Source organism: Methylosinus sp., assembly GCF_036560965.1.
In the GTDB taxonomy this organism is placed as follows: Bacteria; Pseudomonadota; Alphaproteobacteria; order Rhizobiales; family Beijerinckiaceae; genus Methylosinus.
The window spans coordinates 1-56,411 of record NZ_DATBQF010000068.1 but is presented as its reverse complement, the minus strand read 5'-3'; the positions used below and the strand labels follow the sequence as shown (position 1 = coordinate 56,411).

General features: G+C 65.5%; 51 protein-coding genes, 1 tRNA gene and 2 pseudogenes (1 of these 54 running past the window's edge). 33 read left to right on the top strand and 21 right to left on the bottom strand.

Annotation, left to right across the window (positions count from 1 at the left end; all coding sequences use genetic code 11):
• A protein-coding gene (locus VIF40_RS17410; RefSeq protein WP_331938776.1) for a GlxA family transcriptional regulator crosses the window boundary here: on the bottom strand, positions 1 to 760 show its 5' portion. The gene continues 227 nt to the left of window position 1, outside the view; the window shows 760 of its 987 coding nt (coding positions 1-760); it begins with the start codon at positions 758 to 760; its stop codon lies off the left edge, out of view.
• A 166-nt stretch (positions 761 to 926) separates the two neighbouring features.
• On the opposite strand from VIF40_RS17410, the gene amoC reads away from it, so the two are divergent.
• Positions 927 to 1,697, top strand: coding sequence for a bacterial ammonia monooxygenase, subunit AmoC (gene amoC, locus VIF40_RS17405; protein ID WP_331938775.1), 771 nt, complete (start codon positions 927 to 929; stop codon positions 1,695 to 1,697).
• A 112-nt stretch (positions 1,698 to 1,809) separates the two neighbouring features.
• Here the strand turns inward: amoC and VIF40_RS17400 are convergent, their stop codons facing one another.
• Positions 1,810 to 2,634 carry a folate-binding protein gene (locus VIF40_RS17400; protein WP_331938774.1) on the bottom strand — a complete coding sequence of 275 codons (825 nt, stop codon included), beginning with the start codon at positions 2,632 to 2,634 and terminating at the stop codon, positions 1,810 to 1,812.
• Between the two features lie 122 nt (positions 2,635 to 2,756).
• Between VIF40_RS17400 and VIF40_RS17395 the strand changes: the two genes are divergently transcribed.
• The 14 genes from VIF40_RS17395 (at position 2,757) to phoB (ending at position 16,121) form a co-directional block, all read left to right on the top strand.
• Entirely contained in the window at positions 2,757 to 4,082 is a 1,326-nt protein-coding gene (locus tag VIF40_RS17395; protein ID WP_331938773.1) for a dihydroorotase, read from the top strand.
• A 211-nt stretch (positions 4,083 to 4,293) separates the two neighbouring features.
• Positions 4,294 to 4,860 (top strand): helix-turn-helix domain-containing protein, encoded by a 567-nt coding sequence (locus VIF40_RS17390; protein ID WP_331938772.1) that lies wholly within the window; start codon positions 4,294 to 4,296, stop codon positions 4,858 to 4,860.
• A gap of 173 nt (positions 4,861 to 5,033) precedes the next feature.
• Positions 5,034 to 5,426: a PadR family transcriptional regulator gene (locus VIF40_RS21545; RefSeq protein WP_414684829.1), complete on the top strand. Its 393-nt coding sequence runs from the start codon at positions 5,034 to 5,036 to the stop codon at positions 5,424 to 5,426.
• On the top strand, positions 5,398 to 5,664 hold the full coding sequence (locus tag VIF40_RS17385) for a hypothetical protein (protein ID WP_331938771.1): 267 nt from the start codon (positions 5,398 to 5,400) through the stop codon (positions 5,662 to 5,664). The genes VIF40_RS21545 and VIF40_RS17385 overlap by 29 nt, the downstream gene beginning before the upstream one ends.
• 268 nt (positions 5,665 to 5,932) lie before the next feature.
• Positions 5,933 to 6,787 (top strand): hypothetical protein, encoded by an 855-nt coding sequence (locus VIF40_RS17380; protein ID WP_331938770.1) that lies wholly within the window; start codon positions 5,933 to 5,935, stop codon positions 6,785 to 6,787.
• On the top strand, positions 6,714 to 8,240 hold the full coding sequence (locus VIF40_RS17375; protein ID WP_331938769.1) for a DNA polymerase Y family protein: 1,527 nt from the start codon (positions 6,714 to 6,716) through the stop codon (positions 8,238 to 8,240). Before VIF40_RS17380 ends, VIF40_RS17375 begins: the two co-directional genes overlap by 74 nt.
• Before the next feature lie 134 nt (positions 8,241 to 8,374).
• Positions 8,375 to 9,439 (top strand): lysylphosphatidylglycerol synthase domain-containing protein, encoded by a 1,065-nt coding sequence (locus VIF40_RS17370; protein ID WP_331938768.1) that lies wholly within the window; start codon positions 8,375 to 8,377, stop codon positions 9,437 to 9,439.
• 23 nt (positions 9,440 to 9,462) lie between these two features.
• The gene (locus VIF40_RS17365; protein ID WP_331938767.1) at positions 9,463 to 10,527 is read left to right on the top strand and encodes an ATP-binding protein; all 1,065 of its coding nucleotides are present in this window, start codon (positions 9,463 to 9,465) and stop codon (positions 10,525 to 10,527) included.
• A gap of 158 nt (positions 10,528 to 10,685) precedes the next feature.
• Positions 10,686 to 11,753 (top strand): phosphate ABC transporter substrate-binding protein PstS, encoded by a 1,068-nt coding sequence (pstS, locus tag VIF40_RS17360; protein WP_331938766.1) that lies wholly within the window; start codon positions 10,686 to 10,688, stop codon positions 11,751 to 11,753.
• A gap of 216 nt (positions 11,754 to 11,969) precedes the next feature.
• Positions 11,970 to 13,001 (top strand): phosphate ABC transporter permease subunit PstC, encoded by a 1,032-nt coding sequence (pstC, locus tag VIF40_RS17355; RefSeq protein ID WP_414684828.1) that lies wholly within the window; start codon positions 11,970 to 11,972, stop codon positions 12,999 to 13,001.
• A 3-nt stretch (positions 13,002 to 13,004) separates the two neighbouring features.
• Positions 13,005 to 13,844: a phosphate ABC transporter permease PstA gene (gene pstA, locus VIF40_RS17350; protein WP_331938765.1), complete on the top strand. Its 840-nt coding sequence runs from the start codon at positions 13,005 to 13,007 to the stop codon at positions 13,842 to 13,844.
• Positions 13,841 to 14,626 carry a phosphate ABC transporter ATP-binding protein PstB gene (gene pstB, locus VIF40_RS17345; RefSeq protein ID WP_331938764.1) on the top strand — a complete coding sequence of 262 codons (786 nt, stop codon included), beginning with the start codon at positions 13,841 to 13,843 and terminating at the stop codon, positions 14,624 to 14,626. Before pstA ends, pstB begins: the two co-directional genes overlap by 4 nt.
• Positions 14,627 to 14,655: 29 nt before the next feature.
• The gene (gene phoU / locus VIF40_RS17340; protein WP_331938763.1) at positions 14,656 to 15,381 is read left to right on the top strand and encodes a phosphate signaling complex protein PhoU; all 726 of its coding nucleotides are present in this window, start codon (positions 14,656 to 14,658) and stop codon (positions 15,379 to 15,381) included.
• On the top strand, positions 15,378 to 16,121 hold the full coding sequence (gene phoB, locus VIF40_RS17335) for a phosphate regulon transcriptional regulator PhoB (protein ID WP_331938762.1): 744 nt from the start codon (positions 15,378 to 15,380) through the stop codon (positions 16,119 to 16,121). The genes phoU and phoB overlap by 4 nt, the downstream gene beginning before the upstream one ends.
• Positions 16,122 to 16,316: 195 nt before the next feature.
• Here phoB and VIF40_RS17330 read toward each other — a convergent pair whose 3' ends face one another.
• Positions 16,317 to 17,372: a hypothetical protein gene (locus VIF40_RS17330; RefSeq protein WP_331938761.1), complete on the bottom strand. Its 1,056-nt coding sequence runs from the start codon at positions 17,370 to 17,372 to the stop codon at positions 16,317 to 16,319.
• Between the two features lie 138 nt (positions 17,373 to 17,510).
• Between VIF40_RS17330 and VIF40_RS17325 the strand changes: the two genes are divergently transcribed.
• Complete coding sequence (locus VIF40_RS17325) at positions 17,511 to 17,750, top strand: hypothetical protein (protein ID WP_331938760.1); 240 nt, start codon at positions 17,511 to 17,513, stop codon at positions 17,748 to 17,750.
• 27 nt (positions 17,751 to 17,777) lie between these two features.
• Here VIF40_RS17325 and VIF40_RS17320 read toward each other — a convergent pair whose 3' ends face one another.
• The 3 genes from VIF40_RS17320 to VIF40_RS17310 are packed head-to-tail and all read right to left on the bottom strand — an operon-like array spanning position 17,778 to position 22,179.
• Entirely contained in the window at positions 17,778 to 18,290 is a 513-nt protein-coding gene (locus VIF40_RS17320; protein ID WP_331938759.1) for a CAP domain-containing protein, read from the bottom strand.
• Positions 18,291 to 18,340: 50 nt separating this feature from the next.
• Positions 18,341 to 20,992 (bottom strand): DUF3772 domain-containing protein, encoded by a 2,652-nt coding sequence (locus VIF40_RS17315; protein WP_331938758.1) that lies wholly within the window; start codon positions 20,990 to 20,992, stop codon positions 18,341 to 18,343.
• A 26-nt stretch (positions 20,993 to 21,018) separates the two neighbouring features.
• Positions 21,019 to 22,179: a lysine-2,3-aminomutase-like protein gene (locus VIF40_RS17310; RefSeq protein WP_331938757.1), complete on the bottom strand. Its 1,161-nt coding sequence runs from the start codon at positions 22,177 to 22,179 to the stop codon at positions 21,019 to 21,021.
• A gap of 50 nt (positions 22,180 to 22,229) precedes the next feature.
• Here VIF40_RS17310 and VIF40_RS17305 point away from each other — a divergent pair.
• Positions 22,230 to 23,153 (top strand): annotated as a pseudogene (locus VIF40_RS17305) (acyltransferase family protein); the annotation flags it as partial.
• A gap of 71 nt (positions 23,154 to 23,224) precedes the next feature.
• Here the strand turns inward: VIF40_RS17305 and epmA are convergent.
• Positions 23,225 to 24,262 (bottom strand): EF-P lysine aminoacylase EpmA, encoded by a 1,038-nt coding sequence (gene epmA / locus VIF40_RS17300; protein ID WP_331938756.1) that lies wholly within the window; start codon positions 24,260 to 24,262, stop codon positions 23,225 to 23,227.
• A 187-nt stretch (positions 24,263 to 24,449) separates the two neighbouring features.
• Between epmA and efp the strand changes: the two genes are divergently transcribed.
• Positions 24,450 to 25,022: an elongation factor P gene (efp, locus tag VIF40_RS17295; protein WP_331938787.1), complete on the top strand. Its 573-nt coding sequence runs from the start codon at positions 24,450 to 24,452 to the stop codon at positions 25,020 to 25,022.
• A gap of 34 nt (positions 25,023 to 25,056) precedes the next feature.
• Here the strand turns inward: efp and VIF40_RS17290 are convergent, their stop codons facing one another.
• The 3 genes from VIF40_RS17290 to thrS form a co-directional block, all read right to left on the bottom strand.
• Positions 25,057 to 25,479 (bottom strand): very short patch repair endonuclease, encoded by a 423-nt coding sequence (locus VIF40_RS17290; protein WP_331938755.1) that lies wholly within the window; start codon positions 25,477 to 25,479, stop codon positions 25,057 to 25,059.
• A 5-nt stretch (positions 25,480 to 25,484) separates the two neighbouring features.
• Complete coding sequence (locus VIF40_RS17285; RefSeq protein ID WP_331938754.1) at positions 25,485 to 26,636, bottom strand: DNA cytosine methyltransferase; 1,152 nt, start codon at positions 26,634 to 26,636, stop codon at positions 25,485 to 25,487.
• 71 nt (positions 26,637 to 26,707) lie between these two features.
• The gene (gene thrS / locus VIF40_RS17280) at positions 26,708 to 28,642 is read right to left on the bottom strand and encodes a threonine--tRNA ligase (RefSeq protein ID WP_331938753.1); all 1,935 of its coding nucleotides are present in this window, start codon (positions 28,640 to 28,642) and stop codon (positions 26,708 to 26,710) included.
• 447 nt (positions 28,643 to 29,089) lie between these two features.
• On the opposite strand from thrS, the gene rpiA reads away from it, so the two are divergent.
• The 3 genes from rpiA (at position 29,090) to gor (ending at position 31,849) form a co-directional block, all read left to right on the top strand.
• Complete coding sequence (gene rpiA / locus VIF40_RS17275) at positions 29,090 to 29,812, top strand: ribose-5-phosphate isomerase RpiA (RefSeq protein WP_331938752.1); 723 nt, start codon at positions 29,090 to 29,092, stop codon at positions 29,810 to 29,812.
• 29 nt (positions 29,813 to 29,841) lie between these two features.
• The gene (locus VIF40_RS17270) at positions 29,842 to 30,393 is read left to right on the top strand and encodes a DUF2059 domain-containing protein (protein WP_331938751.1); all 552 of its coding nucleotides are present in this window, start codon (positions 29,842 to 29,844) and stop codon (positions 30,391 to 30,393) included.
• Between the two features lie 88 nt (positions 30,394 to 30,481).
• Positions 30,482 to 31,849: a glutathione-disulfide reductase gene (gor, locus tag VIF40_RS17265; RefSeq protein WP_331938750.1), complete on the top strand. Its 1,368-nt coding sequence runs from the start codon at positions 30,482 to 30,484 to the stop codon at positions 31,847 to 31,849.
• Between the two features lie 76 nt (positions 31,850 to 31,925).
• Here the strand turns inward: gor and VIF40_RS17260 are convergent, their stop codons facing one another.
• Together VIF40_RS17260 and VIF40_RS17255 are read right to left on the bottom strand one after the other, a co-directional pair.
• Positions 31,926 to 34,433 carry a TonB-dependent receptor gene (locus tag VIF40_RS17260; protein WP_331938749.1) on the bottom strand — a complete coding sequence of 836 codons (2,508 nt, stop codon included), beginning with the start codon at positions 34,431 to 34,433 and terminating at the stop codon, positions 31,926 to 31,928.
• Positions 34,434 to 34,515: 82 nt separating this feature from the next.
• Positions 34,516 to 34,899, bottom strand: coding sequence for a DUF2946 family protein (locus VIF40_RS17255; RefSeq protein WP_331938748.1), 384 nt, complete (start codon positions 34,897 to 34,899; stop codon positions 34,516 to 34,518).
• Positions 34,900 to 35,008: 109 nt separating this feature from the next.
• On the opposite strand from VIF40_RS17255, the gene VIF40_RS17250 reads away from it, so the two are divergent.
• From VIF40_RS17250 to VIF40_RS17210, 9 genes are all read left to right on the top strand, one after another.
• Positions 35,009 to 35,428: a DUF2946 family protein gene (locus VIF40_RS17250; protein WP_331938747.1), complete on the top strand. Its 420-nt coding sequence runs from the start codon at positions 35,009 to 35,011 to the stop codon at positions 35,426 to 35,428.
• Positions 35,429 to 35,600: 172 nt separating this feature from the next.
• Complete coding sequence (locus VIF40_RS17245; protein WP_331938746.1) at positions 35,601 to 36,242, top strand: MotA/TolQ/ExbB proton channel family protein; 642 nt, start codon at positions 35,601 to 35,603, stop codon at positions 36,240 to 36,242.
• Positions 36,242 to 36,760 (top strand): biopolymer transporter ExbD, encoded by a 519-nt coding sequence (locus VIF40_RS17240; RefSeq protein WP_331938745.1) that lies wholly within the window; start codon positions 36,242 to 36,244, stop codon positions 36,758 to 36,760. The genes VIF40_RS17245 and VIF40_RS17240 overlap by 1 nt, the downstream gene beginning before the upstream one ends.
• The gene (locus tag VIF40_RS17235) at positions 36,757 to 37,473 is read left to right on the top strand and encodes a hypothetical protein (RefSeq protein ID WP_331938744.1); all 717 of its coding nucleotides are present in this window, start codon (positions 36,757 to 36,759) and stop codon (positions 37,471 to 37,473) included. Before VIF40_RS17240 ends, VIF40_RS17235 begins: the two co-directional genes overlap by 4 nt.
• 21 nt (positions 37,474 to 37,494) lie before the next feature.
• Positions 37,495 to 37,857, top strand: a complete 363-nt coding sequence (locus tag VIF40_RS17230) for an energy transducer TonB (RefSeq protein ID WP_331938743.1) — start codon at positions 37,495 to 37,497, stop codon at positions 37,855 to 37,857.
• 31 nt (positions 37,858 to 37,888) lie between these two features.
• A complete protein-coding gene (locus tag VIF40_RS17225) occupies positions 37,889 to 38,419 on the top strand; it encodes an energy transducer TonB (protein WP_331938742.1) in 531 nt (176 codons plus the stop codon).
• Positions 38,420 to 38,434: 15 nt separating this feature from the next.
• Complete coding sequence (locus VIF40_RS17220; RefSeq protein WP_331938741.1) at positions 38,435 to 38,767, top strand: hypothetical protein; 333 nt, start codon at positions 38,435 to 38,437, stop codon at positions 38,765 to 38,767.
• On the top strand, positions 38,764 to 39,123 hold the full coding sequence (locus tag VIF40_RS17215) for an energy transducer TonB (RefSeq protein ID WP_331938740.1): 360 nt from the start codon (positions 38,764 to 38,766) through the stop codon (positions 39,121 to 39,123). Before VIF40_RS17220 ends, VIF40_RS17215 begins: the two co-directional genes overlap by 4 nt.
• Positions 39,124 to 39,140: 17 nt before the next feature.
• Positions 39,141 to 40,430, top strand: coding sequence for a sialidase family protein (locus VIF40_RS17210; protein WP_331938739.1), 1,290 nt, complete (start codon positions 39,141 to 39,143; stop codon positions 40,428 to 40,430).
• Between the two features lie 48 nt (positions 40,431 to 40,478).
• On the opposite strand, the gene nusG is transcribed toward VIF40_RS17210, so the two are convergent.
• Together nusG and VIF40_RS17200 are read right to left on the bottom strand one after the other, a co-directional pair.
• Entirely contained in the window at positions 40,479 to 40,952 is a 474-nt protein-coding gene (nusG, locus tag VIF40_RS17205) for a transcription termination/antitermination protein NusG (RefSeq protein WP_331938738.1), read from the bottom strand.
• Between the two features lie 417 nt (positions 40,953 to 41,369).
• The gene (locus VIF40_RS17200) at positions 41,370 to 43,778 is read right to left on the bottom strand and encodes an ATP-dependent helicase (RefSeq protein WP_414684827.1); all 2,409 of its coding nucleotides are present in this window, start codon (positions 43,776 to 43,778) and stop codon (positions 41,370 to 41,372) included.
• 128 nt (positions 43,779 to 43,906) lie between these two features.
• Here VIF40_RS17200 and VIF40_RS17195 point away from each other — a divergent pair, with 128 nt between their 5' ends.
• Positions 43,907 to 44,371: a hypothetical protein gene (locus VIF40_RS17195; protein WP_331938736.1), complete on the top strand. Its 465-nt coding sequence runs from the start codon at positions 43,907 to 43,909 to the stop codon at positions 44,369 to 44,371.
• Positions 44,372 to 44,699: 328 nt separating this feature from the next.
• Here VIF40_RS17195 and VIF40_RS17190 read toward each other — a convergent pair whose 3' ends face one another.
• From VIF40_RS17190 to VIF40_RS17175, 4 genes are all read right to left on the bottom strand, one after another.
• Positions 44,700 to 46,511 carry an ABC transporter ATP-binding protein gene (locus VIF40_RS17190; protein ID WP_331938735.1) on the bottom strand — a complete coding sequence of 604 codons (1,812 nt, stop codon included), beginning with the start codon at positions 46,509 to 46,511 and terminating at the stop codon, positions 44,700 to 44,702.
• A 45-nt stretch (positions 46,512 to 46,556) separates the two neighbouring features.
• On the bottom strand, positions 46,557 to 47,666 hold the full coding sequence (locus tag VIF40_RS17185) for an ATP-binding protein (RefSeq protein WP_331938734.1): 1,110 nt from the start codon (positions 47,664 to 47,666) through the stop codon (positions 46,557 to 46,559).
• The gene (locus VIF40_RS17180) at positions 47,663 to 48,349 is read right to left on the bottom strand and encodes a response regulator (RefSeq protein ID WP_331938733.1); all 687 of its coding nucleotides are present in this window, start codon (positions 48,347 to 48,349) and stop codon (positions 47,663 to 47,665) included. The genes VIF40_RS17185 and VIF40_RS17180 overlap by 4 nt, the downstream gene beginning before the upstream one ends.
• Positions 48,350 to 48,438: 89 nt before the next feature.
• Positions 48,439 to 49,452, bottom strand: coding sequence for a DUF535 family protein (locus VIF40_RS17175; protein WP_331938732.1), 1,014 nt, complete (start codon positions 49,450 to 49,452; stop codon positions 48,439 to 48,441).
• A 274-nt stretch (positions 49,453 to 49,726) separates the two neighbouring features.
• On the opposite strand from VIF40_RS17175, the gene VIF40_RS17170 reads away from it, so the two are divergent.
• Complete coding sequence (locus VIF40_RS17170) at positions 49,727 to 50,920, top strand: efflux RND transporter periplasmic adaptor subunit (RefSeq protein ID WP_331938731.1); 1,194 nt, start codon at positions 49,727 to 49,729, stop codon at positions 50,918 to 50,920.
• A gap of 8 nt (positions 50,921 to 50,928) precedes the next feature.
• The gene (locus VIF40_RS17165) at positions 50,929 to 54,039 is read left to right on the top strand and encodes an efflux RND transporter permease subunit (protein WP_331938786.1); all 3,111 of its coding nucleotides are present in this window, start codon (positions 50,929 to 50,931) and stop codon (positions 54,037 to 54,039) included.
• A 755-nt stretch (positions 54,040 to 54,794) separates the two neighbouring features.
• Here VIF40_RS17165 and VIF40_RS21385 read toward each other — a convergent pair.
• The 3 genes and pseudogenes from VIF40_RS21385 to VIF40_RS17145 form a co-directional block, all read right to left on the bottom strand.
• Positions 54,795 to 55,502 carry an SH3 domain-containing protein gene (locus VIF40_RS21385; protein ID WP_349257418.1) on the bottom strand — a complete coding sequence of 236 codons (708 nt, stop codon included), beginning with the start codon at positions 55,500 to 55,502 and terminating at the stop codon, positions 54,795 to 54,797.
• 60 nt (positions 55,503 to 55,562) lie between these two features.
• Positions 55,563 to 55,733, bottom strand: a pseudogene (locus VIF40_RS17150) (efflux RND transporter periplasmic adaptor subunit); the annotation flags it as partial.
• A 538-nt stretch (positions 55,734 to 56,271) separates the two neighbouring features.
• Positions 56,272 to 56,346, bottom strand: a tRNA-Gly gene (locus tag VIF40_RS17145).
• Between the last annotated feature and the right edge of the window lie 65 nt (positions 56,347 to 56,411).

The window sequence follows — 56,411 nt, the reverse complement described above, 5'->3', positions numbered from 1 at the left end:
GACGATGAAGCGTGCGGTCCGAGACGCCGAGCGCTTGCGCCAATTGCACGGAGGTCAGCGGCGCGTCGCCCGCCTGCCGCACGATGTGTTCGGCTTGGAGCAGGAAAGGGTTCGAGGCCGAAAGATGGCCCGGCGGAATGTATATCGTCTGAGTCGACGGCGCCGAGTCGACAACGGTGAAATCCGCAGCCTTTTTCGCGGCCTCGTCGCCGAGAAGCGCGCGAATGACATGAAGCGAAAGATCGATCCACGATAGGGGGCCGCCGGCTGTGACCACGCGCCGGTCATCGATGAGCGAGGCGCCCCAGGCGGCGTCGGCGCGCGGATAGCGCGCTCTCAGCTGATCGTGGCGCCACCATGTCGTCGTGCAGCGCCGGCCGTCCAGAAGCCCGGCCTCTCCGAGCAGGAAGACGCCGTTGCAAGACCCCGCGACGATCGCGCCGACCGCATGCTGGCGCCTGAGCCAGCCCGCCGCCGCGTTGACGGCCGGGGCGCTCGGCACGAGATTGTCGCAATCGCAAAGGAAGGGCGGGACGATTACCGCAGCGCAGGCGTCGAGCGACGCGAAAGAGGCGTCGACGGCATGGATGCGGCCGAAGCCGTCACGGATCGGCGCGCCATCGTGGCTTACTGTCACCACGCGATAGGGGTTTGGCCGCTCCTTCGTTTTCAGCATGCGGCGGCTCATCGCGAGGAGGTCGGCTGCGCCGATGAAGCCCTGCCCCAAACAATCGTCGTAACCGAGAATGGCGATATCCACTGCTGCTGCTCCGCTTTTGGCGGAAATTGCCTGTTTATTGGCAAATTCGCTGTCAGACTTTGCAAGAGTAATGGCAAACCTGCCATGCTGGCAAGCGCAAGACGCTCTTTATCCTCTTCATCACCGGAAACGCCGGTCGTTTCCCGGTTGAAATGGAGAAAGAGAAATGAGCGCAACGACACAGACAACGGCAGGCGCCGCCACAGCCGAAAAGCCGATCGTCGATCTGAGAGGCTTGTGGATCGGATTGGGGCTGCTCAACAGCTTCTATCTGATCGTTCGTATTTACGAGCAGATCTACGGCTGGCGCGCCGGCCTCGATTCATTCGCGCCGGAGTTTCAGACTTACTGGATGTCGATCCTCTGGTCGGAAATTCCATTGGAGCTCATCTCGGGCCTCGCGCTCGCAGGCTACCTCTGGAAAACGCGCGTGCGCGACATGTCGGCGGTGACGCCCCGTCAGGAGATGCGCGCGATCGCCGATAATGTGAAATGGCTCGTCGTTTATGCGGCGGCGATCTATTGGGGCGCCTCCTTCTTCACGGAGCAGGACGGCACCTGGCACATGACCGTGATCCGCGACACGGACTTCACGCCGTCGCATATCATCGAGTTCTACATGAGCTACCCGATCTATTCGATCCTGGCGGTCGGCTGCTTCTTCCACGCGAAGACGCGCATTCCCTACTTTTCCAAGGGCTATTCGCTCGCCTATCTGATCGTCTCGATCGGCCCCTTCATGATCATCCCGAATGTCGGCTTAAACGAGTGGGGCCACACCTTCTGGTTCATGGAAGAGCTGTTCGTCGCGCCGCTGCATTGGGGCTTCGTGTTCTTCGGCTGGATGGCGCTCGGCGTCTTTGGCGTCGTGCTCCAGCTCCTGCTGAACATCCATCGCCTGATCGGCAAGGAAGGCGTCGCGCTTCTCACCGAGTGAGAGAAGCGTAAGGGGCGCGCGCCGCGCCAGAGGCGGCGCTCCTGAGTAATGCTGTTGTCGAGCTAGGGTCGCCTTTCGACGCCCAGGGTCGGAAGGCGACCAAATCGTCCCGTCAGTCTCTCTCTGCGAACTCCAGCTTCACGCCGCCGGCCATGGGAGTGTGGCCTTTTTCCTCGGCGTCGGCGAGGCGGTCGAGGCGGATGAGGGCGAGACCTTCTTCGCCGATCGCGGAGCCTGTCACGCCGATCTCGACATCGCCTGCGCGGATCGACTCGCCGGGCCTGGGCGCGCCGCCGGGGGCGCGATATCGCGTGACCCGCTTGCGCACGAGATTGCGGTGCTTCATGCGCGAGACGACCTCCTGGCCGACATAGCAGCCCTTCTTGAAATCGAGCCCGGCGAGGAGGTCCATGTTCGTCTCATGCGGGAAGGCGTCGCTATAGGCGAAGTCGACGCCGCCCAGCGGCACGCCGGCGCGGATGCGGCGCGTTTCATATTCCGCGAGCGGGCCAGCGGCGGCGATCTTGCCTTTCTCGGCGAGCGCCCGCCAGCCCAGCGCCTCGCTGCGCGGGTCGGGCGCAAGCGCAATCGCCTCTACTTTTGGGCGCTCCGGCGCGTCCGGAAAGGCGACGGCCTCGAGCCTGTCGCTGAGATTCGCCACGGCGACCTTGGCGCGCAGCTTGTACATGTTCAGCCGCTTCTCGAGGTCGGGAGCGAACGGAAGCGGACAATCGAGCAGGAAACGCCCCTCTCCCGGAGAGAAAACGACAAAATCGAACAAGATTTTTCCTTGTGGCGTCAGCAAAGCGGCAAAGCGGGCTTCGCCGTTCCCGAGCGACGTAATGTCGTTGGTGACGAGATTATGGAGGAATTTAGCCGCGTCCTCGCCGCTAACCTCGACAACGCCGCGGTCCGCGAGCAGAATCGCCTTGGTCATTTTTCTTTCCTGTTGCTGGAGCATGCGCGACGATCGACACGCTCGACTTTCTGCGCACTGGCTTGGCGCATCGGCGACTTGTGCTTATCTAGGGCGTTATCGTTGCAAACGGGGCGCCATTCATGCCGCAGACATTCGACGTCATCCTCTCCGGGGGCACGCTCGTCAACCAGGACGGCGAGGGGTTGCGCGACGTGGGCGTCCGCGACGGCAAAATCGCCGAGATCGGCGATCTCTCCCGCGCCTCCGCCGGCGAGACGATCGACTGCAAGGGTCTCCACATCCTCCCCGGCGTCGTCGATTCGCAGGTCCATTTTCGCGAACCTGGCCTTTCCCACAAGGAAGACCTCGAGTCGGGCTCTCGCAGCGCCGTCCTCGGGGGCGTGACCGGCGTTTTCGAAATGCCCAACACCAGCCCGCTCACCACGGGCGAGGCCGAGCTTGCCGACAAGGTCGCGCGGGCGACGGACCGCATGCATTGCGATTTCGCCTTCTGGGTCGGCGGCACGCATGAGAACGCCAAGCATGCGGCCGAGCTCGAGCGCCTGCCGGGCGCCGCCGGCATAAAGGTTTTCATGGGCTCCTCGACGGGTTCGCTCCTCCTCGCCGACGACGAGGGCATCGCCGAAGTGCTCTCGCATACGCGCCGGCGCGCGGCCTTTCACAGCGAGGACGAGCAACGGCTGAACGAACGCAAGGATTTGCGCGTCGAAGGCGACCCGCGCTCGCATCCCGTCTGGCGCGACGTGGAGACAGCGCTGCGCGCGACGCAGCGGCTCGTAAAGATCGCGCGCGAGAAACGCGCGCTGATCCATGTGCTGCACGTCACGACGGCGGAGGAGATCGCGCTTCTCTCGCATCACAAGGATCTCGCGAGCGTCGAGGTCACGCCAAATCATCTGACGTTGGAGTCGAGCGCCTATGAGCGTATCGGGACGCTGGCGCAGATGAACCCGCCCGTGCGCGAGGCCCGCCATCGCGACGCGCTGTGGGAAGGGCTGCGGCAGGGCGTCGTCGATGTCATCGGATCGGACCATGCCCCACACACGCTGGAAGAAAAGGCGCAGCCTTATCCGAAAAGTCCTTCCGGCATGACGGGCGTGCAGACGCTCGTGCCGCTACTGCTCGACGCCGTGAACTGCGGCAGGCTGACGCTGGCGCGCTTCGTCGATCTGACGAGCGCCGGGCCGCTGCGCATCTTCGGCATGGCGGGCAAGGGCCGCATCGCCCGGGGCTATGACGCGGATTTCACCATCGTCGACATGAAGCGCCGCGAGATCATCCGCAACGAATGGATCGCCTCGCGCGTCGGCTGGACGCCTTTCCATGGCGTGGAAGTTGCCGGCTGGCCGGTCGGGACCTTTGTCCGCGGCGCGCGGGTGATGTGGGAAGGCGAGCTGACGACGCCGTCGACGGGGAGGCCGATACGGTTTCAGCAGGGGTTGTGAGGGTTTGGGAGGCGAGCCTGAGGTGCGCCGCTGGCTGCGCGCCGGCATCAGTCCGTGCCGCGCTTACCGGAACTTGCAAAAACATGCCCGTCAGTTATGACAGACATAGGCCTGTCATTTTTGACCCGACTATGGGCGTCAGGAGTGGCGGCCGATGAAGACGTATCTTCGGATAGCACGCATCGTGGACAGCACGTAGCATCACGTAGGGATGCCCGTCAGAAATGGCGGCCCCCACGGGGCTTTGGCTGTCTTGTGCCCAAAGGCGAATCATCGGCATATCATCACCCATGACGACAGCGCCAAAGCCCACAGCATCTGTTGTGAAGATGCCAACGCCTCCCTCCTCGAAGGAGAAGGAGAAGCGGAAACTCGAAGATCGTTTCAGCCGACAGGTTGTGGGCTCCTACGGCTTCACCCAGCTACCGAACCTGCTGCTTTACGCACAGGCCCGGTTGAAGATCTCGCCAACGCAATTCAACGTGTTATTGCTCTCGTCCAGCATTGGTGGGATGCAGACAAGGCCCCTCATCCCAAAATTGAGACAATTGCGCGGCGTATGGGCAAGAGCGAGCGCATGGTTTTGCGTTATCTAGACGGCCTCGAAAAGGCCGGTCTCATCAAGCGAGAGCACCGATTTCGCGGCAAGCAAAAGCAGATTTCTAGCGCCTATCGGCTTGAGGGCCTGCGGGAGCGCCTCATCGAGCTCGAACCAGAGTTCCGAAAAGCCAAGGAATTTCGAGACAAGCGGCAAAAGGCTGCCGAGACAGCCGCTTAAGGTTTCACGACGCACTCCCTACCTGTTGCGTCAAGTGCAGCCGCTAGGGCCTCGTCCACGCCACCAAGATTACGTTGACGGCGCTAACGTTATCGACTAGAACATTATGGCTAGCGCCCCTCGGAGTGGTCCGGGCAGCGTCTGGCGAGACCTAATAACCTAGAGGAGAAGTGATGCATGCATATACAGCTGAGAGCATCGTAAACAATAAAGAGACAGACAGAATCAAGCTTCTGCAACATTTTGAATATGAAGTACTTCTGACTGTCTCACAGCTTGGGAATGATGCATATCCTGCGGAGATAAGCCGACGTCTAACAAAACGACTTGATCGGCAGGTCTCAATTGCACAAGTTTTCGGGACGTTAGAGAGACTCGAAGACAAGGGATATGTCAACTCTCAAGAAAGCAAACCAGAGCCTGTCCGTGGTGGTCGTCGCCGACGCATCTTCAACATCCAAGCGTCCGGCACACAGGCTTTGAAAGTAACGGCGGCGACCTTTAGCCGGATGTCTTCGGCAACGAGGATATTCGAGAATGAGTATGAAGAACCGTCACCCGCGTAAGTGGATGACAATTTTATATGACATGCTGGCCGGCGGTCGTTATGCTGCCTACTGGCTCCCGGAATTCTTGGTTTGCTACCAAGAGATCCTTGAGAAGGATGGCGAAGGAGCCGCCGTCCAATGGGCGATCAAGGAACTGGCCACGTCATTGCGGCCTTCTCTTTCGATAAGAGCCTATCAGGTCTTTCGCGTCATTTACTGGGGCTGGCGGCTTTACGAACGGTTGGCGCGCTACTGAAATCAAGCAGGCGGCGATCGGCGTAGCAGGTTTTGGGACTGGCTTCGGCCAGTCCCTTTTTCTGTCGAATAATCCGCCATTATGGAACGCCCACCCGGACGTCTGATAATGGTGGCATCCTGCCATTTGCCGAGCGCAAAAATTGACCCGCGCCCGAAATTCAAACTGAGACCCGACCGGGAGGGCAGCCCTTGACTCTTTCCTGCGCGAGAACAAATATCGAACGCGCGCTCAGGGGCGCTCTCTCCAGATCAGGGCTTTTGGACCGATGTCGCAGGGCGGCGTTTCGGAACGCATTCTCTTTTTGCGCCGCCGCATCGCCGCCATAGAGGCGCGCGGCGGGGCGGCGCGCGAGTCCCTACTGGATTGCCCCCGTCATTGCGAAGAGCGCGAGGATTTCCTCGATCCGCTTTTCGCCGCCGGGCGCGGGAGCTTGAGCGAGGTTTTCCCGGCCCGCCCGCCGGACGCGCCTGCGGCGGCGGCCTTCGCCCTCGCCATGGCGTTGCGGGCACGGGCGGCGCGCGCGGGCGGCGCGCTGGTCTTGATCGTCGAGGATATGAGCGCGCGCGAATTCGGCCTGCCCTATGGGCGCGGCCTCGCAGGGGCGGGCGTCGATCTGTCCCGCTTCGCGCTGGTTCGGGTCCGGCGGCCGCGCGAGGCGCTCTGGGCCATGGAGGAGGCCTTGAAAAGCCCGGCTTGCGCGGCGGTCGTCGCCGAGACTTTCCTCGCGCCCCGCCTTTATGACCTCGCCGCCTCGCGCCGCCTGCTGCTCGCCGCGCGGCGCGGCGGCGCGCTGGGCGTTCTCGCAGCGCAGGGGGCGGAAGCCGCGCGTTTTTCCAGCGCCGCCGAATTGCGCGTCGAGATCGCCGCCAGACCAGCCCCTTCGCCGGCGCTCCCCTCGGCGCGCCCGCCGCTCTCCTCCATGGCGCCCTTCCTGTGGCGGCTGCGGGTCCTGAAGGCTCGCGCGGGCCTTCTCGGCGCCTTGGGCGCGTTCGATCCCGCGCAATGGCGCGACATCGCATTCGATCCTGACAGAGTAGCGTTCCGTCATGCGTTTCCTGAGCGTCTTCCTGCCGAGGCTCCCGACCGACCGCTTATTGCGCCGTCGCGGCGGCAAGCCTGAAGCCTTCGCCCTCTACGCCCGCGTCAAGGGCGCGGAGCGCCTGACCGCCGTCGACGCGGGGGCGCAGAAACGCGGCCTTGCGCCCGGCATGGCGGTCGCGGACGCCCGCGCGCGCTTCCCCGCCCTGGCGCTTGCCGAGGCCGACCCCAGAGCCGACGCCGCGCTCGTCGAAGGGCTCGCCGACTGGAGCCGCCGCTTCACGCCGCTCGCCGCCCCCGATCCGCCCGACGGCGTGCTGCTCGACGTCACCGGCGCGGCGCATCTTTTCGGCGGCGAGGCGGCGCTTCTCGACGACATCGAAAACCGCCTGCGGCGCTTAGGCTTTTCCGCCCGCGCGGCGATCGCGCCGGGGCCCGCGCTCGCCCGGGCGCTCGCGCGCTTTTCCAATATCCGCAACGTCGCTTCGGAAGCCGGGCAGGAAGAACTCGACTGCCTCGTCGCCGCTTTCCCCATAGAGGCGCTGGAATTGGAAGGGGAAGCCCTCGCCGGCATGCGGCGCGCCGGCCTTCGCCGCCTCGGCGATCTTCTCGCGCGCCCGCGCGGCCCGCTCGCCGCCCGCTTTGGAAAGGAGGCGCTGACGCGGCTCGACGCGCTGACCTGCCGCACCCGCGACCCCATTACCCCCCGCTTCGAGGCGCCCGCCTTCATCGCCGAGCGGCGCTTTCCCGACGGGCTGACGCGGCAGGCCGATCTGGAGACGACGCTAGAGCGCCTTTGCGCCGATCTCTGCCCCATGCTCGAACGCGCCGGCGTCGGCGCGCGGCGGCTTGAAGCCGTCTTCTACCGGGTCGACGGCGCGGTGAAACGCATTGCGGCTGGAACGAGCCGGCCGCTGCGCGAGCCCGCCCGCCTCGCCGCGCTCCTCGTCGAGCGGCTTTCGGCGGTCGCGGAGGAAGGACTCGATACGGGCTATGGCTTCGACGTGCTGCGGCTCTCGGCGACCGAAGTCGAAAGCGCCGGAGCTGCCCAGACGAATCTTGCTCCGCCGCCGCGCGGCGCCCATGACGACGCGGACCTCGGCGACCTTCTCGACCGGCTCGGCGCGCGGCTCGGCCTGCGTCGCGTCTTGCGGCTCCATCCAGAGGCCGCGCATCTGCCGGAATTCGCCGTGGCCGCCATTCCCGCCGCATTTGGGCCGCCGGCGCCTTTCCCGGCGCAGGAAGCGATGCGCCCCCTGAGGCTTTTCGAGCGCCCCGAGCCGATCGAGGCCATCGCGCTTTTTCCCGACGGTCCGCCGCTCAAATTCCGCTGGCGGCGCGTTCTGCGCGAGATCGTTGCTTTCGAAGGGCCTGAGCGCATCGCGCCCCCTTGGTGGGGCGACGCGCCGGACGGCCTCACGCGGGATTATTTTCACGCCCAGGACAGGGACGGACAATTGTTCTGGCTCTTCCGCGAAGGTCTTTACGGGCGGGAGACCGACCGTCCCCGCTGGTTCGTGCATGGCCTGTCGTAAGGGCCCTTGACTTCGCCGGCGCCGCGCCCAAGCTAAAAGGCGGTCGTCCGTCATTCTGGCGTCATCTTTTGGAGGACGAAGTCACTGGGCTGCGATCCGGTTGCAAACCGGCCGCCACTCCCAACGAGCGTTAGATGCAACAAGACGAGGACCTCGCCATTTCGTCACAATCGGGCCTGCCGGCCGTCGTCCGGCGCAAGACCTTTCTGGAAACGCTTCAGGATCGACTCCCCCACGGCGCGACCCACATTCTCGGCGCTCTCGCCAGCCTCGCGCTCTTCGGGGTCGCCGCCTATATCCTCGCCAATGTGCTCTCGCATGTCAGCTTCGGGGATGTCGTCGGAGCGCTGAAGGCGACGAGCGGCGGCCAGATATTGGCGGCGCTTTTCTTTACGGTTCTCTCTTATTTTGCGCTCACCGGCTATGACGTCTCGGCCCTTCGCCAGATTCGCCATTACTCTCCCTATCGCGTCACGGCGCTCGCCTCCTTCGCGAGCTACGCCATCTCCTTCAATCTGGGCTTTCCGATCGTCACCGGCGCGGCTGTTCGCTACTGGATCTATTCGCGCGTCGGCATGAGTGCGCTGCAGGTCGCCAATCTCACGGTGATCACCGGCGTCACCTTCTGGCTCGGAATGACGACCGTTGTCGGCTTCGCCCTGATGAAAGCGGCGGAAACGCTCGCCGCGTTGGATCATCTGCCCATCGCGCTGCATGTCGCGCTCGGCGTTCTTATTCTCGCGACGGTCGCTGGCTATGGCGCGTGGGTCGCGCTCGAGCCGCGGCGCATACGCCTGCGAGGCCATGTCCTGCAACTGCCCGGCGTCCTTGCGACGGTCGAGCAGCTCATCGTCGGCGCCGCCGATCTGTGCGCCGCTTCGGCCGTGCTTTACATGCTGCTGCCGCAAAGCATCCAGCTCGACTATACGGCGTTCCTCGCGATTTACGTCTTCGCCTGCATTCTGGGCGTTGTCAGCCACGCCCCCGGCGGCCTCGGCGTCTTCGAGGCGACAATGCTCCACGCGATGCCAGGCGGATCGCAGGAAAGCGTTCTCGCCTCGCTGTTATTGTTCCGCCTCATCTATTACTTCCTTCCCTTTATCGTCGCTCTGGCCATGCTCGGCGCCGACGAGGGCGCACGCCGCTGGGGCGCATTGCGCGAGGCGGTCGCGCGCATTATCGAGGAAAGAACGCCCTGACGTTGGGCTGAGGGCACGCCTCCATGACGCACCCCAGATGGCCCGCGGAAGATATGCTCGGCCCGGTGATCGACGCGCTGCCCGAGCCTGTCTTCATCATCGATGCGGAGACTCATGCGCTTGCCTTCAACAGCGCGGCGCGCATCCTCGCGCCGACATTGCGCATTGGCGAGCCTTTGTCTCGGAGCCTGCGGTCGCCCGATATGCTCGACGCCGCCATGCGCGTGCTCGCCGGCGGAAACGCGGAAAAGGCCTCGTGGGTGGAGCGCCTTCCGCTCGAGCGCTGGTTCGAGGCGCATATCGCGCCCATCCGTTTTCCGGGCTACGAGACCGCCGCGATGATCAGCCTGCGCGACTTGACCGAAGCGCACCGCGTCGAACGCATGCGCGTCGATTTCGTCGCCAACGCCAGCCATGAGCTGCGCACGCCGCTCGCCTCTCTCCTGGGCTTTGTGGAGACGCTGCAGGGTCCGGCCAAAAACGATCCGGCCGCTCGCGACAAATTCCTGGGGATCATGCGCGAGCAGGCCCAGCGCATGGCGCGTCTCGTCGACGACCTTCTCTCCCTCTCGCGCATCGAGCAGCATATGCATGTGCGGCCGGCGGAGGCGGTCGACCTGACCATGCTGCTCGCGCATATCGTCGACACGCTCACGCCCATGGCGGAAGAAAACGATATTCCTCTGGCGCTCGATCTCGAGCCCAACGTCATCGTTCCGGGCGACAGGGACGAGCTGGCCCGCATTCCTGAGAATCTTATCGAAAACGCCCTGAAATACGGCCGCAGCGAAGACGGCCCGAAGGCGGTTGAAATCTCCCTCGTTCGTAAAGGAGCCACCGCCGTTCTTTCCGTTCGCGACCACGGGCCGGGCGTTGCGCAAGAGCATATTCCACGCTTGACCGAGCGCTTCTATCGCGTCGACGCCGGCAAGAGCCGCGCGAAAGGGGGTACAGGGCTCGGCCTCGCTATCGTCAAGCACATTGTGCTGCGCCATCGGGGCCGGCTGGGCATCGAGTCCGCGCTCGGGGAGGGCTCGCTGTTTCGAGTGATTTTGCCCGCCATCGACGCGGGCGCCCAAAAGACATGACGTTAGTCATTTGATAACACAGGCAAAAATCAAGGCTATCTTATGTCATAATATCGTAATTTTGATGTCACAAAACTCTATTGCCCCATCGTTAGAAACTGGGCTGTGACAGGCGCCCGGCGCCCTTCTATTGTTCTCGAGCTGAAAGCGATCCACAAATGATCTCCAACCTTTTGAAACGCGTCGCCGTCGCGACGGCGGCCTTCGCCGCCGTGGCCGGCGCGGCGGTGACGAGCCCGGCGCTGGCGCTGGACATTTCCGGCGCGGGCGCGACCTTCCCTTATCCGATCTACGCCAAATGGGCGGAGACCTATAAAGCCGAGACCGGCAACGGCCTCAACTATCAGTCGATCGGCTCCGGCGGCGGCATCAAGCAGATCAAGGCCCGCACCGTGACGTTCGGCGCAACCGACAAGCCGCTGACTGGGCAAGAGCTCGACGCCGACAAGCTGATCCAGTGGCCGCAGGTCATCGGCGGCATCGTGCCGGTCATCAATCTCGACGGCGTCAAGCCGGGAGACCTGGTCCTCGACGGCCCGACCGTCGCCAAGATCTTCCTCGGCCAGATCACGAGCTGGGACGACGCCGCCATCAAGAAGCTGAATCCGAAGGCCAAGCTCGCCGCGACGCCGATCGTCGTCGTTCATCGTTCGGACGGATCGGGCACCACCTTCAACTTCACCAACTATCTCTCGAAGGTCTCCGAGGACTGGAAGAGCAAGGTCGGCGAGAATACGGCGGTCGAGTGGCCGGCCGGCATCGGCGCCAAGGGCAATGAAGGCGTGGCCAACAACGTCGCCAACACCAAGGGCGCGATCGGCTATGTCGAATACGCCTACGCCAAGCAGAACAAGCTGACCTTCACCAAGCTCGTCAACAAGGACGGCAAGACCGTCGCCCCGACGACGCCGACCTTCCAGGCCGCGGCCTCCAACGCCGATTGGGCCAACGCTCCGGGCTTCTACCAGATCCTCACCGACCAGCCGGGCGCGCAGTCCTGGCCGATCACCGCCGCCACCTTCATCCTGCTGCCCAAGGCGCCGCAGGACACGGCCGCGGCCGGCGAGGCGCTGAAATTCTTCGGCTGGGCCTTCGCCAAGGGCGGCAAGGCGGCCGAGGAGCTCGACTATATCCCGCTGCCCGCCAATGTGGTGGCTATGATCAAGAAGAGCTGGACCGCCAATGTGAAGGATGCGAGCGGCAAGCCGCTGGCCTCGAACAACTGATCCATCGACGCGCGCCGGCGAAATGTCCTTGCGGATATTCCGCCGGCGCCCCTCGACGCGAGACGCACGAGACACAGGCAGCGGAATGGCGCGCAACGAACCAACCGAGGACGAGCTCCGCCCGCTTCCTTTCGACGCGGCGCCTCCAGGCGTAGTGAGCTCACCCACGACCTGCGCTATGACCTCACATGAAAATTCCGCCTTCGGGAGCGCGCGATGGACGCCGGCTTCAACCGCCAAACGAGAGACAATAGCGTGTCGGACCTAGCAATCGTAGAAGCGCCGCCCCGCGCCGCCGAAGTCGACCGCGGGAAAGTTCTCGGCCGCATGGCCCTGTTCGACTTCTTCTTCCACAATCTGACCCGCGCCGCCGCCGTCCTCGTCCTGTTGATCCTCGGCGGCGTGATCTTCTCGCTGATCTATGGCTCTCTGCCCGCCATACAGGCTTTCGGCTTCGGCTTTCTGACGACCGAGTCCTGGAATCCGGTCACCGAGAAATTCGGCGCCGTCGCGCCCATCTACGGGACTCTGGTGACCTCGGCGATCGCCATGGCCATCGCCGTGCCGCTGGGGCTCGGCATCGCCATCTTCCTCACCGAGCTCTGTCCCCATGCGCTGCGCCGCCCGATCGGCGTCGCCATCGAGCTGCTCGCCGGCATTCCGTCGATCATCTACGGCATTTGGGGCTTGTTCGTGCTCGCCCCCTTCCTGCAGCAGCATGTGCAGCCGGCGCTGATCTCCCTCACCGGCGACATTCCCGTGCTGTCGAGCCTGTTCGCGGGCCCGCCCTATGGCATCGGCATGCTGACGGCGGGATTCATCCTCGCCATCATGGTGCTGCCCTTCATCACCTCCATCTCGCGGGACGTGTTCGACACCGTGCCGCCGATGCTGAAGGAGGCGGCCTCGGGCATCGGCTGCACGACCTGGGAAGTCATGCGCTACGTCGTGATTCCCTATACGCGCGTCGGCGTCATCGGCGGCGTGATGCTCGGCCTCGGCCGCGCGCTCGGCGAGACGATGGCCGTCACCTTCGTCATCGGCAACGCGCATCGGGTGTCGAGCTCGCTGCTCGCGCCCGGCACGACGATCTCCGCGACGATCGCCAATGAATTCACCGAGGCGGTCGGCGATCTCTACACCTCCGCGCTGATCGAGCTCGGCCTCATCCTCTTCGTCATCACCTTCTTCGTGCTGGCGGCGGCGCGCTTCATGCTGATGCGCATCGAGCAGAAATCGGGAGCCTGACCCTTGTCCATCTCCGCCTCCCGCCGCCGCACCAACGCTCTCGCCACGACGCTGTGCTGGGCCGGCACCGTCTTCGGCCTCGCCTGGCTGGTGCTGATCCTCGGCGCGCTGATCTATGAGGGCGCGCGCGGCCTCACGCCGGCCGTCTTCACCGAGATGACGCCGCCGCCGGGCTCCACCGGCGGCCTGCTCAACGCCATCGCCGGATCGCTGGTGATGACGACGATCGGCGTGCTGCTCGGCACGCCGCTCGGAATGCTCGCCGGCACCTATATGGCCGAATATGGCCGCTATTCGAAGCTCAGCATGGTCGTGCGCTTCATCAACGACATTCTGCTCAGCGCGCCGTCCATCGTCATCGGACTGTTCGTCTATACGGTGGTGGTGGCGCAGGTCGGGCATTTCTCCGGCATCGCCGGCGCTCTGGCGCTCGCCGTGCTGGTGGTGCCCGTGGTGGTGCGCACCACGGAGGACATGCTGCTGCTGGTGCCGAGCCCGCTGCGCGAGGCGGCGGCGGCGCTCGGCCTGCCGCGCTCGCATATGCTGCTGCGCGTCGCCTATCGTGCGGCGAAATCGGGCATCGTCACCGGCGTGCTGCTGGCCATAGCGCGCGTCTCCGGCGAGACGGCGCCATTGCTCTTCACCTCGCTGAACAATCAGTTCTGGAGCACGGATCTCAACGCGCCGGTCTCCAGCCTGCCCGTCGTCATCTTCCAATTCGCGCTCTCGCCCTACAAGGATTGGCAGCAGCTCGCCTGGACCGGCGCTCTGCTCGTCACCATCGCCGTCCTTCTGCTCTCCATCACCGCGCGTGCGCTCAGCAGCCAGGGAAAACACCAATGACCGCCATGCCGGTTGTCGAAGCCACTATTCCAACCAAGGTCTCGGTTCGCGATCTGGACTTTTATTACGGCCAGTCGCGCGCGCTGAAATCGATCTCGCTGCCGCTCTACACCAATAAGGTGACCGCCTTCATCGGCCCGTCGGGCTGCGGCAAATCGACTCTGCTGCGCATCTTGAACCGCATGTACGACCTCTATCCGCGGCAGCGCGCCGAGGGCGAGGTGCTGCTCGACGGCGAGAACATCCTCGACCCGCGCATAGACCTCAACCTGCTGCGCTCGCGCGTCGGCATGGTGTTTCAGAAGCCGACGCCCTTCCCGATGTCGATCTACGACAATATCGCCTTCGGCATTCGCCTCTACGAGAAGCTCTCGCGCAGCGAGCTGGACGGGCGCGTCGAGGCGGCGCTGCGCGGCGCCGCGCTGTGGGACGAGGTGCGCGACAAGCTGAATTCGAGCGGCCTCGGCCTCTCGGGCGGCCAGCAGCAGCGCCTGTGCATCGCCCGCACCGTCGCCATTCAACCGGAGGTGATTCTGTTCGACGAGCCCTGCTCGGCGCTGGACCCCATCTCGACGGCGAAGATCGAGGAGCTCATCGACGAATTGTCGGAGCGCTACACGATCGCCATCGTCACGCACAACATGCAGCAGGCGGCGCGCGTCTCCGATTTCACCGCCTTCATGTATCTCGGCGATCTCGTCGAATTCGGCGAGACGAACAATCTGTTCACCGCGCCGCAGAACAAAAAGACGCAGGATTATATCACCGGCCGCTTCGGCTGAGCGCGACACGCGCACGAGGAATATGAGACATGAGCGAACATATCGTCAGCTCCTATGACCGCGACCTCGAAGTGCTCGGCCGCCGAATCGCCGAGATGGGAGGCATCGCCGAAAAAATGCTCGCCGAAGCCATGGATGCGCTCGCCAATTTCGACATAGAGCTCGCCCATCGCGTCGTCGCCACCGACCAGCGCCTCGACGCGCTGCAGCGGGAGATCGAGGAAAACGCCATCCTCACCATCGCGCGGCGCCAGCCGCTCGCCATCGATCTGCGCGAATGCATCGCCGCGATGCGCATCGCCGCCGATCTCGAGCGCGTCGGCGATCTCGCCAAGAGCATCGCCAAGCGCACGGTGAAAATCCTCTCCGAGGCGCGTGTGCCGCGCGCCGTCATCGGGCTGAAGACCATGGCGGAAGTCGCCGCCATGCAATTGAAGGACGTGCTCGACGCCTACGCCCAGCGCGATGTCGAGCGCGCCCGCGCCGTCTGGACCAATGACAGCGAGCTCGATGCGCTGGAAGATTCGGTGTTCCGCGACCTCCTGACCTTCATGATGGAAGACCCGCGCAACATCTCCTTCTGCACGCATCTCCTGTTCTGCTCGAAGAACATAGAGCGCATCGGCGATCACACCACCAATGTCGCCGAGACGATCGTCTATCTCGTCACTGGCGAGGCGATGCCGACCGACCGACCGAAGGGACGGTCGCCGAGCCTCCCCGCCAGCACGGAAACGGATGAGCCCACGCAATGAACGAGATTCGCGTCGCAACGCCGCGCGATGCGCCGCACGACCGCGCGCCGCGCATTCTCGTCGTCGAGGACGAGGCGGCGCTCGCTCTGCTGCTCGCCTATAATCTCGAATCCGAGGGCTTCCAGGTCGAGCATGTCGAGCGCGGCGACGAGGCGGAAATCCGCCTCGCCGAATCCGTTCCCGATCTCGTCATTCTCGACTGGATGCTGCCCGGCGTGTCCGGGTTGGAGATTTGCCGCCGCCTGCGCGCTCGCGACGACACGCGGACCATGCCGATCATCATGCTCACCGCGCGCGGCGACGAGAACGAGCGCGTGCGCGGCCTCTCCGTCGGCGCCGACGATTATGTGGTGAAGCCCTTCTCGACGCCGGAGCTGATGGCGCGCGTTCATGCGCTGCTGCGCCGCGCGCGGCCGGAGCGCGTGGCGACGCGCCTCGTCGCCGGCGACATCGACCTCGACCGCGAGACCCGCCGGGTGAAGCGCGGCGGGCGCGAGATACATCTCGGGCCGACGGAATTCCGCCTGCTCGAATATCTGATGGAGAAGCCCGGCCGCGTCTTCTCGCGCGCGCAATTGCTCGACAGCGTGTGGGGGCTCTCGGCCGAGATCGACGAGCGCACCGTCGACGTGCATGTCGGGCGCCTGCGCAAGGCGATCATCCGCGGCCGCGAGAAGGACCCGATCCGCACCGTGCGCGGCACCGGCTATTCCTTCGACGAGACCTTCGGACGCAATTGACGCCTGCGACTCGCTGTTCGTCACAGCGAGCGCAGCGAAACGATCTCATGATCGGCTTCGACGAGTCCCGAGCGCGGCGCCCTCCCTCACCCTCCCCGGCTCCACGCACGTCGTGAGGGAGGGCGCCGCGCGAATGGGCCAGACCCTGGGCCAGACCCTGGACCGCGAGCCTTTCGAGCGGCGTCACACCTCCTGCTACGCCTTGGCCTTGGCGGCCTGGCTCTTGGGCTTGCGCCTGCGCTTCTGCTCGGCGGCGCCGGGACGCGCGGCGGCGGCCGCGGCGCGCTCCTTCTCCTGACGCAACGATCCGGTCATCGCGGCGACGAGCCGCTGCGCAGCGCGCGGCGGCGACGAGCGCATCAGCGCGACCAGCGAGCGAATGCGCTCCACATCCGGCGCGTCGCGTTCGGCGCCCAGGAAAATACGGATCGCAGTGTCCTCGCCGACGGCGAGCGCGACCAGGGCGAGCGCCAGCGCCTCCCCGCCACGGTCCATGAGAATGGCGCGCGCGCGCGATTTGCGGCAGTCGAGCGCTTCGGCGAGCGCCTCGGCCAGCCCCTCGAGATCGCGGGCGATGGCGCAGGCGTCGATCTCTTCGGCGAGCGCCGGAGACGGCCGCGCGACATGCTCCGGCCCATTGGCGACCAGCGCCCGCGTCGCCGCCTCCAGCAGAATGCGCGAGCGCTCGCCCGCATCGGCGGCGAGGAACAGCGCCTCCGGGTCGAACGCAAGATCGACGCGGTCCAGCAATATGCGGGCGAGCCGCTGATCGTCGCGCGCCGCCTGCAGCAGCGAGCGCCGCGCCGCCTGATCGATATGGAGCCGCCGATTGGCCGCGAGCGCGCAGAGCACCTCGCTCTCGCCGCGCGAGGCGAGGCTCCCGACGATCTTGCGGTCGAGCGAGGCGCGGCGGGCGATGGCGACGGCGAGCTCGGCCGGCCCGTGCTCGGCGAGCGCGCGGGCGAGCCCGGCGTGAATCGCCGGCGCAAACTCGAAGGCGATGCGCGAGGCGCGCCCACCCTTGTCCAGCAGCTGCGCGACGACGCCGGGCGGCGTGTCGGGATGGCGGCACAATTCGATCGCCCGCTCGGCGACGACATCGGCGTCGAGCATCTCGATGAAGCCGCTGGCGAGCGTCTCGAACTGCTCGACATCGGCCGCCGGATGCAGCGGACGCGCGACGAACTGGTCGACGATCTCGCGGAACAGAACCGCCTCGGCCTTTCGCCGTTCGCTTTCGACTCGTGGCATTTACGCACCAATCGCAACTTTAATACTCGATCAGCGATTTTAGCGCGCGGACATTGACGCAACATTAACCCTCGGCGGCCCCTAATCGCCGCATCGACCAATCGCGCGAATTACGTGCTTCATTGCGGGGGCGATGAAATGGGCGAAATCATAGCCTTCTCCTCGAAGGCGAGACCAGCGGCCGCAGCGCCGCCCCTCGTCGGCGGAGCGCAGATCCTTTTCTTTCTCGGCGTGCGTTACGTGAGGCAGGAGGACGCAGCGGACGCGGCGAAGGAGAGCGCGGCGGCGAAGGACGCGGCGACCAAAGCGCCGAGCGGCCGGGGCGACCAGCGGCGGCCGCGCGTGACGCGGCCTCGGCATGATCGGCTCACGCGCTGAAGGCGAAGCGCGCGGGAACGCGCGTGGTCAGTCCGCCAGAATCAGCGCCCAATAGACCTTGTATTTCGTATTGGGCGCATAGGCCGTCGCGAGCCCCATGCGCCTCGCTTTCTTCATCAGCAAATTCTTATTGTGCGGCGGCGACTGCCGCCATCCCGAAAACGCCTCGGCGAGCGTGTGATAGCCGGCCGAGACATTCTCCGCCGCGCTGACGCTGCGCATTCCGCGCGCGGTGAGGCGCATGTCCAGCGTTCCGCGCACCTCGTGACTCAGCGAATTGGCGGACGCCATCGCATTGGCCTGCGCTTGCGCGGCCTCGCGCAGCGATTCGTCCAGCGCCAGCGCCGAAAGGCCGTTATTGCCGCGATAGAGCGAGATCATATCGCGCGCCGCCTCCGCGTCGACGCGCGCGCCGGGCGCGGCGAGCGAGCGATAGAAGCTCGGCTGCTCCGGCTCCTTCGGCAGGCGGCCGCCGTCGGAGCAGGAAAAGAGCGCGAGCAGCGCCGCGGCCGGCGCGACGATACGAAGGAAAGGAGACATGCGCCGTCGCCATTGAGCCGAGTGAAGCGGTTTGCGCGCGCCTTCTACACTCATTCGCCGGCGACCGCATAGTCCCGCTCGCGCCCGGGCTCGACGATGCGGGGCGACGACGGGGCCACCGGCTCGAGGCCCATGATCTGCACCACGGCGGGCGCCGGCGCCGGCGGCGAAATTTTGAGGCCGGCCTCGGCGAAGCGGCGAAAAATGTCGAAATGCAGATCGCTCTTCACCCGCGTGGCCTGCTCGACATCGTCGACGAAGCACCAGAGCTCGAAGCGAAACGCCGTCTGCTCCATCGAGAGGAACATCACTTGCGGCGCCGGAATGCGCAGCAGCCCGTCCTGCGCCTTGGCGGCGGCGAGGAGAATCGCGCGGATCTCCTCCGGATCGACGCCCGCATGCGGCGCTATGGCGATCTTGATGCGGCCGACGCGATCATTGCGCAACCAATTCTTCACCACGCCGGAAACGAGATTGGAATTGGGCACGATCATCGTCGCGCGGTCGAAGGTCTCGATCTCCGTGGAGCGCACATTGATGCGCTTCACATAGCCCTGCTCCTCGCCCAGCACGACCCAGTCGCCGACCCGGATCGCCCGCTCCCACAGCAGGATGAGGCCGGAGACGAAATTATTGACGATCGACTGCAGGCCGAAGCCGATGCCGACAGAAAGCGCGCCGGCGACGATGGCCAGCCGCTCGAGGCTGAGGCCGAGCTCGGCCAGCGCCACCGAGACGGCGAGCAGGAATCCCGCATAGCCGAGACTGGCGCCGATGGAGTGGCGCAGCCCCATGTCGAGCCGCGTCAGCGGCAGCAGCCGCTGATCGAGCCAGCGCCGCAGCGCCTTGGCCGCCCCGTAGGTGAGCGCGAAGAGCGCCAGCGCCGTCGCCATGCCGGCCGGCGAGATGGACACTTCGCCGATCTTGAAGCCGGCGAAGGCGGTCTGGAGATTGCCGAAGAAATCGCCGGACTGGAAGCCATAAGGGACCAGCGCGACGAAGAGAGCGAAGGCGTAGAGGCCGAGCGTCGCGACGCCGGTCAGCAGCACGGCGAATTGGCCGAGCGATTCGGCTTGCGCGCCGAAGCCGGCGATCATCGCGCGGCCGAGCGGCGTCTGCGGCTGGAAGGCGCGCGCGAGGCCGGTCTCGACGAAGGCGAGCAGCAGATAGAGCGCCGCGCCGACGGCCGCGAGCCAGGCGATCTGCAACACCAGGAAATTGGCGAAAGCCACATAGCCCGCCGCCAGCGCGCCCCCTATGACCACGATCTCCGCCCAGGCGAGAAGACGCAGCGCATAGATCCAGTCGCGTCCCTCGAGATCGGCGCCGGGGTCGTCCTCCCGCCGCTCATGGCGCGTGGCGACCACGACGACGAGAAAGACGAGGGCGATGAACAAAGCGCCGGCGCCGCGCGTCAGCACGATGACCGGCAGGCCGGCCTGCACGAATTCGGCGATCTGCTCCAGCACGCGCGTCGCCGCGGCGACGAAGCCGACGACCACGGCGAGATAGAGGAGCCGCCTCGCGAGGCGGTCGCCGAAGCCGATCAGCCGCCATTGCGGCAGGCCCGGCGCCAGCAGGCCGCGCGCCAGCCCGAAGGAGACGGCGACGAAGGTCACGGATTCCGAGAGCCGCCGGCCGAGCGGCGCGAGAAAGGCGTCCTCGAGCTGGAAGGCCTCCAGGGCGAGCGCTATGGCCCCGACGAGCACGACCGGCAGCGCCGCCGTCACCACTGTCGTCGTCACCGCCGCCGCCGCCTTGCGGAATCGGTCCGGCGCCTCGACCGCGGCTTCGCGGGTCGCGAAACGGCGGATGAGAAAGGTCGCCGGCGCCGCCAGCAGCAGCACGCCGAAGATGGTCGCCAGAAAGCTCGCGAGCTGGCCGTCGCGCAGCCGCGGCGCGATCGCAGCGCCACGCTGCTCGAGCATCAGGCCGAAGACTTTCGCGTCATAGGGCAATTCTTGCAGCGCGGCGCTCCACAGCGTGGGGGAGAACAGCCCGCTCGTGCGCAGGAACAGCGTCTTGGCGAAGAGCGCCCGCTGCCGTCCCCGGATCACCAGGGCGATCTGCCGCGTCTCGATCGACAGCGCCCGCGCCCGTTTCAGAGTCGCGTCCACCTCGTCGTAGAATTTTTTCTGCTCCGACCATTCGGCGTTGACGCTCGCCGTCGCCAGCGAGCCGCCCTCGGCCGGCGGGGCGGTCACGGGGGCCGGAGCCGGAGCCGGGCTCGCCGGCCGCGACTCGGCGGAGACTTTGGCGATGATCGCCCCCCTGGCATTGGTCGGAGCGCGCGCGCCCTTTCCGGGAGCGGCGTCGTCCTTCTTGGGCGGCGCGTCGGCCGGGGCCGGGACGGCGGGCGCGTCTTTCGTCTCGCTCGCGGGCTTGGCCGGTCCGGCGAGCTCGTCGAGTCGCGCCTGCAATGCGGCGAGGCGCGGCGTCAGCCGGTCGATGACGTCCTGGAGCTCCGCCGGCAGCGCATCGACCCGATCGCGCAGGCTCTTGAGCGTGGCGTCGTTGAGCGAGGGATCGACGAGCGTCTTCTCCACATCCTCGAGCGTCGCGCGCGCGGCGTCGAGCCGCGCGTTGAACAGATCGAGCGAGGAGGACGGCTCCGCGGCGATGGCCGCGCTGGCGAAGAGGAGGACGAAGCAAAGAGTGATAAAGCGGCGCAAGGCGAAGCTTTCGTTGATGAGACGAGCCATAGACGCGCAATGAGACGAACAATCCGTCAATCTTGCGGCGACGCCCGACTTTGCTCCCGCTCGCCCGCCGGATAGGGATGCCGCCGTCCGGCGCGATCATGGACGATCCAGCCGTTTTTCTCGTCGCCCTCGAGATGCGATCGCTGAAGCGGAACCTTACCGAAGCCGCCCGGAATGTCGAGAACGTAAGAGGGCAGCGCAATGCCCGAGAGCCGCCGCGCCAGCGCGCCATAGAGCGCCCGCCCGCGCTCGAGCGAGAGGCGGAAATGGCCGGTGCCGGGGGCGAGATCGGGATGATGCAGGTAATAGGGCTTGATCTGCGCCGTCACGAGCGCGCGCATCAGCTGTTCTAGCGTGTCGACGTCGTCATTGACGCCGGCGAGCAGCACCGTCTGCGCCAGCGTCGAAATCCCCGCCGTCTGGATGAGGGCGACGGCCTCCCGCGCCGGAGCGGAGAGCTCGCGCGCATGATTGACATGCAGCACCATGTAGACGGCCTTGCCGCTGGCCCTCAGCGCCGCGAGCCGTTCCGCCGTGACGAGGCGCGGGGCGGCGGTCGGCGCGCGCGTATGGATGCGCAGCACGGCGACATGCGGAATGGCCGCGAGCCGCTCGGCCACCGCGCGCAGCCGTCTTGCGGACAGCGCCAGCGGATCGCCGCCGGTGAGGATGACCTCGAAAATCTCCGGCCGCGCGGCGACATAGGCCAGCGCCTTATCGATCGCCTCGTCGGAGAGCGAGGCGCCCTTGCCGAGGCCGACGCTCTCGCGCCGAAAGCAGAAGCGGCAATAGACCGGGCACACAGAGAGCAGCTTCAACAGCACGCGGTCCGCGTAGCGATGCACGAGGCCTTCCGTCGGGCTGAAGGCGTCGTCGCCGATCGGATCGGCGCGCTCCTCCGGGCGTGTCTCCAGCTCGCGCAAATCCGGCAGAAATTGCCGGGCGATCGGGTCGGCGGGATCGGCGGGGTCGATCAATGCGGCGACCTCCGGCGTGACCGCGACGCTGTAGCGCGCCTCGACGGCGCGGAGAGCCTGCGCCCGCGCCGGGTCCAGCAGGCCGGCGGCGGCGAGCTCGGCGACGGATTTCGACGTCGCGTCATTGCGCGTGGGGGGCGGCGATCCAGAAACGTCGGGCGGCCCCTGGATCGCCTCGCCCCACGCGCGATGACAGCTGTCTTCGTTCATGACGCCGCTTATAGTGGCATAACCACCCCGCCGCCACGCGCAGGACCGATATGCCCGCCTCCACCAAACGCGCGCCTTGGGAGATTTTGGCTGTCCTGCGGCTCTTTCTGGCGTGGGTCGTGCTGTCCGGCCATTTGACCTGGTATCCGGACGCCCCCGGCGGCTGGGTCGAGACATTCGATGATTTCAGCGGCAAAGCCGCGGTCATCGGCTTTCTGCTGGTCTCGGGATTTTCCATGTCCGCCTCGCTCGAGCGAGACGAAAAGGGGTTCTATCTCAGACGCTTCCTGCGGATTTATCCGCTCTATCTCGGCGCCGTGCTCATGTCCCTGCTGATCGAGGCCGCGACCCGCGGGCATGTCCAGATCGGCGCATTCTCCATCGACGGCGAGACATCATCGGCGGCGCTCGCCCATCTGTTTTTCCTGCAGGGGTTTTTGGTGAAGCCGCTGCAATTCGACGGACCGCTCTGGTCGCTGGCGATCGAGGTCTTCTATTACGCGCTCGCGCCGTTTTTCCGGCGCGCCGAGCCGCGGCTGCTGCTCGCGCTCATGTCGCTGTCGCTGCTGTGCTATCTGCTGCCGCGGCAGGGCGATTCAGGGCTCCTCTACCACGCCCTCGTCAAATCCAATGCGCTGGATTATCTCTGGTGCTGGCTGCTCGGCTTCCGCTTATGGCGGGATCGGACGCTTCCCATGCTCGCCTTCGCCGGCCTCGGCGCGGCCGCGGCGCGTTTCGGTCCCTATACGCCGGAGCCTTTCGCCGTCGTGACCTATCTGCTGACGCTCGCCGCGCTTCTCCTGGGCGATCGGATCGCGTTTCCGCATCGGCTACGGCGGCTCGCGACCAGTCTGGGCGCGTTTTCCTATCCGCTCTATCTCTTTCATTTCCCGGCGATGATCATGGGCTACGCGATTTTCGGCCTCGAAACGCCGGAGGCGCTGCTGGCGGTCGCTCTGGCGACGACTGTCCTGGCGTTTGCTTTCGACCGCGCTTTGGAACGCTGCCGTCGTCTGCTGCTCGCCGGCTCCGCCCCGGGCGCGCGCTATGTCCCCGTCTCCGCCACAGGCGTCCACAGCACCTGCTCGATCCGCTCCGCCCCGCTCGCCAGCATGACGAGCCGATCGAAGCCGAGCGCCACCCCGCTCGCCGGCGGCATATGGGCGAGCGCCGCCAGAAAATCCTCGTCGATCGGATAGCGGTCGCCGTAGATGCGGGCGCGCTTTTCCATCTGCTCCTCGAAGCGGCAGCGCTGCTCGACGGGATCGGTCAGCTCGCCGAAGCCATTGGCGAGCTCCACGCCGCAGGCGAAAAGCTCGAAACGCTCGGCGAAACGGGGGTCCTCGGCCTTGGGCCGCGCCAGCGCCGCCTCGCTCGCCGGATAGTCGCAGAGCAGCGTCGGCCGCGCCCGGCCGAGCTGCGGCTCCACTTTCTCGCAGAGAATCTTGCTGAACAGGTCGGACCAGTCATCATCCGCCACGACCCTGATCCCGTCCCGCTCGGCGGCGCGGGCGAGGCCGTCGCGATCGCCGATCAGCGCGGCGAGGTCTATGCCCGCATAGCGGTCGAAGGCCTCACGGCAGGAGATCGCCTCCGGCTCCTCATAAGGATCGACGCTCGCGCCGCGATAGGCGAATCGCTCCACGCCCAGCGCCTCGGCGACGACGGCGAGCAGGCCGGCGCAATCCTCCATCAGCCGCTCGGGCGGCTCATTGGCCCGATACCACTCCAGCATGGTGAATTCCGGATGGTGGAGGGCGCTGCGCTCGCGGTTGCGGAACGCGCGGGCGAAGGTGAAGATGCGCTCCTCCCCCGCCGCCAGCAGCTTTTTGCAGGAAAACTCAGGCGATGTATGGAGATAGAGCCGGCTCGCCGCGCCCGCGGCCGAGACCAGATCGACGCCGAAGGCCGAGATATGGGTCTCATTGCCGGGCGAGAGCTGGAGCGCCGCCGTCTCGACCTCGGCGAAGCCTTGATGGACGAAAAACTGCCGCAGGGCGGCGGCGATTTTCGCGCGAGCCTTGAGAAATGGCTTGCGATCGGCGTAAACATCCCGGGCCCACCAGGGCGACACTCGCGTCATTCGTCGAGCCGTTCAAAGGTTCGAGGGCGGCGGCAGGGTTCCGTGCGAGACGCGCGGATCGAGCCTTCAAGAGCGATCAGGTTTCGCTCCAATGCAAATTAGACCCTTTTCCGATCCTTTTCGGATCGGAAAAGGGTCTAAGGCGTTCATAGACCCGCCGCGCGCGGCCAGCAATCGAGGATAAAAAATCGTGAAAGTCATCGCCAGTTCGATCCGAAAGGGCAATATCATCGAGAAGGAAAACGGCCAGCTCTATGTCGTTCTGAAAGCCGAGAGCTTCTTCCCCGGCAAGGGCACGCCGACGACGCAGATCGACATGCGCCGCCTCGCCGACGGGGTGAAGATCGCCGACCGCTACAAGACCACGGAGCAGGTCGAGCGCGCCTTCGTCGAGGATCAGGATTTCAGCTATCTCTTCGGCGACGACGATGGCTTCACCTTCATGAACACCACATCCTATGACCAGGTCCTCGTGCCCAAGGATGTGCTCGGCGATCAGGCGCAATGGCTGCAGGAGGGCATGGTCTGCATCCTCTCGCTGTTCAACGGCGCGGCGGTCGGCATTCAGCTCCCGGCGCGCGTCACGCTCGAGATCACCGAGACCGAGCCGGCGATGAAGGGCCAGACGGCCTCTTCCTCCTATAAGCCGGCGATCGCCTCCAATGGCGCGCGCGTGATGGTGCCGCCGCATATTCAGGCCGGCACGCGCATCGTCATCCAGACGGAGGACGGCTCCTACGTCGAGCGCGCCAAGGATTGATGGCGGCGAGCGGCGAATAGCGAGTAGAGGCTTTCTATTCGCTATTCGCCAAAAACTCTCTGAGCTTCGCTTCCACCGCCGCGCGATCCTTCAGCTCGCATTCCCATACGACGAGCGCGCGCCAGCCGAGCGCGGCGAGGCGCTCCTGATGCGTCAGATCGCGCGCGCGATTGCGGGCGATCTTGGCGCGCCAATAATCGGCGTTGGTTTTCGGCATTCGCGCGCCGCGCGCGCAATCATGCCCGTGCCAGAAACAGCCATGCACGAAGATGGCGCGTTTTCTCCCCACATAGGCGATGTCGGGATTGCCGGGCACATCCTTGCGATGCAGCCGATAATGCGGCGCGAAGCCACGCAGCAGCGCGCGCACGGCGATTTCGGGCGAGGTGCCGCGCGATTTCACCGCGCGCATTATGGCGGAGCGGCGGGCCGGGTCTTCGGGAGAGTCTTCGGCCATCGCCGTCAGGCGGCGGCTCTGGCGAAGCGGCGCGACGATCGGAGCAATGGCTCGAGGATATGCGCCGCGAGATGGCGCGCCGCCGGCACGACGACGCCATCGCCGGTCAGATGATAGGCCTCGTTATAATTGCGCGGCAGAATGTAATCCTCCGGCAGGCCCATCAGCCGCGCTGTCTCGCGCGCCGAGATCAACCGCGAGCGCACGCGCCCCGTCTCGACGATCAGCACGAATTGCCGGCTGGAGCCGCCGGCCGGCGTGCGCAGGCAGCCGGCGAGATCGTCGAAGCGCGCTTCGGCGCGCTGGATTTTCTCGCCGTCGGCGCCGTAGCGCGTGCGCCGATAGAGCGCTCCCACCATGCGCCGCCCTGCGGCCTTCGCCGCCTCCACCTTGGCGCGATTGACGTCGCTCATTTTGTCGAGCAGCGCCTGCGTCTCCTCGCGACTGCGCCAGGCGACGCCCTGCGGCTGCTCGTCGATGATGTCCGCGAGCGAAATGTTGCGCGCGGCGGGCGCGGCGAGGCGCCACCAGATCCATTTTTCGCGCAAGCCGCGCGGCAGGCGCTCATGCGCGGCGATCAAGGCGCGCGAATGCCAGAGCGGCGAGGGCTCCGTCATCGTCAATTCCGGCGATGGCGCGCGATCGCCATGCAGCGCGACGATGAACAGACGCGGCCGCGATTGCGGCACGAATAGCGCGGCGTCTATGACCAGCGCGCCGAATCGATATCCTTCGCCGGCGAGCGCGCCGCAGAGCGATTCGAAATCTTTGCCCCCATGCGAGGTCAGCGCGCCGCAGACATTCTCCAGCACCAGCAGCGGCGGATGGCGCCCCTCGGCGCGCAACGCTTTGACGATCTCGAAAAACGGCCAGAAGCTTCCCGAGCGCTCGCCCTTCAGCCCCGCGCCGGCGCCGGCGAGCGAGAGGTCCTGGCAGGGGAAGGAGGCCCAGACGAGATCGGCCCGGCCGGGGAGATCGGCGGTCGTCACCTTGCGCACATCGCCGGGGAAGAGCGTCTCGCCGCCCCAATTGGCGCGATAGGTCTCGCATTTCTTGAGATCGAAATCATTGGCGAACAGGCATCGCCAGCCCGCGCCGAGCCCGGCGCGGGCCATGCCGCCGCCGGCGAAGAATTCATAATAGCCCGGTTGCTCCATGCGCCCATGCTACCGCGATTCGAGAGGCGAAAGCGATCCAGAGCGGAGCCCGTTCTGGATCGCTGACGCGCTCACGCGTCCTTCACATCCGGCGGCGTCGCCTCGGCGGCGAGCGCGGCCAGCGCTTCGGCGAGGCTCGCCGAGCTCTGCGCCTGCGAGCCGAGGCGGCGGATCGAGACCGTGCGCTCGGCCGCCTCCTTCTTGCCGACGACGAGCAGCGCGGGAACCTTGGCCAGCGAATGCTCGCGCACCTTATAGGTGATCTTCTCGTTGCGCAGATCGAGATCGACGGCGAGGTCGAGCTTGCGCGCCTCCGCCGCCACCTCCATCGCGTAATCGTCGGCGTCCTGCGTGATGGTGCAGACGACGATCTGCAGCGGCGACAGCCACAGCGGCAGATGGCCGGCGTAATGCTCGATCAATATGCCGGTGAAGCGCTCCAGCGAGCCGAACATGGCGCGGTGGATCATCACCGGCGTCTTCTTCTCGCTGTCCGCGCCGATATAGAAGGCGCCGAAACGCCCCGGCAGATTGAAGTCCACCTGCGTCGTGCCGCATTGCCACTCGCGGCCGATGGCGTCGCGCAGCGTATATTCGAGCTTGGGCCCATAGAAGGCGCCCTCGCCCGGATTGACGCCGGTCTTCAGGCCCCGCGAGGCCAGCTCCTCCAGCACCTTGTGGAGCGCGGCCTCGGCCTTGGCCCAGGCCTCGTCCGAGCCGACATGCTTCTCCGGCCGCGTGGAGAGCTTCACCACCACATCGTCGAAGCCGAAGTCCTTGTAGATCGTCAGGATGAGGTCGTTGATCTTCAACGCCTCCTCCATGATCTGGTCCTCGTTGCAGAAAATATGCGCGTCGTCCTGCGTGAAGGCGCGCACGCGCATCATGCCATGCAGCGCGCCGGACGGCTCATAGCGATGCACGATGCCGAATTCGGCGATCTTCACCGGCAGGTCGCGATAGGACTTCAGTCCGTTCTTGAAGATTTGCACATGGCCGGGGCAGTTCATCGGCTTCAGCGCGAAAATGCGCTCGTCCTCGGTCTTGGTGAGGAACATATTCTCGCGATAGGTCTGCCAATGGCCGGAGGTCTCCCACAAAGCGCGATCGAGCACCTGCGGCGTGTTCACCTCTTTGTAGCCCACGGCCTTCTGGCGCCGGCGCATATAGGAGACGAGGGTCTGGAACAGGGACCAGCCCTTCTCGTGCCAGAAGATCGTCCCCGGCCCTTCCTCCTGGAAATGGAAGAGGTCCATCTCGCGCCCCAAACGCCGATGGTCGCGGCGCTCGGCCTCCTCGAGGCGATGCAGATAGGCGTCGAGGTCCTCCTGTTTCGCGAAGGCGGTTCCATAGATGCGCGAGAGCATCGGGTTGTTGTGATCGCCGCGCCAATAGGCGCCCGCCACCTTCATCAGCTTGAAGGCGGTGCCGACCTTGCCGATCGACGGCAGATGCGGGCCACGGCAGAGGTCGAGCCAATGGCCCTGGCGATAGATTTTCAGATCCTCGCCGCCGGGAATGCTCTCGATCAGCTCACGCTTGAAGGCCTCGCCCTTCGCCGTAAAGTAGGTCTTGGCCTGATCGCGGCTCCAGACTTCCTTGGTGATGGCGGCGTCGCGCCCGACGATCTCGCGCATCTTTTTCTCGATGGCGGGAAGATCGTCCGGCGTGAACGGCTCGGAGCGATAGAAGTCGTAATAGAAGCCGTTCTCGATCACCGGGCCGATGGTGACCTGCGTGCCGGGAAACAGCTCCTGCACGGCTTCCGCCAGAAGATGCGCGCAATCGTGACGGATCAGCTCCAGCGCGCGCGGGTCCTCGCGGCCGACGAACTCGATTTTGGCGTCGCGGTCGATCGTGTCGACGAGGTCGCGCAGCTCTCCATCGAGAGCCATGGCCACGGTTCGCTTGGCGAGTGAGGGGGAAATGCTCTTGGCGATATCGAGGCCGGAGACGCCGGGCTCGAATTGACGGGACGCCCCGTCGGGGAAGGTGACGGCGATCATATGCTCTCCTTTGCGCCCACTCGCCGATACAAGTCGGCGTAAGTCGCGTGTCGCCCGAATTGGACTGGGCGCATTGATAAGGCAAGCCTGTCGCGCTTGGCAATCGGCCCCCGAATCGAGAAGCGACCCGAATGAATCGATTTCTACCCCCCGCGCAACACCCCTATACTCACCTGCGATAACCCTGACCTGGAGGGGGCAGGACCCTGACCTGGAGGGGGCAGGTCGAGCGCCGCAGGCGATCGGGAGGGGCGTTTCCGCCGAGTCTCTCGCGTGGAGCCCCGCCCCGGACGGCTTCGCCTTCGGTCCCTCGCCCTAACGGGGAGGGGGAACACGCCCGGTCCTGCGTTCGCCCGGTCGCCCGGTCGCACGCCGCCCCGCCGTTGATTTCGCCCCGCGAACCGACTATCCGCCTCTTTCCCCTTCGCCCGACCGAGGACGCCGCCCATGCAAGCCCCCTCCGCCGACGAGCTGAAACGACAGGCCGCGGCCGTGGCCCTCGAGGCGGTCGCGCCGGGAATGCGGCTCGGCCTCGGCACAGGCTCGACGGCCGCGCATTTCGTCGATCTGCTCGGGGCGAAGGTGAAGGCGGGACTCGACGTGCTCTGCGTGCCGACCTCCGAGCGCACGCGCGCGCAGGCGCAGGCGCTGGGCGTCCCGCTGGCGACGCTGGAGGAGGCGCCGGAGCTGGATCTCTCCGTCGACGGCGCCGATGAGTTCGACGCGCGGCTGCGCCTGATAAAAGGCGGCGGCGGCGCGCTATTGCGCGAAAAAATCGTCGCCGCGGCGTCCCGGCGCTTCATCGTCATCACCGACGAATCGAAGAAGGTCGCGACGCTCGGCGCCTTTCCGCTGCCCGTCGAGATCGACCGCTTCGGCGCGAAGTCGACGCGTCTGCATGTGGAGCGCGCGGCGCAAGATCTCGGCCTGCCGGGGACGATCGCCCCACGGCTGAAGCCGGACGGCCATGTTTTTGTCACCGACGGCGGCCATTTGATCCTCGATTGCGCATTCGGCGCGATTTCCGATCCCGAGGCGCTGGCCGGCCGCCTCTCCGCCATTCCCGGCGTCGTCGAGCACGGATTATTCATCGGCCTCGCGACGGCCGTCGTCGTCGCGGGCCGCGCCGGCGTCGAGACGCTCGGCCGGCTCGAGCGGACGACGCGCTGAAAAATCCTTTTCCGAGGAGAAAGCCCGAAGTGTTTTTTCGTCCGACGATCTGTCTCGCCGCCATCATTCTGGCGACCGCCGCCTTTGCCGGCGAGCAACGGACCGGCGCCGCTCCAGCCGCCGCCGTGGCGCCGCCCATCGCCTCCGTCCCGCCCCTCGTCGCCTCGCCGGCGCAGCTGGCGCTGGCGCGCGCCGTCCTCGTCGATTCCGGCGTCGCCTCGTCTTTCCGGCTGATCATTCCGCAATATCTCGAGCAGATCGCCCTTTCGGTGACGCGCACGCGGCCCGATATGGTTCCCGACCTCAATCTCGTGCTCGCCGCCGTGCGGCCGGAATTCGACAAGAAGGTCGACGAGATGATCGACAGCGCCGCGCAGCTCTACACGCAGCGCTTCTCGCCAAAGGAGCTCGAGGACGTCGCCGCCTTCTTCAAAAGCCCATCGGGCCGCAAATATGTCGGCATGCTGCCCGTGCTGATGAGCGACATGTTCGTCGCCATGCAGGCGTGGTCGCAGAAGATTTCCGTCGACATGATGTCGCGCGTGCGCGAAGAGATGCGCCAGAAAGGCCACGAGCTCTAGCCGCCCCAACGGAGAACTCTGGAGCGGGAGAACTCTGGCGGGACCCGGGCGGGCCTTCGCCCCCGGGTCGGAAACTCCGGGGTTCTGAATGACGCAATATGATTATGATCTCGTCGTCCTCGGCGCCGGCTCGGGCGGCGTGCGGGCGGCGCGCATCGCGGCCGGCCATGGCGCCAAGGTCGCGATCTGCGAGGAGTTTCGCATCGGCGGCACCTGCGTGATTCGCGGCTGCGTGCCCAAGAAGCTCTATGTGATGGCGAGCCGCTTCCGCGATGATTTCGAGGACGCCGCCGGCTTCGGCTGGCGCGTCGGCCCGGCGGAATTCGATTGGAAGGCGCTGGTCGCCGCCAAAGAGGCGGAGATCACCCGCCTCTCCGGCCTCTATGCGCAAAACCTCGATCGATCGAGCGTCGAGATCATCCGCGAGCGCGGCGTCATCGCCGGCCCCAATGACGTCGCCTTCGCCGGCGGAAGGCGCGTCTCGACGCGCTATATTCTCGTCGCCACGGGCGGCGCGCCGGTGCTGCGGCCCAAGATTCCGGGCCTGGAGCTCGCCATCTCCTCGAACGAGATTTTCGATCTGCCCGAATTGCCGAAGAGCCTGCTGGTCGTCGGCGGCGGCTATATAGCCGTGGAATTCGCCAGCGTCTTCGCGCGATTGGGCTCCAAGGTGCATCTGTCGCTGCGCGCCGATCTGCCGCTGCGCGGCTTCGACGAAGAGCTGCGCCGCCGGCTCGACGAGGGCCTGACTTCCGCCGGCATAGAGATCCACCGCGGCGCTCTGCCGACCAAGCTCGAGAAGACCGCCGGCGGACTCGTCGCCACATTGGAGAATGGCGCGTGGCTCGACATAGACGCCGCTCTGCTGGCGACCGGGCGCGCGCCGCTGACGCAGGGGCTCGGGCTCGAGGCGGCGGGCGTCGCGATGAAGGAGAGCGGCGCGATCATCGTCGACGATTATTCGCGCACCAATGTTCCGTCCATCTACGCTGTCGGCGACGTGACGGACCGCCTCAATCTGACGCCCGTCGCCATTCGCGAGGGCCATGCCTTCGCCGATACGGTGTTCGGCGGACAAGATGTGAAAGTCGATCACGCGCTGACGCCGACGGCGGTGTTCACCACGCCGGAGATCGGAACGGTGGGTCTCGGCGAGGCCGAGGCCCATGCGAAGCACGGCCGCCTCCTCGTCTTCGAGACCAGCTTCCGCCCGATGCGCGCGACGCTGTCGAAGCGCGCCGAAAAAGTCTTCATGAAGATATTGGTCGACGCCGCCAGCGACGTCGTCGTCGGCGTGCATATTCTGGGACCGGAGGCGGGCGAGATGACGCAGCTTCTCGCCATCGCGCTGCGGCTCGGCGCGCGCAAGGCGGATTTCGACGCCACGATGGCGCTGCATCCGACGCTCGCGGAAGAGCTGGTGACGATGCGCGCGCCGAGCCGCATCGTCGAATAGAGACCAGACGACGCGGCCGAATGCTCGCATTCGAGAGGCGATCCGGGACGGCCCCGGATCGCCTCGCCGCTTCACTTCACTTCACGAAGGACACGTCGAACAGCGCCGGCTCGCCGCCCTCGAAGAAGATCCCGCGCTCGCCCTTGGTGCGCCCGAACTCATATTTGGCCGAGGCCGTGAACGTGCGCTGCGGGAAGGGGTGGAACAGGAAATATTTGTAGTTGCCGATATTGTCGACGCCGAAGTCGAAGGAGACGTGACTGTTCCACTTGTAATGGATCTTCGTGTCGACGACGAAGAAGCGGTCGAAGCTCTGATAGACGCCATGGGCGATGTCGTTGTTGGCGAGCGTCGTCCACATCTGGCCCTGATAGCGGGCGGCGACCGTGAAGGCCCAATGATCGTCGGGCCGATAGGTCGCTTCCATCGTCGCGCGCCAATCGGGCACATTGGGCACGCGCTTGCCGGCCACCGAGAGCGCCCAATTGTCGTAATTCGTGCCGCCGGAGGGCGACCATTTGCTGTCGGAGATGACGCGGGCGTTGAGATAGGTCGCGCTGCCGATGAGCTCGAGACCCTCGACCAAGACATTGTTCTTGCGCGCCGCAAGCTCGACGCCGCTGTTGCGGACGCGATCGACATTGGTCGTCTGCGAGGCGGTGAAGTTCTGCGCGGTGACGAAAGCGCTCTGCGAGATGATCGCGTCGCGCACCTCCTCGTCGAACAGCGACACGCGCACCGAGCCGTCCTCGCCGATCTTGCGCTCGACCGCGAGCTCCTTGCTGAGCGCCACTTCCGGCCGCAGATTGGGATTGGGATTGACCACGGTTCCGGTCGCGCCGGGGATGGTCGTCAGATTATAGAGCTCCTTGGCGGTGGGAAAGCGATTGGCGAGGCCGATCGAGCCGGTGACCGTCCAATCCTCGTCCGGCGTCCATTGCAGCGAGCCCTTGGGCGAGAAGCGCGTGTGATAGAGATGGGGCTGATAGAGCGGCGCCATGCTGGCGGCCGAGGCCGTCGAGCCGAGGCCATTGGCGGTGATGCCGCCGAGCGACTGATTATAGCCGTCCGTCGCCTCCCAATGCTCCCAGCGCCCGCCGACCGTGAATTTGAACTCTTTCGAGATCCTCCACGCGTCCTGCGCCCAGAGCGCCTGGGTGCGCGTCGTGCCATTGCCGATCGAGGCCACGACGCCATAGGACGAGGCCATGCCGCTCGTCCAATTGGTGGTGAGCCAGGTGGGATTGTTCAGATGGAACTGATCCCCATGCACGCCGAAGCTGATGTCGTGCCCGGCGAGCGCGCCGTCCGGCCGCAGAATGCCCTTGAGGTCGAGCAGCGTCCAATAGGTGCCGTTGTAGCGGACGTCCTTGCCGGTCGAGGAATAGCCGACCGGCGCCGCCGTATAGGGCGAGCGCTGGTCGGATTGCAGATAGGTGAAATGCGAGGCCGAGACCTCGAAGTCAAAGGGTCCGCCGCTGTTGGATTTCACCGCCAGCGCATTGGTGAGCATCTTCTCCTGGATGCGGTAATAGCCGCTTCCAAAGCTCTGCATCGCCGCGGAGCCGATGGAGCCCGTTCCGCTCGCCGCGCCGAAGGCCTGCAACCCGCCGGAGACATAAGATTGCGGAATCGAGAGTCCGTCATTGCTCCAGAAGCCGAGCGTGTAGGTGGCGCGGATGGTGGGCGTGAAGTCGTAGGCCAGCTTCAGCTTGGCATTGATCTGATCGTTCTCGAGATTGCCGGAGGAGCCGAGAACAGTGGCCGGCCCGCCGAATTTGGTGTTGCCGAAATAGGCGCCCGGCCAGCCATAGAGGCTGCTCGACGTCACATAGGTGAGCGGCTGCGTCGTGCCATGGGCGTAATTGCCGGTCACGAGCCAGGAGAAGTCGCCGATCTTGTCGCCGACGGTGGCGCTCGTCACCTCCGTATGGAACAGCTGGCTCGTTCCAAAGAGCGAGAAATCCTGCAGCGAGACGCTCTGCTTGGCGGTGACTTCGAGCTTGTCGGGCATTCGTGTGGTGATCTGCAGCACGCCGCCCATGGAATTGCCCGGATAGGCCGCTGAGAAGGGCCCGTAGAGCATGTCGACGCGCTCGATCTCCTCCGGCGCGACGAGGCCCCAGCGCGGGGCGCCGATGTTGTTGTCGTTGCCGATGAGGGCGGTGAGCAGCAGATCGTCGGCATAGACGAGGCTGCGGGCGCTGGACGAGACGCCCCATGTGCGCGTCTGCAGCACGGCCTGCGTGTCGCCGTTGTTGCGCTTGCGCAGGAAGAGGCTCGGCAGATATTTGACCACGTCTTCCGTGTCGATGACGTTGATCGTCTCCTCGATCTGCTTGCGGGTGACGCTGGAGACGGTGTTCGGCAGCTGGAATTTTTCGACGAAGGCCGGCTTGCCGTCGGGCAGCGTCGGCGACCAGACGGAGGCCGGCGCGGGCCGGCGCGATTGCGCGGGCTGCGCCTCGCCGCTGATGTCGATCGCCGGCAGCGCCTCCTGGGCGTGGGCCGGGAAAATCGCGGCGGAGCAGACGATGAGGAGAGCGCCGGCGGAGACGCCGCGCAGCAAGTGATGGCGATGCATAGTCTAATGTCCTTCCCCTGACGCCCTTTCCAGAGGGCGCGCGTCGAATTGCGGCGAAACAACGCCGCGCAGCGGTGTCGCGTCAGGAGAAGAAGGGCGGCGCGCGGGTCCGCGCATTGTCGTCGTCGCGCGAGAAGGGAAGGACGGCGTAGACGCTCGCGACGCCGGCGTCGCGAGCCCGCGGCGCGAGCGCGTCGACCCATCCCGCCGTCACGAGAAGCGGCGGGCCGCTCGCGGCGAGCTCGCAGAAAGCGCATGCGCCATGACGATGCGATCGATCGTTCGTCGGCGCCTGCTCGGCGCGCTCGCCGACGACGGACGAGGCGCTCGCATCGGCATGGGCGACGAGGCAGAGCCGCGCCGCTTCCGCGCCCGCGGCATGCATCCGCCAACCGCCGCCGGACGCCGACAACGCCTGGCCCAGCAGGGCGAGAAGGAAAAGGATCTTTGCGGTCGTCGCCGCCATCGCGCGCGTTAACTCTATCGATAAACCAGCTGCGAATTAGCGCGCACTTCCAAATAAATCCAAGACCCCGCAGATTGTCAGAAGTTAAAAAATCCGTTAAGAGACATTTATGTCACAGACGGGGGGACAGCGCATAGAAATGCGTGCGATCTGCGCGATCGCCGCCGTTTGCGCGCTCGTTTTCGCTCTCCTCGTCTCCGGCGCGCCGCATCGGCTTTCGAGCGCCGCCGCCGATGGACGCGCGGGCGAGCATGTCGCCGCCCGCAGCATGTGCCACGAGTCGCTCTCCGACACGCGCGACGGAACGCCGGACAGTCCCGTCAAGAAGGGCGCGAGCTGCCCCTGCTGCCTCGCCGCGCATTCCGGTCCGGCCGTGCTTCCCGACCGCATTTCTGTCGCCCTGCGCCGCGAGACCGCCGCACGGCCCGCCGTCTATCGAGCCTTCGCCGCCGCGCCGCCGCCTTTCGCTCTGTCGCAAGCGGTCAATGGGGCCCGAGCGCCGCCCGCCGCCGGCCTCGCTCTCTCCTGACGACAGACCAGCTCCGCGCCATGGCGCGCGGAAGCGGCGAAAAGAGTTTCGACGGCTTCTCCCCCTCCGAGCGGGACGCCGCCGCCGGGCGAACAAAATCATAAGCAAAAACAAAACGCTGATCCGCGGCGGCCGCCGCGCGATCGGGGAACCCCAAGCGCGAGTGCGTCCCATGGATTACGGCTCAATTTCTCCTGTCACCATGTTCCTGAACGCCGGCCCTGTCGGCAAGGTGGTCATGGCCGTCCTATTGTTGGCGTCGGTCTGGACCTGGGTGCTGATCGTCGAGGGCGTCGTCGCGGTCGTGCGCATCGCCAAATCGGCGCGCGCCGCGCGCTCGGGCGGCGCCGCGGGTCTGCTCGCGCCGATCGAGGCCGCCGGCGAGCACGCCGCGAGCTTCGATCTTCCCGGCGAGTCGATCGGCGAAAAACGCGAGCGCGTCGCCGAGATCATGAGCCGCGTCGGCCGCGAGCTGATGACCAAGGCCGAAGGCGGCCTGCCCAATCTGGCCGTCATCTCCTCCGTCGCCCCCTTCATCGGCCTGTTCGGCACCGTATGGGGCATTATGACGAGCTTCGCCGGCATCGCCCAATCGCAGGACACCAGCCTCGCGGTCGTCGCGCCGGGCATCGCCGAGGCGCTCGCCGCCACCGCCTATGGCCTCGCGGCGGCCATTCCCGCCTCGGTCGGCTACAACCGGATCGGCGCCGCCTTCTCGCGCGCCGGCCAGCAGGTCGCCCATTATGTCGAGGATAAGGCGCTCGCGATCACCAGCGGGCATCTGTCGGCGACGAGAAAGCGGGAGGCCGCGTGATGGCTGGACTTCCGACGCGCTTCAAGAATGGCGACAGCCTCTATCAGCCGCTCGCCGACATAAATGTGACGCCGCTCGTCGACGTCATGCTGGTGCTGCTCATCATCTTCATGGTGACGGCGCCCCTGCTCGCCAAGGGCATGAAGGTCAATCTCCCGCAGGCCAAGGCGGCGCAGCCGCTCAATCCCAAGGAGCCGATCGTCGTCGCCGTCTCCAAGGACGGCAAGGTGGCGCTCGGCACCGATGAAGTGTCGCCCGAGGCGCTGGTCGACGGCATCAAGGCGATGATGGGCACGGACACGAGCCGCGTCGTCCATGTGCGCGGCGACAAGGAGGCCAATTACGGCGAGGTGATCGCCGTGATGGACAAATTGGCGACCAATGGCATCACCCATATCGCCATTCTCACCGACTCGCGTCCGAAGGGCGCGGCCACGCCGGTGGGAGCGCCGCCCGCTGCGGCGATTCCCGCTCCGGCGGCTGCGTCGGCGGTTCCCGCTGGAGGGGTGGCGAAATGACGGACGCCACACTCTCGTCCTTCGCGGGCGGCGCGCCATCGGACGCTCCGCCGCCCGTCAAGCCCGTCTGGCTGCGGCCGGCGAGCGTCGCCGGCGTCATCCTGGCCCATGTCGCCGTCGGCTGGCTGCTGTTGAAGCTGGCGATACCGAGCATCGCCAGCCTCGACGCCGTCAGCATGGAGCTCGTTCCACAGGGCGACTTCTTCGAATCGCAGGAAATGAGCGCCGCGGATGAAGAGCCGCCGCCGCCCGAGGAGATCGAGCAGCCCGATCTCGCCATTCCGCCGCCGCAGGTGATGGCGCCCGAGGCGCCGGCGCTGCCGCAGCAGAAGGAGATCGTCGAGAAGAAAAAGAAGGTCGTCGAGAAAAAGAAGGATGTCGACCACGACAAGAAGCGCGAGGCGCAGGCCAAGCGCCGCATCGGCGCCCCGGAAGGGCAGTCGCAGAGCGAGGGAATGTCGCAGAGCGTTTATAAAGCCCTGCTCGCCAAAGTGATCCGCGAGCACACGCCGAGCACAGCGGGGCTGGGCGAGGGCACGGCGCATTGCACCTTCCATGTGACCGCGGGCGGCGGCATCACCGGCATTTCCTCTTCCGGATCGTCCCCCGCCCACGCAGCGCTGGCGCGGCGCGTATTGAGCTCCATCCATGCGCCCGCCCCGCCGACCGGAGCGTTCTTCGCGAGTCAGAGCTTCCATTTCCATTCCCAGTGAGTCGAAATCCGGGGACGCGAAATGAGGCTGTCGTCGTTTTGCATGGTCGCTGGTCTGATTTCCGTCTCCGCCCTCGGCGCTGCGGCGGCGAAGGATCGCGCCCATGCGGCGCCGTCCCGCTCCGCGGCTCCGGCGATCGTCCAAGGTTACAAGTCACTGCTGGCGATGGCGATCCGTCGCCATACGCCGAGCCTCCAGTCGATCGGCCGGGGGCATGCTTTCTGCTCTTTCGAGGTCGGGCGCGACGGTCGCATTATCATCTTGGAGGCGACGGGCTCGTCGCCCGCTCACGCGATGTTGGCGAGGCGCATCATCGAATCGGTGCATGCCCCGCCGCCGCCGGGCGGCCCATTCCACGCGGAACAGAGTTTCCATTTCTTCTGAGCGTAGCAAAAACACATCGAGGAACGTTCCAATGAAGAGAACCGCTATATTGCTGATCGCCGGCCTGATCTGCAGCCCTGCCCTCGCGGTCGAGGGCGACTCGGCCGCCCCCGCCGCGACGCCGACCGCGGCCGAATCCGCCGCCCCCGCGCCGGCTCCGGTCGCGAGCGAGACGAAGGCCATGGACGCCATGCCCAAGGCCATGCCGCACAAGGCCGCTGAAAAGGCGAAGGACAAGAGCAAGGACAAGAGCAAGGACAAAGAAAAAGACAAGGACAAGAAGCAGGCCGAGAAGGCGAAGCCCGCCATCTCGAAACAGGCCTATGTCAAGCTGCTGGCGGCGGAGATCAAGCGCCACACGCCGAAGGCGTCGGACGCCCAGACCGGCTCGATCCATGTCGCCTTCACCATCGGCTCCGGCGGCCGCGTCGTGTCGCACAAGGTGCAGAGCGCCTCGAATCCGGCGCTCGAGCCGGTCGTCAATCAAATCCTCGCCGCGGTCCACACGGTGACGCCGCCCGGCGGCGCCTTCTCGGCCGTGCAGGAATTCAACTTCCACTGATCGGCGGGACGTCTCGTGAAACCTCTGGCCCTCGCGACAGCGCTCTCACTCTGCGCGGGGGCCGCCCTCGGCGGCGAGCCGAAGCATCCGACCACTTATGTCCTGCTCGTGAACGCCGTGCTGGACCGGCAGACCTTTCCGGCGCCGCATCCCGAGGGAAAGGTCGACGCAGAAGTCGACATAAGCGCGGACGGATTTGTGGTCTCCGCCCGCCTGCGCGGCTCCGATCCACGCCTCGTGGCGTTGACGCGCAGCAAGCTGGCGCGGGTCAGCTTGCCGCCGCCGCCGGGAGGCCGCTTTCACCTCCGGCATCGTTTCGTTTTCGCGCGTGAAGGACAGGCCAGATGAGACGCTCGATCTTCGTTCTCGCTTTTTCGCTCCTCGCCAGCGCGGCGCAGGCCGCCGGCGAGGCCAATGGCCCGGCGCCGGCGACGCCGGCCCCCTCCGGCCTCTCGCAGAGCAAATTCCTCGGCCTGCTCTATAGCGAGATCGCCAAGCGCACGCCGACGACGAGTCCGGCCGGCGCCGGCTCGGCGACCGCCAGTTTCCACATCGACGCCGCCGGCAAGGTCGACAAGGTGACGATCGCCCAGTCGAGCAGCCCGAAACATGCGGAGATCGTCCGCAAGATCCTCACCGGCCTCGAGACCCCACCGCCGCCCGGCGGCTCCTTCGAGGGCTCGCAGAGATTCAACTTCCACTGATCGCAAGGATCGGAGACATGATGGCCCGCCTTTCGCTCGCCCTCCTCGCTTTATTCGCCGCATCGAGCGCTCTCGCCCAGGAGAAGGGCGGCCGCGAGGAGAGAGGAAGCCAGATGGGCCAGATGGGCCATGCGGCGCCGCCCGCCTGCGCCGATCCGCTGCCCAGATGCGCCGTCAGCGCGACGCCCTCCTTCGGCGCCGACGGGCGGCTCTGGCTGACCTACGCCGTCGCCGGCAAGGTCTATGGCGCGCTCTCGGGCGACAATGGCAAGAGCTTCGCGCCGCCCTTCGTCGTCGCGACGCCGCCGGGAACGCTGGACGACAATGGCGAGGCGCGCCCCAAGATCGTCGCGCTCGCCGACGGGGCGCTGCTGGCGAGCTACACGACGCGGCCGGAGAAGAGCTACGACGGCACGGTCTATGTCACGCGCTCGACGAATGGCGGAACGAGCTTCTCGGCGCCGCAGCCCCTCGTCGACGACAAGGGCCAGCGCTTCGAGACCTTCATCGTCGGCCCGAAGGGGCGCATCTACGCCGCCTGGCTCGACAAGCGCGACGCCGCCAAGGCCAAGACCGCCGGCGAGAGCTTCGAGGGCAGCGGCATCGCCGTCGGCTGGTCGGACGACGGCGGCAAGAGCTTTGCCGGCAAGAGCATATTGCTGGATCATTCCTGCGAATGCTGCCGCATCGGCGCCACGCTCGATCGCGACGGCCAGCCCGTCTTCATCTGGCGCCATGTGTTCGAGAACAATCGCCGCGACCATATGGCGGCAAAGCTCTCCGCTGACGGCAAGACGCTCGTCGGCGCGCGCGTCAGCCTCGATGATTGGTCGACGAGCTGCCCGCATCAGGGCCCGGCCATGGCGATCGACGCCGCCGGGCGCTGGCACGTCGCCTGGTTCACGCGCGGCAAGACGCGCCAGGGCCTGTTCTATGCGCGCAGCGTGGACGGCGGGAAAAGCTTCTCCGAGCCCGAGCGTCTCGGCGACGCCGAGCGCGCCCCGCAGCGGCCGCAGCTGCTCGTCTCCGGCGGCAAGCTCTATCGCGCCTGGAAGGAGTTCGACGGAACGACGACGACGATCGTCGCCCAGACCTCGCGCGACGGCGGCGAGAGCTTCGATGCGCCGCGCCTGCTCGCGCAGACCGCGGACGCCTCGGACCATCCGCTGCTCGTCGAGAGCAAGGGCGTTGTCTATCTCTCCTGGCTGACGCATGCGGAGGGATATCGGCTCATCCCGCTGGAGCGCGGCCACGCCGAGGCGCCGGCGCGCAAATCCACGGCCGGGCTCGCGCAGAAAGCGCGGTGAGCCGCGCGAGAGAGCGCTCTCCGATGAAAGAAACGAGAGCGTTCGACGCTAGCAGGCGTCGACCTGCTCCGCCGTCAATTTGACCTTGACCGGGCGGTTCAGCAATTCCATGAGAACGATGATGCGATCGCGCTCGTCCATGTCGATGACGGTCGCGACGAAATCCCGAAACGCGCCGCCGGCGATGCGCACCTGCTGGCCGATCTCGAACGGTCGCTCCGGCTTGGCGATGACGCCATCGATCTCTCGCATTCTGAGATCGTCGACGAAATCTCTGGGAAGCACGCTCGGCTGCTCGCCGGAGCGAACCAGCGCTCTCACGCCGAAGGTCGAGCAGATCGGCCCCCAGCGCGTATCGGGGGCGATCTCGACGAAAATATATCCCGGAAACAGCGGCCGCGCGACCTCTTGCGTGCGACGCGCATGGCGAATGCGCTTGAGCGTCCATGGGCAATAGGCATGGAATTGCTGACGCATCAGATTTTCGAGAGCGAGGCGTTCTTGATGGGGCTGTGTATTCACCACGCTCCATCCATGCGGGCGAAGCATGGAAGCGGCTTCGGCGACATTCTCACTGTCGCGGTCGCGGTCTCGGTCTCGGTCTCTATTTCGGAACGACGCCATTTTGGACCTCGATGGCTCGGCGATCCGGCCGCGCCGGACGCGCTCCGAAGCGGATCGTCCGCGCCGGATGAAATGAGGCGACAAAAGCTCGAAGACGCGGGAGACGACGGCTGCGCTCATGGAGCGGCGAGACGTCGAGTCTGTGCGCGCGAGATTGCTTCAGGAGCTCGTTGCGACGAGCGGCGGCTCTATGGCTGAACTGGTCATGATCAATCCGCTTTCTGTTCAGGCAATGCGGCGATCATATACAGGCGTGTCCCGTGTGGCAATCGCGAGCGCCTGTGGACAAAGTCGCGACGCGCGGGACGGCGCCGGTCACGCCGGCTCGATGAAGCTCTCGAGCACCATCTTTCGACCGGCCTTGTCGAAATCGACCTGCAGCTTGTTGCCGTCGACATTGACGACGGCGCCGGGCCCGAACTTCTGGTGAAACACCCGCGCGCCGATCGCAAAGCGCGCGCTCGCGGAGGATTTCGCCAGCACCTCCCCTTCGATCATCGGCGGCGCGCGGCGTCCGGGCTGGCGCATCGTGTTCTGGCGCGCTCCGGTCTGGCGTGTCGTGGTCTCGCGCGCGGTTTGCGCGCGCTTCCAGCCCGGGGTCGAATAGCTCGAGCCATAGCTGTCCATATTGGCGAAGCGCGACACGCCATAGGAGCCGTATTGCGAGCCGCCGGAGGCCTCGGTGACCTCGACATTGTCGGCCGGAAGATCGTCGAGAAAGCGCGAGGGCAGAGTCGTCTGCCACAGACCGTGAATGCGTCGATTGGTGGCGAAGAAAATCCTCAGCCGCCGTTTCGCGCGCGTGATGCCGACATAGGCGAGGCGGCGCTCCTCCTCCAATCCGGCGCGGCCGCTGTCGTCCAGCGAGCGCTGATGCGGGAACAGCCCCTCTTCCCATCCGGGCAGATAGACGGTCTCGAACTCGAGACCCTTGGCGCCATGCAGCGTCATGATCGACACGCGCTGCTGACCGGCGGCCTCGTCGGTCTCCATCACCAGCGACACATGCTCGAGGAAGCCCGCGAGATCGGGGAACTCCTCCATCGCGCGCACCAGCTCTTTCAAATTCTCGAGCCGGCCCGCCGCTTCCGGCGTCTTGTCGTCGCGCCACATCTGCGTGTAGCCGGACTCGTCCAGCACCGTTTCCGCGAGCTCGTTCTGCGGCGTCGTCTCGATGAGATTGCGCCAGCGGTCGAAATCCGCGAGCAGCGCGCGCAGCGTCGCACGCGGCTTGGGCTTCAGCTCCTCGGTCTCGACGATCACGCGCGCCGCCTGCATCAGCGGCGCATTCTCGCGGCGTGAATATTCGTGCAGCACCTGCAGCGTGGCGTCGCCGAGCCCACGCTTGGGCGTGTTGACGATGCGCTCGAAGGCGAGATCGTCGAAAGGCTGCGCGACGCAGCGCAGATAGGCGAGCGCGTCGCGTATCTCCAGCCGCTCATAGAAGCGCGGGCCGCCGATCACGCGATAGGGCAGGCCGAGCGTGATGAAGCGCTCCTCGAACTCGCGCATCTGAAACGATGCGCGCACGAGAATGGCGATCTCGTCGAGATTATGCCCCTTGCGCTGCAATTGCTCGATGTCTTCGCCGACCGCGCGCGCTTCCTCCTCGCTGTCCCAGACGCCGGTGACGCTGGGCTTGTCGCCGTCGGCGCCTTCGGTGAACAGCGTCTTGCCGAGCCGCCCCTCATTGCGCGCGATGAGATAGGAGGCCGCCGCGAGAATATGTCCCGTGGAGCGATAATTGCGCTCGAGCCGCACGATCTTCGCGCCGGGAAAATCCTTCTCGAAGCGCAGAATATTTTCCACCTCGGCGCCTCGCCATCCATAGACGCTCTGATCGTCGTCGCCGACGCAGCAGACATTGTGCCGCCCCTGCGCGATCAAGCGCAGCCAGAGATATTGCGCCGTGTTGGTGTCCTGATATTCGTCGACGAGAATATATTTGAAGCGCTGACGATATTCGTCGAGCACATCGGCGTTCTCGCGAAAGAGCCGCAAAGTCTCGAGCAGCAGATCGCCGAAATCGACGGCGTTCAGCACCTTGAGCCGCTGCTGATAGAGCGCATAGAGCGCCTTGCCCTTGCCGTCCGCGAAGCTCTGCGCCTCGCCGGCCGGGACCTGCTCCGGCGAGAGGCCTCTGTTCTTCCAGGCGTCGATCTGATGCGCGAGGCCGCGCGGCGGCCAGCGCTTGTCGTCGATGTTCTCGGCCTTCAGCACCTGCTTCAGCAAGCGGATCTGATCGTCGGTGTCGAGAATGGTGAAGCTCGACTTCAGCCCCACCAGCTCGGCGTGGCGGCGCAGGATTTTCGCGCTGATCGCATGAAAGGTTCCGAGCCATTGCAGCGCCTCGGCGCCCGGCCCTGCGAGCGTCTCGACGCGCTCGCGCATCTCGCGCGCCGCCTTGTTGGTGAAGGTGACGGCGAGGATTTCCCAAGGCCGCGCCCGCCCGCTGGCGAGAATATGCGCGATGCGCGTCGTCAGCACGCGCGTCTTGCCGGTGCCGGCGCCGGCGAGCACCAGCAGCGGTCCGTCGATCGTCTCGACGGCGGCGCGCTGCTCGGGATTGAGCGCCTCCAGAAATCGCCCGCGTCCGACGAGCGCCGCGGCGCGCGCGGCGACGCCGCCCTCGATCGGCGTGAAATCTTCCGGCGGCGCAGGACGTGACAAGGCGGCGGGTCTCCTTCGGCGCGTGAGGATACAGGAGAACGGAAGGCGAATCATTGTCCGATTCGCGATTTGTCCCCAATGTGGAGTCCGCGAGGCCGCCTGTCACCATGGAAAAGCCGGGCGCGGCGGTCCATGCTCCCTTCGCAGGGAGTGGAAAAACCGCCTCTCGACGGAGAACGCCCATGCCCGCATCGCCGCCCCGGTTCCGCTCGCGCCACGTCGCCGCTCTGATTTTCAGCCTTCTCGGGGCTGTCGCCGCTCCAGCGACGGCCGCGCCGCTCTGCGCGGCGGGGGCGAATTCGACGCCGCGCACGGCCCCAGCCTCGCTCGCGCCGGCGATTCGCCGCGCTTTCGGCCTCTCGGGCGCTATCGGCGCCGCCTATTACCGCTGCTCGGGCGGGCGGACGCTGGCCTGCGTCGTCGGCGCGAATATCCCCTGCTTCAAGGCGAGCAAGGCGCGCTCCCTGCCCGGCGCGACGCAATATTGCCGGCAGAACCCGGGCTCCGATTTCATTCCCATGGCCGCGACCGGCCATGACACGATCTACGAATGGAAATGCGTCGGAACGAAAGCGCGGCCCGGCAAGCCGGTCGCGCCGCTCGATGCGGAAGGCTATTTCGCCGAGAATTGGAAGGCTGTGGAATGAAACACGCCGCGTCCGGCGAGCGCCGGAATCGATCCCGCCGAACCCGAGCCGAAGGGCGTCTGCCTATCATATTGTTCTGATGTCGAGCGACCTGAGACATGGGTGACAGTGTGTTCCGGACACATGGGTGACATCTCCCGCCAGGCTAGCCTGCGGGAGATGTCGAATGCCCTGGAAGGAGCGTTCGGTTATGGATCTTCGGTTCGTCGCGCGCCTGCTCGACGGCGTGGCGATGAGCGACGTGCGCCGGGAACTCGATCGAGACCGAGCGTAGAATGACGCTGGTCCCATCGCGCTCGGCGTCGGCCTCGGCGATGTCCGCCAGGCGTCATGCATCTTTCCGATCGAGATGCGACCGCATCGCCAGTTCCGAATAGGCGCGCCCTCGCGAAACGAGCTCGTCATGCGTTCCGCGCTCGACGATACGGCCTTTCTGCAAGACGATGATTTGATCTGCCTGTTGCACCGTCGAGAGACGGTGGGCGATCGTGATGGTCGTGCGTCCCTGCGATAGCGCCGCCAGCGCGGACGCCATGGCGTGCTCCGTCTTGGCGTCGAGGGCGCTGGTCGCTTCGTCGAGCAGCAGGATCGGCGGATCGCGTAAGATCACGCGCGCGAGCGCCAGCCTCTGCTTCTCGCCGCCGGAAAAGCGATAGCCTCTCTCTCCGACCAGCGTCTCGTAACGCTCGGGCAGAGCCATGATCGTCTCGTGGATCTGGGCGATGCGCGCGGCGTTCGCGAGCTGATCGTCGGACGCCTCCGGGCGGCCGAAGCGCAGATTTTCGGCGACGGTCGCATGGAGCAGATAAGGCTCCTGCGTCACGACGCCGAGCATGTCGGCGAGCGTCTCGAAGCGAAGCGCGCGAATGTCGACGCCGTCGAAGGAGATGACGCCCGCATCCGCGTCATAGAGTCGGGCGAGCAGGTAGCCGAGCGTGGTCTTGCCCGAGCCGGTTTCGCCGACGATGGCCACATGGCCGCCGGCCGGGATGTCGATGGAGACATCGCGCAGAGCGGGAGCCGCGGCGCCCGGATAGAAAAACGAGACATTCTCCACCCTGACCGCGCCGCGCATGTCGGCCCGGTTCAGCGCGACCGTGTCGGCGCGCGGCCTGATCTCGACCGGTCTATCGAGATAAGCGAAGATCCTCGCGAAGAGCGCGCGAGTCGTTCGCATCTCCCGTCCGATTTCCAGGAGCTGCTCGAGCGGCCACAATAGCTGCTCCTGCAGCGCGATCATGGCGACGAGCGTGCCGATGCTGATCGGTACGCCGGTCTGCATGAGCAATCCGCCGACCAGCAGCGTCAGCGCCGGAAGCACGGAGAGCGCGAGGTTGATGAGCGCCCATTGCCATTCGCCCGCCGTATGCGCGCGAGCTTCGAGCTTCGCCACCTCTCCGGAAAGGCTCGAGAAGCGATGCGACAAATGCTCGCCGCGGTTCATCGTTCTTGCGAGGATCACGCCGGAGATCGAAAGCGTTTCCTGTATGGCCGACGACATGTCGGCGATGCGCTCCTGCTGCTCGAAAAGCAGCTTTTCGCGCATTCGCGCGACCCGATTGCTGATCGCCACTGTTCCGGGAACGATCAGAAAGACGAAAAGAGCCAATCGCCATTCGAGCAGCAGGATCGCCGCGGCGGTCATGATCACCGTGGCCGACGCCCGCGCCAGCTCGTTCGCGCTGGTGGTCACGAGAGACTGCAACCCGGAAATATCGCTGGCGATGCGCGATTGAATTTCTCCCGCGCGCGTCGCCGTGAAGAAGCCGAGAGACAGGGATTGAAGGTGCGAATAGACCCTCACTCGCAGATCATGCATGATCGCTTGCCCGATCCCGACCGACAATATCACCTGCGCTGTGCTGAGGCAGGTCGACAGGACAGCGACGAGCAGCAGCCCGACCACCAGCACGACGAGCTGATGCAGATCGGAACGGGGCAGAGCTTCGTCGATGATTGCGCGCAAGAGAAAAGGTGACGACAGGCCCGCGCCCGCGCCGAGGAGCATCAAGGAGGCGACCATTGCGATCTTGGCGCGGTAAGGCCTGAACAGCTCGAGAACGCGGCGCAGAGACACGTGCGTTGCGGCGACTTTCTCGTAATCGCTATCGGTTCTGTCCATTGCAGGTGTGGCGGTCATTCGATTGTCCATGGTCGTTCGATCAGTTTCGTGGCGGCGCCGTCATTAGGCCGGCGCGTCGCCGCCGATGCGATCGCGCGCTCGGGCGAGCGGCAGAACGATCTCGAAGATCGCGCCGCCGGCGGCGGAGGCTCTGTATTGCGCGCGGCCGCGATGCGCCTCCGCTATGGCGCGCACAACGGAAAGGCCGAGGCCCGCGCCGCCATGGCGCCGTGAGCGTGAGGCTTCCGCCCGGCTGAATGTGTCGAACGCATGGGGCGCGAAGTCGGGCGCGAGGCCCGGCCCATGGTCCTCGACCGCGATCACGATGTCTTTCTCCTCCGCTCTCATCCAAATCTGCAAGAGCCCCGGCGTCGCATAGCGCTTCGCATTGTCGAGAAGGGCGAGCAGCGCCTGCCGCAGCCGAACGCCGTCGCAGGCCAGAACGATGGGGCGCGCGTCGATCTCGATGGTGAAGCCGGCCTCGACGAGAGCGGGGCGCATCGCCTCGACAGCCTGTCGAATCTCCTGCTCGAGATCTGTCGGCTCGAAACGCATCTCCAGCCGGCGGCTCTCCGACAGGGTGACGATACGCAAATCGTCGACGAGACGCGACAAGCCCTCGACTTGCGACAGGAGATTGCGGAACAATTCGTCGCTCGGCGTGAACACGCCATCGGCGAGGCCGTGAAGCCGACCTCGCAGTATCGTCAATGGCGTGCGGAGCTCATGCGCGATGGCTGCGTTCCAGGAGGCCATCGCCGCGACGCTGTCCTCGAGGCGTTGCGCCATCGCGTTGAAATCGTCCACGAGCCGAGCTGTTTCGCCGAGCGATCTGTCGCCCGGCGAGGCGCGCGCGGAGAGATCGCCGGTGGCGATGCTGCGCGCGCCTTCGGCGAGCGAGTTGAGCGGAACGAGAATCCGTTTCGTCAGGCGCAGCGCCGCGAAAATCGCGAGAATGAGAGCGACGAGAAGGAGGATCGCGATCAGCACGAAATCCGGCGCCTCGGGAAGAAGCGGCGGCGGGCCGGGCGGCGGCGGGTAATAGGTCAGATAGACGCCATAGAAGACGAAGGAGCCGACGAACACGATCATCACGGCGGTGGCGACGACGATGCTCATCGACAGCGCGATCTGCCGGCTCAAGCGATGGCGGGTCGAGCGATGGCGAATCATGGCGCCGCCAGCCGATAGCCGACGCCGCGCACGACATTCATCAGGCCGGTCGCGCCGGCCTCGTCTAGCTTGCGGCGCAGATTGCTGACATGACTGTCGACGGTCCGCTCGAGCGCGTCGCCGCCCGGCAAGCAGGCGTCGACCAGCTCGCCGCGGGTGAACGCGCGCGAGGGCGATTTCGCCATATGGGCGAGCAGGCGGAATTCGGTCAGAGTCAGAGGCAGGGACGTTGCCGCTTGGCCGTCCCTCACCTTGGCGATAAAGCTCTCGAGGTCGATCTCGAGCTTGCCGATCCGCAACACGGCGCTGTCGCCGCGCGCGTTGGCGCGCCGCAGAACCGCTTTCACGCGGGCGACGATTTCCGCCGGGTTGAACGGCTTCACCACATAATCATCGGCGCCGAGACGCAATCCCTGCAAGCGTTCTATATCCTCGTCGAGCGCGGTGATCATGATCACCGGCGTGTCGCCGCGGCGCCGCAGCTCGGCCAGAGTCTCCCATCCGTCGACATTGGGCATGTTCACATCCAGCAGGACGATATCCGGCTTCAGAATCGCATGGTGATCGAGCGCGATCCGGCCGTCCGCCGCGCTCACGGTCCGCAATCCCTCCCGCGCCAGATAGGCTTCCAGAATCGCGGTGATTTCCGCTTCGTCATCGGCGATGAGAACGAGCGCATTCATGGTCGAGCTCTCGGCGGCTTGCTGACTGGCCTCATGTCGTTTCCCGCACATCAATGTCGTTCTGGAACGACTTTGGTCACGCGTCGAAATTATGGCCGAATTTCCGACCGGTCGAGTCGCTCCCAAATTCCCTGCAAAGAATTGGGTCTGCGGCGATATTTGATCGAGGATTCGACAATTTCGTGCGCCGGCGTCGACGAGTAGTCGCACATTCCAAGATCCTGGCTGGGCTTCTCCATGCAAAATCGCCCGACCAATTCGTCGATATGCGCCCGCTGCTCTTCGCGTCGCTCGTTCTGCGATTTCGCCGATATCAAGGGCAGGACGAAACCCTCACGTGCGCGCAATCCTCCGCGTTCGAGCCAAAAGGCGTCGTAATCGGCGCGCATTCGCCGACGCTGCCAACAAGCGTCGGCGTTGATCGAATGCGTGTCATTGGATACGGCGAGGATCCGCCGGGCGCCCAACGCCCGGGACAAGGCCGTCGCCGCCAGAAAGACCGCCATTTTGGGACGCAACCCCCGGAGGGCTCGCGTTGCTTTCACGATCCGCGCCTTGGCGTCCGGCCCGCAATGCGACGAAGGTCCTTGCAATCCGCCGATCAGAACGGAGGGCGTCCCATCGTCTTCGTTTCCGAGCACGAACGTCAGCATCGCGAGCTTGAGGCCATCGGCCGTGTCGCTCAATACGAAGCTCAGCTCCCCCTCCTTGTAGCAAAACGCCGCGCACGCTAGCGACAACCGATATGCTTCACCGTTCTTGCCGCATAGGAGGCCGAGCTCTGCATTGCCCAACCCCCAAGAAATGGCGATTAGAGACGGAATAGAGTCGCAGATGAGACTATAGTGACCTTTAAGAATCGAGGCTCGCTCGGAGCATGAGAGACCATGCACGGCGTAATTGAAAAACGGCTTTCTGACGCATTGTGTCGGAGCCGTTCCAAATGGATGCTTGCCTTTGAAATCCTCGAGAAAGGTCAGCCAGGCGGCCGCGGCGCGAATGTCCTGCAACGACGACAGGCAGAATACTCCCGCCTTAAATGTCGATTCCTTTGCTGCGATCACACAGGCGTGCCGCCATATCGTCCGCATTGCTTCTTGCACCGCGCCTCCAGCATAAACGATCGCTTCGATACGGCTTCGCAGCGATCGTCAGCAGCTCGAGCCGACGACCAGCCAATCGAGATAAGCGTCGACTGTCAGTAACGAGACGCACACATTACAGCAATCATTTGTCCGCCAGCCTCGACGGCCTCCATCAATTCTCCATCAAATCTGCACGCCCCACGAACAACGACGGCGTAGGTCAGGATGGAAGACAAAACGCCCCGGCGACGTCCAGGGCGATCCCCCAGCCACGACCTCGAGAGCGCGCCCCATGAATATTCGCTCGGCGATCGTCGCCTTCACCGCCGCCGCCGCCCTTGCCGGATGCGACTTTCGTTCGAGCGACCGAAGCGCTGCTCCGCCTGCGCGGCCCGAGGTCGGCGTCGTCACCTTGCATCCTCGAAATGTCGCCATCTCTTCCGAGCTGCCCGGCCGCGTCGTCGCGTCGCTGGTGGCGGAGGTGCGGCCGCAGGTCGGGGGGATCATTCAGAAGCGGCTGTTCCGGGAAGGCGGCGAAGTGGCCGAGGGAGCGCCGCTCTATCAGATCGATCCCGCTCCCTATCGAGCCGCTCACGACAGCGCCGTCGCCGCCCTGCGGAAAGCCGAGGCCACGGCGCCCAGCGCGCAGGCCAAGGTCGATCGCTATCAGGGACTGATCAAGAAGAACGCCGTCAGCGCGCAGGATCTCGAGGAGGCCGTCGCGGCGCTGGCCCAGGCGCGCGCCGATGTGGCGACGGCGCAGGCGAATGTCGCGAGCGCGAAGATCAATCTCGACTATACGACGATCAAGGCGCCGATCGGCGGCCGCGCCGACAAATCCTCGCTGACGCAAGGCGCGCTGGTGACGGCCGGCCAGGCCGATACGCTCACCACGATTCGCACGCTCGATCCGATCTATGTCGACCTCGCCCGATCGAGCGCCGCCATGCTCGATCTGCGACGGGCCATAGACGAGGGCCGAGTCGAATTGCCGGGACGCGCTGTCGAGGTGAGGCTGAAGCTGGAGAATGGCTGGGTCTATCCGATAACGGGTCGGCTCGAATTCACAGAGGCCAAGGTCAGCCAGACGACCGGAACCGTGACATTGCGCGCGACTTTTCCCAATCCGTCGCACCTGCTGCTGCCGGGCATGTATGTCCGCGCGATCGTCGAGGAAGGCGTCGCGCCCGGCGGCTTCCTCGTCCCTCAGCGCGCCGTCGCCCGCAACGTCAAGGGCGAGGCGACCGCGCTGGCGCTGGGCGAGGACGACAAGATCGAGGAGCGCGTGCTCACGATCGGCAAGGCCGTCGGCAACAATTGGCTGGTCACCGCAGGGCTCGGCGATGGCGACCGCGTGGTCGTCGAAGGTCTTCAGCTCGTGCGCGCCGGGCAGCAGGCGAGAGGCGTCGAGGTCGTGATCGACGACGCCTCCGGCGAGCTGCGCGAGCGCGAGCCGACGACAGCGAAAATCAAAGCGAAAGGCTGACGCGCGTGATCTCGGCATTTTTCATCGTTCGTCCGATCTTCGCATCGGTGATCGCGATCGTCGTCATGCTCGGCGGCCTGCTGGCGCTCCTCGGCCTGCCGGTTTCGCAATATCCGGAGATCGCGCCGCCGACGATCCAGATCACCGCCAGCTATCCTGGCGCCGATGCGCGGACGGTCGAGAATTCGGTCACCAAGATCATCGAGCAAGGCATGACCGGCCTCGATCATCTCGATTACATGACCTCGACGTCGACATCGACCGGCCAAAGCGAGATCACCCTCACCTTCACCAACGCCGCCAATCCGGATGTGGCGCAGATGCAGGCGCAGAACAAGCTGCAGCTCGTCACCTCGCTGCTGCCTGCCATGGTCCAGTCCAATGGGCTCGCGGTCGCCAAATCGTCGAGCGCCTTTCTGATGGTCGTCGGCTTCGTTTCGACAGACGGCAAGATGGCCGGCGCGGATCTGTCGGATTACGTCAAGAGCGCGCTCAATGACACGCTGAAGCGCGTCGAAGGCGTCGGCGGCACGCAGCTCTTCGGCGCCGGCTATGCGATGCGCATATGGCTCGACCCCGACAGGCTCGCCCAATATGCGTTGATCCCGAGCGATGTCGCGAGCGCGATCCAGGCGCAAAACGCGCAAGTGTCTGCAGGACAGATCGGGGGTCTGCCGGCGCGCAGAGGGCGGCAGCTCAACGCCACCGTCACGGCGCAGAGCCGCTTGCAGACGCCGGAGCAGTTTCGGAACGTCATCGTGAAAAGCGCGGCAGACGGATCGCTGGTTCGCGTCGGCGATGTCGCGACGGTCGAGCTCGGCGCCGAGGATTATGTCAGCGCCTCGACCTATAATGGCGCGCCGGCGACCGGCCTCGCCATCAATTTAGCGACCGGCGCGAACGCGGTCCGCACGGCCGCATTGGTGAAGGCGGCGATCGAGCGGCTCGCGCCGACTTTCCCGGAAAGCGTGAAAGTCGTCTATCCCTACGACACGACGCCTTTCGTCAAAATCTCGATCGAGCAGGTGACGCACACGCTGATCGAGGCGATCGCGCTCGTCTTTCTCGTCATGCTGGCCTTTCTGCACAATATCCGCGCCACGCTCATTCCGACGCTCGCCGTCCCGGTGGTGCTGCTCGGAACCTTCGGCGTTCTGGCGGTGGCGGGATATTCGATCAACACGCTCACAATGTTCGCCATGGTGCTGGCGATCGGGCTCCTGGTCGACGACGCCATCGTCGTGGTCGAGAACGTCGAGCGCATCATGCATGAGGAAGGGCTGTCGCCACGCGAGGCGACGACCAAATCCATGAGCGAGATCACCGGCGCGCTCATCGGCATCACGACGGTCTTGTCCGCGGTCTTCGTGCCGATGGCGTTCTTCGGCGGCTCGGTCGGCGTCATCTACCGCCAGTTTTCTATCACCATCGTTTCGGCCATGGCGCTGTCGGTCGGCGTCGCATTGATCCTGACGCCGGCGCTCTGCGCGGCGCTTCTGCGTCCGCCGAAGCCGGGCGCCGAAAAGGCCGGCTTGTTCCGCTGGTTCGATCGCGAGATGGAACGCGGCGCCGACGCTTATCGAAATGGCGCGCACGCCGTTCTGCAGCGCCCCAGACGCGGCTTCGCGGCTCTCGCGGCGATGACGATTGCGGCGGCCTTTCTGTTCGCGCGCCTGCCGAGCTCCTTCCTGCCACAGGAGGATCAAGGCTATCTGATGGTCAGCGTGCAGCTGCCCGTCGGCGCGACCAGCGATCGCACGGAACGCGCGCTCGATCAGGTGACGCGCTATTTCCTCGACCATGAGAGCAAGGCCGTCGATGGCGTCATGACGGTGAGAGGCTTCGCCTTCAGCGGCCTCGGCCAGAATGTCGGCATGGCCTTTGTCGGCTTGCGCGATTTTTCGGAGCGCAAGGCGCCCGACCTCTCCGCGACGGCGGTGACGGCGCGCGCGACTGCGGCGCTCGCCACGATTCGCGACGCGCAGGTCTTCGTGCTGGCGCCGCCGGCGATCGAGGGATTGGGCACGAGCAGCGGCTTCGATTTCTATCTCGAGGATATGACCGGCGCCGGCCATGAAAAGCTCTTGGCCGCGCGCGACCATCTGCTCGCCGCGGCGGCGCGGAGCCGGCTCCTGAAGGGCGTGCGGCCGAACGGCCAGGACGACACGCCGCAATTTGCGATCGAGGTCGATCAGGATAAGGCGAGCGCCCTCGGCGTCGGCCTCGCCGACGTCAACGCCACGCTGTCGACGGCCTGGGGCGGCGCTTATGTGAACGACTTCATCGATCGCGGCCGCGTCAAAAAAGTCTATCTGCAATCGGCCGCCGAGTTCCGAATGCAGCCGGACGATCTCGACCGCTGGCATGTCCGCGCCGCATCGGGCGAGATGGCGCCTTTCTCGTCCTTCGCGTCCGGCCGCTGGGCGTTCGGCTCGCCGCGCCTCGAGCGCTACAATGGAGCGCCCGCCGTTCAGATACAGGGCGAGGCCGCCATCGACGCCAGCTCCGGCGACGCCATGACGGAGATCGACCGTCTCGTCGCCGGACTGCCGCCCGGATTCTCCCATGAGTGGACCAGCCTCTCGCGACAGGAGCGTCTTTCGGGCAATCAGGCCATGGCGCTCTATGCGATCTCGGTCCTCGTGGTTTTCCTATGTCTCGCCGCGCTCTATGAGAGCTGGACGGTCCCTCTCGCCGTCATGCTGTGCGCGCCGATCGGCGTGCTCGGCGCGCTCGTTGCAGCGCTAATGTTCGGACAGGCCAATGACGTCTATTTCAAGGTCGGCCTGCTGACGACGATCGGGCTCGTCGCCAAGAACGCCATTCTGATCGTCGAATTCGCCATCGACCATCAAAGGGCGGGCCTGGATGTGATCGAGGCGACGCTGCTCGCGGCGCGCCAGCGGCTGCGCCCGATCGTCATGACCTCCTTCGCCTTCATCCTCGGCGTCGCGCCGCTCGCCTTCGCCGGCGGCGCCGGCTCGGCCGCGCAAAATGCGATCGGCGTCGGCGTCATGGGCGGCATGATCGCGGCGACGGCGCTCGCCATCTTCTTCGTTCCGCTGCTGTTCGTCGGCGTTCATCGCGTCTTCGCAGGCCCCCGAGCGGAGAACATCTAGTCGGGGCGCGTCAGGAGAATTTCAATGTTTTCGATCGTTGGACACGTGCGCGCGAATTCTCGCCGTTTTTGTCGAGGGCATGGTCGTCGTCAAACGAGCAAAGGCCCTATCGGAGGCGGCGTCCTTCCGGCGTGGGGGAACGCGGAAAAGCAATGATGATAGCTTATGCGCGCGTATCGACCGACGAGCAGAAGCTCGATTTACAACTCAGAGCGTTGGAGGCTATGGGATGCAAACGAGCGCCGAGGGAGATCGCTTCGAAACGTCGCGGCAACTGGGGCGGATCGCGTTCTGCAATAGATTTCGGGCGCCTGCGCCGCGACATGGCGACACCGCACTATCTGCTCCTTTTCGGGGCGATGGCGTTTCTCGCTTCAGGGCGAGGCGGAACGAAGTAAAAGTTGCGTCCGCCGAGCGATCCCTCGTATCGCACATAGTCTCGGTCGCGGCGCAGCAGTCTGAATTGGACGGTGGTGTTCGGCACCGCCAATGTCAGAACGGCGTCATCGTGCGAAATGACTTCGGCCTCTAACGTTTCGCCGGGCCGGTCCGAGTCGGCTAGAATTATCCGCCTGTTCACGACAATTTCTCCTCGAGAAACGATGATCGCTGAACGTGTCCGATCTTATCGACGAGATTTGACGTTGCGCCCAGCAACCCTGGCGTCTCGAGCGGCTTATCTTAGCGAGCGGATCCACCGAATCTGCGACCGAGAGCGGCGCCAGCTCCGCACGGTCACCGGATCCCCACCTCGCTCAGTCTTCTCCACTTCCAGACCAATCGCTCCAATCGTCTTGCAAGATTGGAACGCGGTCACCGTCCCACTCGTCTCTCCAGTGATCCATTTCGTTGGAGAACGGGTAGTCTCGGTAGTGATCCTCCCAGTAACTGTCGATATGGAAGGTCACCACCGGAAAGTTTTCCCCATGCGAATATGCGGGCAACTGCACTCTCCGCGCATCGCTTACGATCTCGATGTATGCGCCCGACACCCAGCCACGAAGGCCTGACGCCGTCACATCGCACCAAATGTAGCGGACGAGGCAGCCGTGAACGGTTATGGGGATTCCTGCGCCCAACATGCCGACTGCTGGAAACCGCGAACCGGGACCCGCCCTTACGTTGAGGTTCACGGCGGAATAGGCAGCGGCGCTTGCAACAGCTGTTGAAATGCCGCAGATCGGGAGAATCGCCGCCATTGCGCGAACGATAGAGATCATCTTTATCATGCACGTGCTTCTCTGACATTGCCCACCGCCGCTACGGTAAGCTCTCCTTGTCGAGATTTCGCGGAGATTGTGTGGATGTTTGGTGGATGCGCTGGTTATCGGCGCGCCCGTCGGCTCGAGATGAACAGCAACGGCTCGCATCGGCGCGGAGCCAATCGTTTGCTTATGGCGGCACGTGCATTTCGATGATGCTCTTTCGATGCATGACATTGGCGTCGACACGTCTTGCGAGATCGTGAACGCATGCTGACATGCCTCTGAAGTTTCATCTATCGGCGAGTTGCGTCCCAGCGGGGATACGCCCGCGGGCGTGGCATAGCCGGCGACGACCGAGGCGCTCTGGCCGGGCCGAATGCGCTGCATGCGATTCTCCCACAGGTTCGCTTCGATCCACAGATGATCGAGCGGCACGATCGTCGAGTGTTGATCGCCGGGCTTCACGCGATCGCCGATCTGCGCCTTGCGCTTCGCGACATACGACGTCGCTCGCTCGGACCTTCCTCCTCTCGGTCGGCGGTCGGTCGAACCGACGAGACGCTCGCACGCGCCAGGGCAGGACTGAGGCTCGCGGCCGCAGGCGAAAAGCCGGGGCCTCGCGTCCCGAAAGCGCGCCCTCGGCGAATGAAAGCGCGGACTGGAGAAGCGCCGGGAAAGCGCTCGGCGACCGCCCGGCGTAGCGGCAAGGCGCTCCGATGCGCTATACGGCCGACCGCTCGATGTAGGCGAAAAAGCCGACCTCTTCCGTCAAGAAGGGGATAGATTCCCAATCTCGAGCTTCCTTTGAGTTTTCACCTGGCCGATCTCGTCGAGCGGCATCCGCCCTTGAACGAGCGCCGCCCCTGCGCCTCGATGAAGCCCTCGTAGCGTTCGCGCCCCTTCCCTTGGGCGGCGGGAACCTGGACACCCACGAGCCGTATGCGATCGCGGTGGACGCCAGAGCAGAAAAGCGAAAGGCCGCCTCGCGGCGGCCTTCTCACAATTCTCTGATTTCGATGAGTTATTTTGGAGCGGGCGAAGGGATTCGAACCCTCGACCCCAACCTTGGCAAGGTTGTGCTCTACCCCTGAGCTACACCCGCATCCGAGCCGCGTCGCCGCGACGGGGCCCTTATGCCGTAATCGAAGCGGCATTGCAACTGTCTCG

Bases quoted from the DNA above. Each gene is read 5' to 3' on its own strand.
- amoC (WP_331938775.1), top strand. From the start codon at position 927: ATGAGCGCAACGACACAGACAACGGCAGGCGCCGCCACAGCCGAAAAG.
- VIF40_RS17400 (WP_331938774.1), bottom strand. From the start codon at position 2,634: ATGACCAAGGCGATTCTGCTCGCGGACCGCGGCGTTGTCGAGGTTAGC.
- VIF40_RS17395 (WP_331938773.1), top strand. From the start codon at position 2,757: ATGCCGCAGACATTCGACGTCATCCTCTCCGGGGGCACGCTCGTCAAC.
- VIF40_RS17390 (WP_331938772.1), top strand. From the start codon at position 4,294: ATGCCCGTCAGAAATGGCGGCCCCCACGGGGCTTTGGCTGTCTTGTGC.
- VIF40_RS21545 (WP_414684829.1), top strand. From the start codon at position 5,034: ATGCATGCATATACAGCTGAGAGCATCGTAAACAATAAAGAGACAGAC.
- VIF40_RS17385 (WP_331938771.1), top strand. From the start codon at position 5,398: ATGAGTATGAAGAACCGTCACCCGCGTAAGTGGATGACAATTTTATAT.
- VIF40_RS17380 (WP_331938770.1), top strand. From the start codon at position 5,933: ATGTCGCAGGGCGGCGTTTCGGAACGCATTCTCTTTTTGCGCCGCCGC.
- VIF40_RS17375 (WP_331938769.1), top strand. From the start codon at position 6,714: ATGCGTTTCCTGAGCGTCTTCCTGCCGAGGCTCCCGACCGACCGCTTA.
- VIF40_RS17370 (WP_331938768.1), top strand. From the start codon at position 8,375: ATGCAACAAGACGAGGACCTCGCCATTTCGTCACAATCGGGCCTGCCG.
- VIF40_RS17365 (WP_331938767.1), top strand. From the start codon at position 9,463: ATGACGCACCCCAGATGGCCCGCGGAAGATATGCTCGGCCCGGTGATC.
- pstS (WP_331938766.1), top strand. From the start codon at position 10,686: ATGATCTCCAACCTTTTGAAACGCGTCGCCGTCGCGACGGCGGCCTTC.
- pstC (WP_414684828.1), top strand. From the start codon at position 11,970: ATGGACGCCGGCTTCAACCGCCAAACGAGAGACAATAGCGTGTCGGAC.
- pstB (WP_331938764.1), top strand. From the start codon at position 13,841: ATGACCGCCATGCCGGTTGTCGAAGCCACTATTCCAACCAAGGTCTCG.
- phoU (WP_331938763.1), top strand. From the start codon at position 14,656: ATGAGCGAACATATCGTCAGCTCCTATGACCGCGACCTCGAAGTGCTC.
- phoB (WP_331938762.1), top strand. From the start codon at position 15,378: ATGAACGAGATTCGCGTCGCAACGCCGCGCGATGCGCCGCACGACCGC.
- VIF40_RS17330 (WP_331938761.1), bottom strand. From the start codon at position 17,372: ATGCCACGAGTCGAAAGCGAACGGCGAAAGGCCGAGGCGGTTCTGTTC.
- VIF40_RS17325 (WP_331938760.1), top strand. From the start codon at position 17,511: ATGGGCGAAATCATAGCCTTCTCCTCGAAGGCGAGACCAGCGGCCGCA.
- VIF40_RS17320 (WP_331938759.1), bottom strand. From the start codon at position 18,290: ATGTCTCCTTTCCTTCGTATCGTCGCGCCGGCCGCGGCGCTGCTCGCG.
- VIF40_RS17315 (WP_331938758.1), bottom strand. From the start codon at position 20,992: ATGGCTCGTCTCATCAACGAAAGCTTCGCCTTGCGCCGCTTTATCACT.
- VIF40_RS17310 (WP_331938757.1), bottom strand. From the start codon at position 22,179: ATGAACGAAGACAGCTGTCATCGCGCGTGGGGCGAGGCGATCCAGGGG.
- epmA (WP_331938756.1), bottom strand. From the start codon at position 24,262: ATGACGCGAGTGTCGCCCTGGTGGGCCCGGGATGTTTACGCCGATCGC.
- VIF40_RS17290 (WP_331938755.1), bottom strand. From the start codon at position 25,479: ATGGCCGAAGACTCTCCCGAAGACCCGGCCCGCCGCTCCGCCATAATG.
- VIF40_RS17285 (WP_331938754.1), bottom strand. From the start codon at position 26,636: ATGGAGCAACCGGGCTATTATGAATTCTTCGCCGGCGGCGGCATGGCC.
- thrS (WP_331938753.1), bottom strand. From the start codon at position 28,642: ATGATCGCCGTCACCTTCCCCGACGGGGCGTCCCGTCAATTCGAGCCC.
- rpiA (WP_331938752.1), top strand. From the start codon at position 29,090: ATGCAAGCCCCCTCCGCCGACGAGCTGAAACGACAGGCCGCGGCCGTG.
- gor (WP_331938750.1), top strand. From the start codon at position 30,482: ATGACGCAATATGATTATGATCTCGTCGTCCTCGGCGCCGGCTCGGGC.
- VIF40_RS17260 (WP_331938749.1), bottom strand. From the start codon at position 34,433: ATGCATCGCCATCACTTGCTGCGCGGCGTCTCCGCCGGCGCTCTCCTC.
- VIF40_RS17255 (WP_331938748.1), bottom strand. From the start codon at position 34,899: ATGGCGGCGACGACCGCAAAGATCCTTTTCCTTCTCGCCCTGCTGGGC.
- VIF40_RS17250 (WP_331938747.1), top strand. From the start codon at position 35,009: ATGTCACAGACGGGGGGACAGCGCATAGAAATGCGTGCGATCTGCGCG.
- VIF40_RS17245 (WP_331938746.1), top strand. From the start codon at position 35,601: ATGGATTACGGCTCAATTTCTCCTGTCACCATGTTCCTGAACGCCGGC.
- VIF40_RS17240 (WP_331938745.1), top strand. From the start codon at position 36,242: ATGGCTGGACTTCCGACGCGCTTCAAGAATGGCGACAGCCTCTATCAG.
- VIF40_RS17235 (WP_331938744.1), top strand. From the start codon at position 36,757: ATGACGGACGCCACACTCTCGTCCTTCGCGGGCGGCGCGCCATCGGAC.
- VIF40_RS17230 (WP_331938743.1), top strand. From the start codon at position 37,495: ATGAGGCTGTCGTCGTTTTGCATGGTCGCTGGTCTGATTTCCGTCTCC.
- VIF40_RS17225 (WP_331938742.1), top strand. From the start codon at position 37,889: ATGAAGAGAACCGCTATATTGCTGATCGCCGGCCTGATCTGCAGCCCT.
- VIF40_RS17215 (WP_331938740.1), top strand. From the start codon at position 38,764: ATGAGACGCTCGATCTTCGTTCTCGCTTTTTCGCTCCTCGCCAGCGCG.
- VIF40_RS17210 (WP_331938739.1), top strand. From the start codon at position 39,141: ATGATGGCCCGCCTTTCGCTCGCCCTCCTCGCTTTATTCGCCGCATCG.
- VIF40_RS17200 (WP_414684827.1), bottom strand. From the start codon at position 43,778: ATGATTCGCCTTCCGTTCTCCTGTATCCTCACGCGCCGAAGGAGACCC.
- VIF40_RS17195 (WP_331938736.1), top strand. From the start codon at position 43,907: ATGCCCGCATCGCCGCCCCGGTTCCGCTCGCGCCACGTCGCCGCTCTG.
- VIF40_RS17190 (WP_331938735.1), bottom strand. From the start codon at position 46,511: ATGACCGCCACACCTGCAATGGACAGAACCGATAGCGATTACGAGAAA.
- VIF40_RS17185 (WP_331938734.1), bottom strand. From the start codon at position 47,666: ATGATTCGCCATCGCTCGACCCGCCATCGCTTGAGCCGGCAGATCGCG.
- VIF40_RS17180 (WP_331938733.1), bottom strand. From the start codon at position 48,349: ATGAATGCGCTCGTTCTCATCGCCGATGACGAAGCGGAAATCACCGCG.
- VIF40_RS17170 (WP_331938731.1), top strand. From the start codon at position 49,727: ATGAATATTCGCTCGGCGATCGTCGCCTTCACCGCCGCCGCCGCCCTT.